Genomic DNA, 56312 nt, shown 5'->3' with positions numbered 1-56312 from the left:
GCTGGCTTTAAAAGGCAGATTGACCGGGCGATTGTAATTGGCGTCTTTGGGGGCGTCACACCAGCCATCTTGCTTGCGCACACGGCGCAGTGGCAGGCGCGATAGTGGCCATGGCCCGGAATCACCGCGACGATATCCATAAAGCAAACGCATGGAAGAAAGTGGTGTTGCGCCGTCACCTTCGCGCTTGAAAGCGCTGATGCCCCCCTTGCCAAGTGCACATTCGAGCACCAAATTGCCAGCAGCAAGCAGGCCGCGTGTTTTATGGCCAGGCTTTGCCCTTACATTGATGATGCCAATAGCGCGGTTATTACGATTTATGGACAAGTCTGCCTCCGTTTTCTGCATGCTGATAAAGTTTAGGTGATCGCCTGAAAATCACCCCTGTTTTTTCACGGCTTCAACTTATCGCCATTAAATGTCATAAACCATGAACCATTATTTGAATCAAAGGGTAACGAGGACAGGCATGACAGGTCGTACAATACTGCTCGTGGACGATGACGAAGATCTCCGCTCCATCCTCGTCGAACAGCTGGAGCTGTGCGAAGAATTCCAGATTCTTCAGGAAGACAACGCCACCAAGGGCATTCAGAGCGCCCGCAATGGTGTCGTCGATCTTCTGATCATGGATGTCGGCTTGCCGGATATGGACGGGCGTGAGGCGGTGAAGCTTTTGCGCAAGGGTGGTTTCAAGGCTCCGATTATTATGCTGACTGGTCATGATACCGAATCAGACACGATTCTCGGTCTCGAATCAGGCGCCAATGATTATGTCACCAAGCCATTCAAGTTTGCTGTTTTGCTTGCCCGTATCCGTGCGCAGTTGCGCCAGCATGAGCAGAGTGAAGATGCAACCTTCATCGTCGGGCCTTACACTTTCAAGCCGGGGCAGAAATTGCTTCTCGATGAAAAGGGCAGCAAGATCCGCCTGACCGAAAAGGAAGCGGCGATCATCAAGTATCTTTATCGTGCCGGTGACAAGGTCATTGGCCGCGATGTGCTGCTTGAGGAAGTCTGGGGCTATAATTCGGGCGTCACAACCCATACGCTGGAGACCCATGTTTATCGTCTGCGCCAGAAAATAGAGAAGGATCCGTCCAATGCGTCGCTTCTGGTTACAGAAAGCGGGGGATATAAGCTTGTCCCATGATGGACAGTGCATGATGCGGGTGTAATGACAGGCTATGGCGCTTGATGATGATATTCGTATTCTCGGCTCAGTAGGCCTGTTCGAGTCTTTCTCACCTGAACAGTTGCGTTTGCTCGCCTTTGGCGCAGAACGTCTTGTTCTGCGTGCTGGTCGGGAACTGTTTCGCGAAGGCCAGAGTGCTGATTGCGGCTATGTTGTCGTATCGGGCAATATCAGTCTGTTTCATGATGCAGATGAAGGGCGGATTATAATCCGCCCTGTCGGTCCCGGTGCCATGCTGGGTGAAATGGCGCTGATTGCGCAGACTACACGCCTGACCGGTGCTCTGGCGGAAGAAGAAACGGAAGTTATCCGCATCAGCCGTTCGGTCTTTCGGCGCATTCTGGAGGAATATCCGGAAGCCGCAGCATTGTTGCATGCGCATATCAGCAGAAATCTTTTGCAACTGATCGCTGATATCGAAAAAGTTGCGCCTCGGCTTACGGGTAACTAATAAATCCTCTCAGAAAGCATGTGCTTGCTGGATAGCATTTGTTACAGCAGGGCAGGAAGCAGCGTTGTCCACATGAACTGACGGATGAAGAAAATAATCAGCAACAGCACAACTGGCGAAATGTCGATGCCGCCAAGATTGGGCAGGATATTGCGGATCGGGCGCAATACGGGCTCAGTAACCTTGTAAAGAAAATCACCGATCGATGCGACAAAGCGGTTGGAAGAATTGACAACGTTGAACGCATAGAGCCATGAGAAAATGGCACTTGCAATGATGATCCACGTATAGATATCGAGCGCCAGATCAATGGTGCGAAACAATGCGATCATAGTTTTCTCCTTGAGAATTTTCCGAGATGTAGCGGTTGCACGGGCCAAGAACAAGGGCTGGATTGTCTGTTTCTCATAGAGTTTACGTCAGATGGACTGATGACAGCAGCAACAGGCCTGTGTATCAATTTTATCAAGAGCAGGATGGACAGTCTTATGTGAGTGTAATTCTGTGTGCCTTATAATATCTTTTGCAGCTTGCGGAACCGCGATGAAGCTTTTTGGTATCTGGCCTCTGGTAACTGAAAAAATTTACAAGCTGCATGGCGCACGAATCGTCTGGCTTGCAAGAATGCAACGCAAAGGCCTGGAGTTTAAATCTGCTCAACATGCAGCCTGGCAGGCACCTTTCTGGCAGACGCAAAGCTACAACGCCAATATTGGTATTTCTTTTGCCGTGGGTGCGTTTATTTTCGCACTGGGTAGCATATTCATGTTTTGTGCATTGCGCTGGCCGCAACTGACCAATCTGACCAATCTTATATTCTTTGCAGGCTCAATACCTTTCACGATTGCCGCAGGGCTGCAGCATTTGCAATCGGCTAATGCACTGGACTTTAAGGCATCGTCACCCCAGTCAGGCGAGGGGCGGCACCGATTGTCCCTGATCGGATGGCATCCGCGCAGTGCAGGATGGTTGAGTTCGTTTACACAGTTTATTGGAACAATTGCTTTTAATATCAGTACATTTAACAGTATCGCTGCCCCCGGTCTTCCGAAGCTCGATGTTCTGGAAATATGGGCGCCTAATTTTGAAGGATCTGTTCTGTTTCTGATCTCTGGTTATCTGGCTTTTGTTGAAGTCGGAAACAAACATTGGAGCTGGCACCCGAAGAGCCTGTCCTGGCAGATTGTTTTCATCAATCTTCTGGGCTGTATAGCTTTTATGATTGCTGCTGTTACACCGACATCGCCAAACAGAAATGATGCTCTATGGTTGATCAGCTATTCCAATACGCATACCCTGATCGGAGCGATCTATTTTTTCATTGGCGCCTTGCTTCTTGTAAAAGAAAGCCGGGAGGCTCAACCAACCTGACGCCAATGATGCGTCAGTCAGCCATGCTCTCAATGAGGCTGCTGATATGTTCAAGCGTGTGATCGCGTACACGCATGTTGCGTAAATGCTCCATCGTGTTTGAAACATAGTCGATATTTGCACCGGAAATACCTTGTGCGGATGCGACGATTGCAGCTGCTTGCTCTGCCTTAAGCGAGCCGGCATATTGGATATGTGTTCGGTCAGCGACATAAGTGACAGCCTGAACATCGCGACCATCTGCAAGGCGCAAACGCAGCCATTTTTCGTGATAGACCCGATTGGACATTTCGCGTTCACGCAAATAGATCATGACTTCATCTGCCATGTCGCCGGGTACGCGAAAAGCCATTCCAAGACAGGAACCACCGCTATCAAGACCAAGAACGAGACCCGGATGATCAGGTGTGCCCCGATGAACATGTGAATAGATGCATAGACTGCGTCGATAGCCGTGTAAGCGTGCGCGTGCAGTTTCAATATGTGCGAATCCCGGTCGCCACATCAGCGAGCCGTAGCCGAATACCCAGAAATCATTCATGTCTTGATTGTCGGTGTGCTTTGTCATGATAGGAATCAATATAAGTGCAATTATGGCGAGTTTTTATTGTCAATTTCAGGATATACCGCATTTTTTGTTGATCATAACTTCACAAGACTCAATCCTGCCATAATATAGCCACCTGTTGGAGACAGCAGGTGGGTTTATGATATGCTGTGCCCTTAACCGGTCATCGTGAACCGCTAACCAAGTATTTGATAAAGCAAAGGCTTTCTTGATGGCGCGTGTTGGTATTGAAACCAAGAAATCCAGAAAGCGTCCTGTCACGATTGTGATCATCATGCTTGTGCTGATAGCTGCCTATACAGCCGGGTGGTTTTATATTTCCGGCAAGATTGAAGGCCGCGCAAAAGCCGATATAGCAAGGCTTGCATCACAGGGGGTAGGTGTTCAGTGTGAAGATCTGCACATGGGCGGTTATCCGTTGCGAGTGAATGTGGTTTGCGCAAGCATTTCATGGCAGAAGCCTTCCGAGGGCATGGCGTTTCGGGCTGGGCGTTTTACATCAGGCTCACCGGCTTATGCGCCACGCTCGCTTAGTAATGAGCTGACTGGTCCTGCATTCATTGAGTTTCCGGGTCTACAGCCACTGGAAATTAATTGGAGTAGGTTTACTTCGAATACACGTCTTGCCCGTCCATTTCCGACTGCGATTGAATTGAATGCGCGGGATGTGAATGTGGGCTTGCGCACCGAAACTACGACGACAGAACAGATCAGTACGGTTGAACAGATCAGCCTTCGCCTGAGCAGCGAGGATGATCTGCTTGAAATCAATGGCCGTTTTGCTGGGTTAAAGCTTGAACCATTTTTGATCGGTCATGCCAAAAGCCCAGAAATAGATGGTCTTGTTGATATGCAGATCGAAAATGCCGCGACTTTTCTTGCTGCCAGTCCGTCCCCGTTCAGCGAGCGGATGCGCGGCCATAGCGGTGTGATCAATCAGGCATTTTTATCTATGCCAAATGGAGCTATGATTTCGGTTGCCGGGCCGGTGGCTGTTGATGCGGAGGGTAAAATTAACGCGGATCTCAAAGTCACGCTGATTAACCCACAATCGTTTGCGCAGGCCGGCCAAACCATTTTCCCTGAACAGGGCGGCAATATTGCTACGGTTCTTTTTGCTCTTTCTGCCATGCCGAAAGATGAAAAGGGCAATCCGACAATGGATATTACCATTCGTGACGGACGGGCCCGTGCCGGTTTTATTCCGCTTGGTCGGGTGCCAGAATTATAAAAAAGGGCAGTTTTTATACTGCCCTTTTTTGATTATTCTTCGTTATTTGTCCGGGAGGCTGTTTGACGCCCGAAGTTGGGCGCATCAACTTCCTGACCGGCATCGATGATGCTGCGTCGCACTGCACGTGTGCGTGTGAACAGATCAAAAAGTGCTTCACCATCACCCCAGCGGATCGAGCGCTGCAAGGAAGCAAGATCTTCCGAGAAACGAGCCAGCATTTCAAGGATTGCGTCCTTGTTATGCAGGCAGACATCTCGCCACATCGTCGGGTCTGATGCTGCCAGACGTGTAAAGTCGCGAAAACCTGAAGCCGAATATTTGATGACTTCCGATTTTGTGACCTGTTCCAGATCACTGGCGGTGCCGACAATATTGTAAGCGATGATATGTGGAAGATGCGAGACGATGGCCAGCACCAGATCGTGATGCTGTGGGTCCATCTGGTCAAGACGCGAACCGCATTTTGTCCAGAAGGCGGAAAGCTTGTCGATTGCCGTTTGATCGGTATCGGGCAAAGGTGTGAGAATGCACCAGCGATTGGTGAAAAGCTCGGCAAAGCCTGCATCCGGGCCGGAATATTCCGTGCCCGCAAGCGGGTGGCCAGGAATGAAATGCACGTTCTGCGGCAGTTCCGGCTGCATTTGTGCAATGACCGAAGCTTTGGTCGAGCCGACATCTGTGACGATGGCACCGGGTTTGAGGCTGGATGCAATCTGTCGCGCAACAGTGCCGGATGAGCCGACTGGCACCGATATGATGACGAGGTCGGCATCTTTGACGGCTTGCGCACTATCGGTTGAATAGCTGTCGCCAAGGTTGAGTTCCTCGGTGCGTTTGAGGGTTTCTGCGCTGCGTGTGGCAATGGCGATATGATTGGCCAGACCTTCGCGGCGGATGACACGCGCTAAGGATGAACCGATGAGACCAATGCCAATAAGTGTGATTTTGTTAAATTGAATATCAGACATTGTTCTGTTTTAAAAACTCGATAAGAGCGGCGACAACACCGCGATTGGCTTCTTCCGTGCCGACGGTCATGCGCAGTGCATTCGGGAAGCCGTAGCTACCCACACGGCGCAGAATATAACCGCGCTTGCAAAGCCATTCGTCAGCCTTATCCGCTGAATGGGTAGCATCATCGGGGAAGTGCATCAGCAGGAAGTTGGTGACAGATGGTGTCACGCGCAGCCCAAGCCTGGTGAATTCATCCGTCAGCCATGTCAGCCATTTTTCATTGTATTCGACAGACTTTACCACATGCGCACGGTCACGGATCGCAGCAGCCCCTGCCGCAATTGCTGCCGCATTCATGTTGAAGGGACCGCGAATCCGGTTCACAGCATCAATGATGTGCAATGGTGCATACATCCAGCCGATCCGCAGGCCCGGCAGACCATGAATTTTTGAGAATGTGCGGGTCATGACGACATTTTCGTTTGATGAGACCAGCTCAAGACCTGATTCATAATCATTGCGACGAACATATTCCGCATAGGCAGCATCGAGCACCAGCAGAACAGTCTTTGGCAGGCCGGCGTGAAGACGACGTACTTCCTCAAATGGCAGATAGGTGCCGGTCGGATTGGCTGGATTGGCAATGAACACGATTTTTGTGCGTGGGGTTACACCAGCAAGGATCGCATCGACATCAATGCGCTCATTCTTTTCTTTCACAGTTACAGGCGTGGCGCCTGCGCCAAGGGTCTGGATTTTGTAAACCGCAAAACCGTGTTCAGTGATGATGGCTTCATCACCCGGTGCAAGATAGGTCTGGCAGAGCAGGCCCAGCAATTCATCCGAACCATTGCCGCAGATGATATTGCCGATGTTAAGCCCTTGCGTCTCGGCAATTGCTTCACGCAATGCAATTGCCTGTCCATCGGGATAAAGTGCGAGTGTATCGGCCAGATATCGATAGGCCTCCACAGCATGGGGGCTGGGTCCGATCGGTGTCTCATTGGAAGAAAGCTTATAGACCTTTGCAACGCCTTCTACATGTTCCTTGCCTGGCACATAGGCTGCAATGTCGAGCAGGCCGGACTTAGGCTGGGGACGGGAAAGATTTTGCATATTGGTCATGATTTTGGCTCCGCCAAAAGGACTGATGTTAAGGTTACGTTGCGGGCATAAACCGCTGCTGCGTTCAAGTCGAGAAAAACCTTGGGCATAAGGACTCTAGCGCTATTTATTGGCTTCTTTCGAGGTGGTTTTTCTCAAACCGCTGACCGGCGTTCCCTGTGGAGCGAGAACGGGGACAAAAACCCGTCGTGAGGAGCGTTGTGCAACCGGCAGACCCTGATAGAGACGCTTTTGTGCTTCAATTACAAGAACGCCGGAAAATAACGGCCACAGTTTGCGGCCAATCTTTTCGGCAGCCATGCAGGGGCGCATCATCCAGCGGCGTTTTACAGGCGGAAAATACAGCGCATTGCTGATTGTGTTCACGCTGAAATTGGCTTCGCGCAGCAGGGCGGTCAATTGTGTGCGGCTATAAGGACGACCGCTGCCAAATGGTGTGCGATCAAGCCGTGCCCAGACGCCACGCCGGTTGGGAACCACAATGACGAGGCGTCCATTGGGAGCAAGCACACGCCACATTTCCTTGAGCGTTTCGGAAGCATTTTCAGAATATTCCAGTGCGTGCACCATCAATACGCGATCAATGGAAGAATCAGGCAAGGGCAATTCTTCATCAAAGACAAGTGCAGTGCTGGATTTGCCCGGTGATGGCCATGCAACGGCCCCCTGTCCCGCAGGCATGAAAGCAAAGCTTCGTTCCGTATCAGCGCTGAAACGATCAAGGTAAGGAAGGCTATAGCCAAGACCAACAAGCCTTTCGCCCGGAACATGCCCCCACAGCGCTGCCAGCGCCATACGAATGGAGCGTTCGGCGAGGTGGCCAAGAGTGGTTTCGTAAAAGGAACGCAGTTCGATAATGTCCGTATGCATGGCAGGCACGCTATATCAAATCAATGAAATGGCAAATGATTATCCGCTATTCTCTTGTTCTCAAACTCGTGCACTGCAAAGGGTACATTTTTCTCAAAGCATGGTATAGAGCGTGCCTTTCGAAGCAACTATGCTTATAAATCAGGAGACGTAGCAGATGCCTCAGGTAGGCGGCAAAACCATTGACGTGCTTTTCAGCCCGGAGGAAATCGCTGCGCGTAATCTCGCGCTGGCAAAAGAAATAGCCGGGCGCGATTTTCATAATCTGCTGACGATTTCCATTCTCAAAGGGTCTTTCATCTTTGCAGCCGATCTTATTCGCGCGATGCATGATGCCGGTGTTGAACCGGATGTCGAGTTCATCACCGTTTCAAGCTATGGCAAGGGGACGACCAGTAGCGAAGTGCGCCTGTTGCGTGACATCGACAGCGATGTGAAAGACCGTGATGTTTTGTTGATCGATGATATTCTCGAATCAGGCAAGACTCTCAAATTCGTGCGTGAACTGATGCTTGAACGCGGAGCACGCAGTGTCAGCATCGCTGTCCTTCTCGACAAGAGCGTGCGTCGCAAGGTCGATCTTGATGCCGATTTCGTGGCGTTTGAATGCCCCGACTATTTTGTCGTCGGTTATGGCATGGATGTTGCCCATTCGTTTCGGCAGTTGCCCTATGTGGGACATGTCCGTGACTAACCTTGAGATTTCGGCTCTAACGGCCTGCAAATAGCGCTTTGCTATGCTTCCGGTGCTCATGTACGAAAAGTACATTCCGCTCCGGTTCTCGCAAATCACTATTTTCGGCACGTTATAACCAAAATCTCCCGCGGCTAGTGGCATATGCTGCCAAAGTCGGGTGAGTAAGCCTAATCGAACTGCAGCAATCGCTGGAGATATTCCTTCTCCATCTGTGGTGTCAGTGCGTCGCCGAGCTTGCGGCGGATTGCATCGAGGATTTCACGGGCGCGTTGAATATCAATTTCGCCCGGAACCTTGACGCCATTGTCAATAGACATGCCGTTGCTACCCTGCTGACGGCCGAGTGGATCACGGCCATTCTGCCCCTGTTGTCCGCTCTGGCCCTGACCATCCTGTCCCATGGCCTGCTGCATTTGCTGCATCATATCACGACCACCGCGGCGCAGAGCTTCGAGCGCATTTCCCTGCTGGTCGCCAGCTTCAGTGCTTTCGCTGCGACCAAGAGCATCGGCGGCATTTCCCATGGATTTACCCGCTTCGGAGAAATCCTTATTGGGGTCTATGCCCATATCTTTCAGGTCTTCGCCAAATTTCTTCAGTTCCTGCTGAAGGGCCTGTTGCTGTTGTTGCAGCCTGCGCATGGCTTCAGCCATTTCCGATGAGGTTTCACCGGACTGGCCGCCTTGCTGCGATTCGCCTTGCGCAATGGTTCCATCATCACCCGGCAGCATATCTTCATCGCCAAATAGACCATTGCCATATAGCTGCTGCTGCATCTGCTGATCGAGTTTGAAGGTCTCGTTCATCATCTGCTGCTGACGGCGCATCAGATCGCCCAGCTTGTTCATCTGCTGTTGCATAGGACTAGCCTGACCCTGACCCTGGCCTTGCTGACCTGCTTGAGACTGTTGCCCCATTTGCAGATTGTTCATCATGTCCTGCAATTGCGACAGAAGCTGTTCTGCCTGATCACGCGATCCCTGACGGGCCAGATTTTCAATCTGGTCCATCATCCGTGCCAAATCCTTGTCGGTCAGCATGCGCGTATTCGGGTCCATTGGCTGATTGCGGGCATTTGGATTCTGTTGCTGGCGCTGGGCAAATTCATGCAGGAATTGCTGCATTGCCTCGCGCAATTGTGCAGTCAGCTTTTCGATCTCTTCCTGCGAGGCGCCATTCTGCAAGGCATTGCGCAAAGCTTCCTGCGCCTGACGCAGGCGCTTTTCGGCTGCTGAAAGATTGCCGTCTTCAATGCCCAGTGCCACCTGCCACATATAGTCTGCCGTATCGCGCAGTGCATCGTCGCCGGTTGCAAGCCGTAAGCGGGTGCGGATCGTCACGAGACCAAGATAATGGGCCTTGTCCTTGATCGTCTCTTCCGGGCGGATCATCAGCGCTGAAAGCATATCGCGGACATGATCACGCTGAGTGGCATCAAGCGCCAGTATCCGGCGCTGCTCTGCAACAGCCTTTGCCAGCGGATTGGAGAAAGGACGCTCGGGAAGAGTAATGATCTTTGTCTCACTGCGTCCGAATTTGCCTGCGGCATCGGTTGCAACAAGTGTCAGCGCAACTTTTTGACCAGCCCATGGGTGCTGGGTCAGGTCTTTGGATGTGCTTGCTTCCTTTGTCCCACGACGCGGCAGGGCGAGCGGCAGGTCCGGCGCATCATAGAGAGGCGCTGTTTCTTCGTCTTCATGGTCGATATCGAGCGGAACGATCTCTCCATAGGCTTTGATCGCACCATAATCATCGGAAATTTCGTAGGCGAGCTGCAAGGTGCCATTGAGTGCATGGCCGGGCTCTTTGGTAAAATGGATGCTTGGAGGATTGTCGGGCGTTACCGCAAATGTCCAGCGCATATTGATGCCGGACAGTGTCAGGGTCTGGTCCTGTTGAAGATCGTAACGGAAGCTACGGCTTTTATCGGCAAGCGTTCCTTGTGTTTCGTCTTCTTTGGGCAAGACGGGCTTTATTTCACTGCGGTGGCCGGTTGAATCCGTCGTGGTCAGTCGTTCAGAACCGCCGCCAATAATACGAATATTGACGATGCTGCCTTGTGGCACCGTGATTGGCTTTTCGACATTCGCTTCATCCAATGTCGTGCTGAGGAATATTGGTGCGCGTCCGGTATATTGGGGTGGTGTTACCCATGCATCAATACGCGTAACTGATGATGGCGACCCTGTCCGAATGTTGAAAGCATCAGAAATATGGCCGCTATTCGGGCTGATACTAAAAGCTGCGGCGGTCACAAACAGCAGTGCTACGATTGCACGCAATGCAAGAGGGTCGCGTTCTGGAATATGCGGGCGCGGAATACCCGATTGCAGGTTTTTAAGCCGTTCGGCCATGCGGCGCTTATGTTCGTGCCAAAGTGCTAAGGCAAACGGATCATTGTTTCCTGTTGCCATTTCCCAGCTTTGGACAGCCAGCGGTTCATGGATCAGCCCGTTTACATCTTCAATGCGGGTGGTGATTGCATTTTCATCAGGCCGTTTAAAACGAAAAGGCAGATAAAGGGCAATAATGCCTGCAAGGCCAAACAGTCCGAGCACCGCAATATGCAACCAGCGCGGCATCAGCGCAAAAAGGCCAAGCCAGCTTAAGCTTGCAAAAAGTGCAATCAGCAGAATCAGTGGCAAGATAAGCGGCCATAGCCGCTCGAAACTGAGGGTCAAAAAACTTTGCAGACGCAAGCGCCTGAGTGCTGCATCTTCACCGGAAAACAGCTTGAAAAACGCATCGCGCTTGCGGTTTGGCAAGTCCTTGCTGTCTTTTCTTTGCTGTGTCATCGGGGCTTTCTGATGCGTGTGACGTTTGTGTTGTATTCACAGAATAACACGCATCATGGCAAAGACGAGGCTATGGTCTTAATTAGAGCGCGTTTTGATCTGATTAAATCAGATTGGCGCTCTAATCATTGTTTTTAACGCGCATCTTATCCGAAAACCGCTTCACATTTTTCGGGATGCGCTTATAGCCAGTCCGGTACAGAATCGAGTGCCAAAAGCTCTTCATAGGTCCGGCGTGGACGAATGACGTGATAGCGATCACCATCCACCAGCACTTCCGGGATCAGAAGGCGGCTGTTGTAGGTGCTCGACAGAACCGCGCCATAAGCACCCGTTGTGCAAACCGCAATCAGATCGCCGGGAGCGGGTTTTGCCACTTCACGGTCAAGGCCGAGATAGTCGCCGGTTTCACAGACGGGTCCAACAAAATCGGCACGAATGCGCGGGGCATTATCCCTGGTTTCGATGACAGGCTTGATGTCGTGGAAAGCCTCATAAAGGGTCGGACGAATGAGGTCATTCATCGCCGCATCAACGATGATGAAGTTCTTGGCGTCACCTTCTTTGACGAAAATTACTTCTGTCACCAGAAGACCGGCATTGCCGACGATCAGACGGCCCGGCTCAAATACGGTCTTGAGGCCGAGCGGCTTGATGTGTTTCGCAACGATTTGCGCATAGGCAACCGGCAGTGGCGGCGGATTGTTATCGGTACGATAAGGAATGCCCAAACCACCACCGACATCGACATGGCGCAGATTGTGGCCATCGGCCTGCAATTCCTGCACAAGCTGCGCCATGAGTGCAAAAGCACTGTCGAAAGGCTCAAGATCAATGATCTGGCTTCCGATATGCATGTCAATGCCAACAACGTCGATACCGGGCAGGCTTGCTGCACGCGCATAGGCCTGACGGGCTTTTATGCGTGGAATGCCGAATTTATTTTCCGATTTTCCGGTCGAGATTTTGGCATGGGTCTTGGCATCGACGTCCGGATTGATGCGTAGCGAGACTGATGCAACCTTGCCCGCTTTCACTGCACGGGCAGAAAGAATTTCAAGCTCAGGTTCAGATTCGACATTGAAGCAGTAAATGCCTGTATCAAGCGCAAAATCCATTTCGCGCGGAGTTTTGCCAACGCCGGAGAATACGATTTTGCTGGCCGGAATGCCTGCGGCCAAGGCGCGGCGAATCTCGCCTTCTGAAACCGTGTCAGCGCCTGCGCCAAGCCTGGCGAGGGTTTTAAGCACAGCGAGATTAGAATTGGCCTTCAACGCATATGTCACCAGCGTATCCATGTCAGCGAAAGCTTCGCTGAAAACGCGGAAATGACGCTCGATGGTTGCGCGGGAATAGACATAGAAGGGCGTGCCGACATGCTGCGCAATTTCAGGCAGGCTCAGATTTTCGGCGTGCAGAATGCCGTTGCGATATTCGAAATGATTCACGGGAAACAGTCCCTGCTTGATCAGGAATTAGAGGATTTTGTCGAGGATGAAGGGCTTGTCTTCCTTCGGTTTCTCGACCGTTCGGCCCTGCTCATTGGTGATCATCTGCGCAGGTGGCGGTTCAAGCGGACCTGCTCGACCGCAAGCGGAAAGAGTAGCAGCAAGAGCTGTTATCAGAAGCACGGAAGAAATGGCGGAGCGGCCTGTCATCTGCTTTGGTTCCCGGAAATTGTCCTATGGGTCAGGTCTAACCCAAAATGTCAGAAAGTGAAATCACTCCTTTAACAGTGACTTCACTTTGATTGTCAGCTTACGCTTTCGCGATGCGATTTTTCCAGTAAGCAATCTGGTTGCGTACCTGCTGCGGAGCAGTGCCGCCAAAGGATTGGCGGCTTTCGACTGACTGCTCAACCGTCAGATAGCCGAAGATTGCATCGGTAATGCCCGGATTGATTGACTGCAGGTCTTCAAGCGAGAGTTCTGCGAGATCAATCTGCTTGCTTTCAGCCAAAGCCACAGCGCGACCTGTCACATGATGCGCATCGCGGAAAGGAAGCCCCAGTTCACGCACCAGCCAGTCAGCAAGATCGGTCGCCGTTGAATAGCCGGAACCGGCAGCTTTTTTCATAGCGTTTATATTGACGCTCAGATCGCGCACCATGCCGGACATTGCAGCGATTGCCAGTTCCAGATTTTCAGCAGCGTCGAAAACCTGTTCCTTGTCTTCCTGCATATCCTTGGAATAGGCAAGCGGCAGCCCCTTCATGATGGTCAGCAGTGCCACGAGCGAACCATTGATGCGACCGGTCTTGGCGCGTACAAGTTCGGCAGCATCGGGGTTTTTCTTCTGCGGCATGATCGAAGAGCCGGTCGAGAAAGCGTCGGACAAGCGGACGAAATTGAACTGGGGTGTGGACCAGATGACGATTTCTTCAGCCAGACGCGACAGATGACCGGCACAGATTGCAGCCAGCGACAAAAATTCCAGCGCATAGTCGCGGTCGGAAACGCTATCAAGCGAATTACGGGTTGGCTCACGGAAACCAAGGCTTTGTGCGGTCATGTGACGATCAATCGGGAAGCCTGTGCCTGCAAGGGCCGCTGCACCCAGAGGCGATTCGTCCATGCGCTCAATAGCATCGTTTACACGCGACAGATCGCGGCCAAACATTTCCACATAGGCCATGCAATGATGGCCAAAAGTGACAGGTTGTGCCGTTTGCAGATGTGTGAAACCCGGCATGACGGTTGCTGCATGTTCTTCTGCGCGTTCAAGAAAAGCTTCGATCAGGCCTTTAAGGGCGGCGGCGGTTTTCTGCATTTCGCGCTTGACCCAAAGGCGGAAATCAACCGCTACCTGATCATTGCGCGAACGGGCCGTATGCAGACGCCCGGCGGATGCGCCAATAAGATCGGCCAGTCGCGCTTCAATATTCATATGAATATCTTCCAGCTTGCGAGAGAAGGTAAATTTGCCGTCCTCAATTTCTTTCAGGATGGTTTTCAGGCCGTCTTCAATCTTTTTATGATCTTCTGCCGTAATGATGCCTGTCTTTGCAAGCATGGCAGCATGGGCGAGAGAACCTTGAATATCCTGCGCATAGAGCTTGCGGTCGAAGCCGATCGATGCATTGATCTCTTCCATGATTGCATCGGGACCTGAGGCAAAACGGCCGCCCCACATCTGGTTGCTTGATTTTTGTTCGCTCATGCTCGTATGCCTCGAATGCAAGATTAAAGGAAAGTGACGCGAGATGGCAGAAGACAAGGTTAAGGCAAAATCAGGCAATCGGAAGATTGTCCTTCTTGCAGCGCTTGCCGGTGTCATCGCCGGTATAGGCGCGGTATACGTGATGAAACAGCCTTCTGGCAATGCTGCCAGCAGCAATGTTTCAGCGAAATCGGATGCAGCTTCCGCACAATGTGCGTTGAAGGCTGAAAGTTTGAAGAGCCTTGCTGAGGCCGCAACGGGCGGCGTTGCCGCCATGCGTGCAGCTGAAAAGCCTATTTCAGTGGCTCATATTGCTTTCAATGGGCCAGATGGCAAGCAAATGACGCTTGGTGATTACAAGGGCAAGACGTTGCTTGTAAACCTTTGGGCGACATGGTGCGCACCGTGCCGGGAAGAAATGCCCGAACTTGATAATCTGCAAGCGCAAAAGGGCGGCAGCGACTTTGATGTGGTTGCTATCAATATCGATACCGGATCGGATGAGAAGCCAAGCAAGTTTCTTGAAGAGATCGGCATCAAGAGCCTGAGCCTCAACCGTGATGCCACCATGTCGAGCTTTAATGAGTTAAAGCGCAAGAATCTGGCTTTTGGCCTGCCAGTTACTTTGCTGGTCGATAAGGATGGTTGCCAGATTGCGTCGATGAATGGCCCCGCTCCATGGGATGGCCCGGATGCCATCAATCTGATTGAAGCTGCGCAAAAACTTTAGATAGACAAATATCTCATTTGGTGGCTTCCTTCTTTCTATAAAGGGGATATTACAGATGAGTATGGAAGTCTGGCTGGCATTTTCTGCTGCATCCATTGTGCTTTTGATTATTCCGGGACCAACGATTTTGCTGGTGGTCTCCTATGCGCTTGGTCAGGGCTGGAAAGCAGCTCTCCCCATGGCAATCGGTGTGGCGCTTGGTGATTTTACCGCCATGACGCTGTCCATGCTGGGGGTCGGTGCACTTCTCGCCACGTCGGCGACAATATTTACTGTCGTGAAATGGGTTGGTGCTGCCTATCTCATCTGGCTGGGTATAAAATTGTTTCGGGCCGGTGGCAAAATGGACGCCAAAGCGCGGCACGATGAGGTGAAGCCAGTGCGGATGCTGCTTCATGCATGGCTGGTGACGGCGCTAAATCCCAAAAGCATTACCTTTTTTGTGGCTTTCCTGCCGCAGTTCCTGAGCCCGCATCGGGATTTCATGACGCAGATGCTGGTCTTTGAAACGACGTTCCTTGTGCTGGCATTTCTCAATGCCTTTGCTTATGCGCTGATTGCCACGCGCGCCCGTCGTTTCTTTGCCAATGAGCGTGCTTTGCGCATTTTCAATCGGGCCGGTGGAACAATGTTGATCGGGGCTGGTGTTGCAACAGCCTCTATCCGATCAAGCTGATTTAAAGCCGGAGCGCTTGAGCTGGACGATTGCCAGTTCAAGGGCTGACAGAAATGCCGAACGGTCCCTGGGAGAAAAGGGGGCCGGTCCGCGCGTGGTCTCGCCTGCGGAGCGCAGTGAATCCATCAGATTGCGCGTTGCAAGTGTGTTGCCGATGGTGCTTGCCGTATGAACCTTGCCATTGGGTGCGATGACCGATGCACCCATTTCAATCGACCGGCTCACAAGCGGAATATCTGCCGTAATCACAATAATTCCGGGTCGGGAGTTTTCAGCAATCCAGTCATCGGCTGCATCAAGCTTGTCAGAGACAATCACCCGTTCCACACGTTCTGCATCACGCGGTATGGCGATATAGCTGTTGGCGACCAGCACAACAGGCAGATTGTGCCTTTCGGCAACACGGTAGACTTCCGCCTTTACGGGGCAGGCGTCGGCATCAACAAAAATGCGGATTGTATCGTTCTGAATATCCATGAGGTTTCATAGGCAGAAGTAAGCCATTTGGCAAATTGATCATAGCAATCAGATTTATGCGATAGCTTAATGGATGCAACGGGATTAGAGGGAAGAAAACAGGAACGTCTGCATCATGGCCACCCGCTATTTCCCGATCATGTTTGTGCTGCTCTGGGCCACCGGCTTTATCGGGGCAGGGCTTTCCATGCCCTATGCAGAACCGTTCAGCTTCATGGCGGTGCGGTTTTCTATTGCAGCTCTCATCATGATCATATGGGCAATGGCAAGTCGCAGTGTCTGGCCAAGAGGCAAAATATTACTCAATGCGGCAATTGTCGGCTGCCTCATCCATGGGGGTTATCTTTCAGCGCTTTTCTGGGCCGTGCATCATGGTTTGCCAGCGGGAATGTCCGGGCTTGTTGCCGGGCTGCAACCCATGCTGACTACGCTGATTGCGGCAGTTCTGCTAGGAGAGCGGGCCAGCGGGCGTCAATGGCTGGGGTTACTCATCGGCTTTCTTGGGGTGACGATGGTGGTCTGGCCTAAATTTTCGGGCCATAGCGGTGTTGATCCGCAAAGCCTGCTGGCAGCTTTTATTGCTGTTCTTGCGATCAGCACCGGCACAGTCTGGCAGAAGCGTTTTGGCACGGCTGCGGATATTAAAACCGGGACGGCAGTGCAATATATTGCTGCCGCAGCAATGACTGCAATTTGTGCTTTTGCATTTGAAACACGGATTATGGTCTGGTCGCCGCCGATGATCTTTGCGCTGGTCTGGTTGACGCTTGCGATTTCCATCGGTGCAATTCTGGCGCTGCTGGTGATGATCCGCGAAGGCGCGATGTCGAAGGTCGCATCACTTTTTTATCTGGTGCCAGGTACTGCTGCGATCATGGCCTATCTGATTTTCGGGGAAACGCTTGGTCCCATTCAGATTGCCGGCATGGTCGTAACGACACTTGGTGTGGCCCTGACTACCCTGCGTCGATAACTACCTTGCGTCGATAAGTTCGGGTTGTTGTTCCCGTTTGCGGAAGATCATGATTGCTGCGTTGATTTCTGCACCGATAATGAAGATCGCTGAAAGCATATAGAGAAACACGATTGCCACCATGATAGAGGCAAGACCTGCATAGGTGGTGACATAGTTTGCAAATGTTTCGAGATATTTTGCAAAGGCAGTTGCGGCGGCCAGCCATGCAATCAAGGTGATGCCGATGCCGGGGAGAATGTCGCTGATGCGGCGTTTTCCGGCAGGCAGCCATATATGTACCATGAATAGTGCCAGCACCAGAACGATGACAGTAATCGTATAGCGCCAGATAGCGATTGTGCCGGTGAAGGGTGCAATGTCGGGAAACCATTGTTCGGCCAGACGCACAGCAAGCGGAGCAAGAACCAGCAGAAAGCTGATCGCCATCAGGCTGATTGTCCCGATAAGCACGAAGCCAAGGCTTTGCAGGCGACAGAAAATAATCGAGCGCTGGTCGGTTACGCGATAGGCGCGATTGAGTGACATGCGAAGCGCTTCCACACCGTTAGAGGCAAAATAGGCGGCGGCGATCACACTCATCGTCAGAAGCCCTCTGCGCTGAACCGTCAGGACATTCATCACCTCATTGGCAATGGGGGCTGCGATATTGGAGGGCCACATGTCGAAAACCACATGTACGGCATTATTTGCAAATTCCTTGGTGCCCAGAAAACCGGCAAGTGTTGTTGCAAATATCAGAAAGGGGAACAGCGCCATCAGTCCTGAAAGCGCTATATGAGAGGCAAATGCCCAGCCATCATCGCTGCTGAAATGATTATAAACATCGAAGGTGATCTGCCGGAGAAAACGCCTGATTTTTCGCATCCGCAGATTAATCCTTCGGTCGACTGACATTCATTTCAAACGCTTTTAAATCTAGTATTAGATTCAATATTGCAAGGGGATAGTCGTTTTAAACTGGTTACGAATCAAGCACTGTGACCAAAAAGCAGAAGCGGAATCCATATATGGTCTTTGACAATGTGAAGCGAAACATTCTTATAACCGGTTGCTCTTCCGGTATTGGTGCCTATTGCGCGACAGCTTTGCATCAGGCCGGGTGGCGCGTGTTTGCCACTGCACGTAAAGATGATGATATTGCAGCATTGAAAGCCAAGGTGATTGAGGCTTTCTATCTCGATTATACCGAGCCGCAATCAATCGCAGCGCTGGTTGATGAAGTCTTGCGTGCAACCGATGGCAGGCTGGATGCGCTTTTTAACAATGGTGCCTATGCGCAGCCGGGGGCAATCGAGGATCTTCCGGTTGAAGCGTTACGCATGCAGTTTGAAGCCAATTTTTTTGGCTGGCATGATCTCACACGGCGTATAATTCCCATCATGCGCAAGCAGGGCCATGGCCGGATCGTTCATTGTTCGTCTATTCTGGGGCTTGTGCCGATGAAATGGCGCGGTGCTTATGTGGCATCGAAATTTGCGCTTGAAGGCCTGATGATGGCGCAACGCATGGAGCTTGAAGGCTCCGGCATTGAAGTATCGTTGATTGAGCCGGGTCCGATTGCCTCTCAGTTCACTTATAATGCCGCCATTCATGCCCGTGCAAATATTGATCTTGAGCATTCCGTGCATCGCGAACTCTATCAGCGCCAGATGGCAAAGCTTGATGGTGGCGGAACGAAATCCAAAAACAAGCTTGGCCCGGAAGCGGTTTACGCGGTACTTCTTCATGCATTGGAAGCGCCAAGGCCGCGTCCGCATTACGTGGTTACACGACCGGCAAAACTGGGTATTCTGGCACGGCGTCTGCTGCCATCACGCTGGCTATATAAAATGCTGTCTGACCAGTCCTGAGTTTAGAAAAAGACGGCAGACCATGGGAGGACTATAAATGGGTTTTGTGTTCAAGGCAGCGGTTATCGTGGCCGTTGTTGCAGTGGCTATTGTTCTGATTATTGGCCTGCGCAATATGATGCGCGGTGGTGACGGCAATTTCTCCAACAAGATGATGCAGTTGCGTGTCCTGTTGCAGTTTGTTGCAATTTTGCTGGTCATAGGCGCTATCTATTTTGCAAGACAGGCAAGCGGACAGTAACAATGGTGAAACTCAACAAGATTTATACACGCACGGGTGATGATGGCACAACGGGCCTGACATCGGGTGCACGTCGTCTGAAATCGGATCTGCGTGTGGAGGCCTATGGCACGGTTGATGAGACCAATGCCTGTATTGGTCTTGTGCGGCTTCATACTGATAGTGCAGATTACAAGCATATTGATGTGATGCTTATGCGTATTCAGAATGATCTGTTCGATCTTGGCGCCGATCTTTCAACACCTGATGATGGCGAACCACTGGCTTACGAGCCGCTGCGTATTGTTGCCTCGCAGGTTGAGCGGCTTGAATCTGACATTGATTATCTGAATGCGGATATTCCGCCACTGCGCTCGTTCATTCTGCCGGGAGGTTCGGCGGCGTCAGCGGCCCTGCATCTGGCGCGTACTGTTTCCCGAAGGGCTGAAAGGCTGATGGTGGCGCTTGCCAAGGTTGAGGGCGAAGTGGTCTCGAAAGAGGCGCTGCAATATATCAACCGCCTCTCCGATTTTCTGTTTGTCGCCGCACGCTCCGTCAATGATAATGGTGCGAGGGATGTTCTTTGGGTGCCGGGCCAAAACCGATAGGCATTGCCGTGAGGCCTGACGACAATGCGCGTTGCGGCTGGATTTAAACGCCGCGCTTATTGCCCCAGATCAGCACATGAAGCTGGGGCAGGACACGCGCCTCAAACCAGCGATCTGCCATTACCTTGTCGATCAGCCATTCCATGCGGTTCATGATACCATCCATATCGATGCGTGCATCGTCATCTTCGGGTGGGGGCGGCGTGTGATTGCCGGGCTGAAGATAGATGGGGAGATGCGGGTGAAGTGCCGATGTCGCCTTCGCAAAAGCATAATCTGCATCGTCAAAGACCACGAATTTCAGCACAGTCTTTGGTTTTGGTCCAGCTGCATCGATGCAGCTGGCAAGTGCATTCCAGTCTGTTTGCATGCCGCTTGAAGGCGGTTTCGGGCTGAGTACAAGTGTATCGAGTTTGGCGAACCAGTCTTTTGCTACCGATCCCTGGGTTTCCAGTGCAAAGCGATAATTTTGCGCGTGACCATGATCGATCAGTGGCCCCAAAGGCTGAATGGCTGGATTGCCGCCAGAAAGTGACACTGTTATGGGCTTTTTTCCTGAAAGTGTCGTCACTTCTTGCCATATGGCATCAATGCTCATCGGTTTCCAGTCATGGCGAAAACGGCTTTCAACAGCGTGCAGACTGTCACACCATGCGCAGCGATAGTCGCAGCCACCTGTGCGCACAAAAACAGTCGGCTCGCCGCTTAATACGCCTTCGCCCTGAATGGTTGGACCGAAAATCTCGCTGATGCGGATTTCGGGACCGGCTTTCATATTCTATTTCCGGGCCGATATTCCGCCCATGTTTTGGGCGTTTCACTGACCCTTACAGCGGTGACTTCCTGCCAGCGCGTCTTGCACCAGTCATAAAGGTGACGTGCCAGAAACTCTGCCGTTACACGATCATGCCCAAGCACATCATTGAGATGACGGTGATCAAGTTCATTATCAATATAGTGCTTTAACGGCGCAAGCTCGTGATAATCACGGACAAAGCCATGCTGATCGAGATCATTGGCGGATAGTTCAATTTCCACGATATAGTTATGCCCGTGCAACCGTGCGCATTGATGATCGGCGGGGAGCTGTGTCAACTGATGCGAAGCAGAGAAATGGAACTCCTTGGTGATGCGAAACATCAGGCGCTCCTATTTTCGATTGTCGAGCGCCAGAAATCAGCATCTTCATAACGGGTCGGATCCGTGATGCCTGCGAGGTGAAAGGCCTCGCGTCGTTCAACACAGGTGCCGCAACGCCCACAATGATGCTCGCCGCCCTTGTAGCACGACCATGTTGCCTCAAATGGTGTCTTGTATTTTGCACCATCGATCACGATGTCGCTTTTGGACTTTTGAACATATGGTGCAAGCAGCCGAATATCGGCATAGCCCTCCAGCGCATGATTTTGCATGGTCTGGAAAGCATTGATAAAGCCGGGACGGCAATCTGGATAAATGAAGTGATCACCACCGTGAACAGCAAGCGCCACGGCGTCGGCTTTTTGTGCTGCTGCTACGCCAAAAGCGATAGTCATCATGATGGCATTGCGGTTGGGAACAACGGTTATTTTCATTGTTTCTTCGGCATAATGACCATCGGGCACATCAATTTTATCAGTCAGCGCCGAGCCTGTCAGACTGGCCCCGATCGGGCTGATATCGATGATCTGGTGCGCAACGTTAAGCCGTCTGGCACAGGCCTGTGCGAAGCTCAGTTCCTTTTTGTGTCGTTGGCCGTAATCGAAAGAGATAAGGCCAGTGAGTTGATGTTCCGCTGCAATTTTATGAGCAAGCGAAACTGAGTCCAATCCGCCGGAGCAGATGACAAGTGTCTTCATTGTTTTGAGTCCTTGTTTTGACCGGGTAGGCTGCGACCGGATATTTAGGCTGCTTTCCTAGCCCATGGGTTTGAGCTTGTAAACGCCATGAAAGTGGGAGGATCAGAAATGATGCGGTGAAGTGTGTTGAAGACTATCAAACTGATTATATGCACTCCGATGAATGTTAGGGGCAGGACTCATTGATTTGATGAGAATGGCATCTGAAATGACCAGATATGCAAGGAGAGACGTGAGGACCGGGGTAGTTCCCCCGGTTGAGCGGCTCGACGCAGCAGATCGTCACGTCATTTCGATGTCCGAAGGATGTGGCCCATCCGCCCGGCCTACTTCGTCGAAAAGTCTTGAAAATGAACCACATTTCCTACGTCTTTTCTTCTCGTATCCGAACGGATGGCCTCACACCATTCCCGTCAAATCAATGAGTCCTGACCCTAGTGCGAAAACGGAATGATTATCTGCCAGAATATATGCATTTAAATCGATATTGCCGCCCATACGCGATTGACGCGCACGTCAACCGTCTTTAGGTTTCGTGCCGGTTCCTGATGCTGCGGGGGAGTGCTGGATTTAACGGTGTTTCTGTCAGCAGCGTTGTCATGTCGGATTCTGGCATGCGGGCAAAGATTCATGGCGGCATAGTCAGGTCGCAAAAGTCATTGAAGAGGTAATCGCGGATGAAAGTCCTTGTCGCAGTAAAGCGGGTTGTAGATTACAACGTAAAGATCCGTGTTAAGGGTGATGGTTCAGGCATTGAGCTTGCCAATGTCAAGATGTCGATGAACCCTTTTGACGAGATCGCGGTTGAAGAAGCGATCCGTTTGAAGGAAGCTGGCAAGGTTACGGAAATTGTCGTGGTTTCTGTTGGACCGGCACAGGCGCAGGAAACATTGCGTACCGCTCTTGCCATGGGGGCTGACCGTGCAATTCTGGTCAAGACTGATGAAACAGTCGAGCCGCTTGGCGTTGCCAAGGTGCTGAAGGGCGTGGTCGAAGCTGAACAGCCGGATCTCGTATTCCTTGGCAAGCAGGCGATTGATGACGACAGCAACCAGACCGGCCAGATGTTGTCGGCACTGCTCAACTGGAGTCAGGCAACTTTTGCATCGAAAGTTGAGCTCGGCGACGGTTCGGCCAAGGTCACGCGCGAAGTCGATGGCGGCCTTCAGACCATTGATGTGAAGCTTCCGGCGATTGTTACGGTTGATTTGCGTCTTAACCAGCCGCGCTATGCATCGCTGCCAAACATTATGAAAGCCAAGAAGAAGCCGCTTGATGAAAAATCACCGGCTGATTTTGGTGCTGATATTGCGCCGCGCCTCAAGGTTTTGAAAACTGAAGAACCGGGTGGCCGCAAGGCTGGCGTGAAGGTTGGTTCGGTTTCTGAGCTGGTTGAGAAGCTTAAAGCCGACGGCGTATTGTAAGACATCGGAAGGGATAAACACATGGCTATTCTTCTTATCGCCGAACATGACAATGCAAGCCTTTCCGATCAGACTGCAAAGGCGCTGACAGCAGCAGCCAGGATCGGTGGTGATATTGATATTCTGGTTGCAGGCAAGGGCGCAAAAGCTGTGGCCGATGCTGCCGCCAAGCTTGTCGGTGTGCGCAAGGTTCTGCTTGCTGAAAGCGATGCGCTGGAAAATCGTCTGGCTGAGCCGCTGGCAGCGACAATTGTTGAACTGGCGAGCAATTATGACACGATCATTGCGCCAGCAACGACCTCTGCCAAGAATGTGCTGCCGCGCGTTGCAGCGCTTCTTGATGTGATGCAGCTTTCGGAAATCATGGAAGTTGTGTCCGCTGACACTTTCAAGCGTCCGATCTATGCAGGTAACGCGATCCAGACTGTGCAGTCGAGTGATGCCAAGAAGGTTATTACGGTTCGCACGGCGTCTTTCTCGGCAACGGGCGAAGGCGGTTCTGCTCAAGTTGAAAGTGTCAATGCTGCGAACGATCCTGCGCTTTCGAGCTTTGTTGAAAATGCATTGTCGGGTGGTGATCGCCCGGAACTGACCTCTGCCAAGATTATCATCTCGGGTGGCCGTGCACTTGGTTCGTCGGAAAAATTTGAAGAAGTGATTCTTCCTGTTGCTGACAAGCTGGGTGCAGCGGTTGGCGCCAGCCGTGCAGCGGTTGATGCTGGCTATGCACCAAATGACTGGCAGGTTGGTCAGACCGGCAAGGTGGTTGCGCCTGAACTTTACATCGCGGTGGGTATCTCGGGTGCGATTCAGCATCTGGCAGGCATGAAAGACAGTCGCATAATCGTAGCGATTAACAAGGATGAAGAAGCACCGATCTTCCAGGTGGCCGATTATGGTCTTGTCGGTGATCTCTTCACTCTGCTGCCAGAGTTTGAAAAAGCGCTCTGATTGAACGAAAAGGCGGTAGGCTCAACCTGCCGCCTTTTTAAATTTTATACGCAGGAGCGGCTCGCGTGACGGTCTTGCAATTTTTTGCTTTTAGCTGTCTTGTGAGGCAGGCTTTTTATAAGCGCGAATGCGTATGCATGGAGGAGTAGATACTGTGGCAATTAAAACGGTAGGTATTGTTGGCGCTGGCCAGATGGGTGGCGGAATTGCTCATGTATGCGCATTGGCAGGATATGAAGTGCTTGTGCATGATGCATCGGCTGAACGTCTTGAAAAAGGAATTGCCACAATCAATGGCAATATGGCCCGGCAGGTTTCTTCCGGTAAGCTTCAAGAACAGCAGCGTGCGGATGCGATGAAGCTGATCCGTGCGGCCAATTCGATGGAAGATCTTGCTGGCGTCGATCTGGCCATTGAAGCTGCGACTGAAGATGAGACCATCAAGCGCAAGATTTTTAGCCAGCTTTGTCCCGTGCTCAATCCCGAAGCGATTGTTGCAACCAATACATCTTCGATTTCGATCACGCGCCTGGCATCAACAACTGATCGCCCGGAACGTTTTATCGGTATTCATTTTATGAATCCGGTTCCGTTGATGAAACTGGTTGAACTGGTTCGCGGTATTGCAACCGATGAAGAAACTTTTCGCAAGTCGAAGGATTTTGTCACCGCGCTTGGCAAGACTGTGACGGTTGCTGAAGATTTTCCGGCTTTTATCGTCAATCGTATTTTGCTGCCGATGATCAATGAAGCGATCTACACGCTCTATGAAGGCGTTGGTAGCGTAGAAGCGATTGATACGGCGATGAAGCTTGGTGCAAATCACCCGATGGGTCCATTGCAGCTTGCTGACTTTATCGGTCTTGATACTTGTCTGTCGATCATGCAGGTGCTGCATGATGGCTTGTCGGACTCGAAATATCGTCCATGCCCGCTTTTGGTCAAATATGTTGAAGCTGGCTGGCTGGGGCGTAAGACCGGGCGTGGCTTTTATGATTATCGTGGTGAGACCCCCGTTCCGACACGCTAATTAAAGATGTAACAACTGAGCTGACAAGCCGGTGTTCGCACCGGCTTTTTATTGTTGTCTTTTTTATTGGTGGCTAATTTCCCACACTTGTGGAAAAGCTGAATATCCTTACCGTTAACTTAACCTTAACCATGCGGATTCAGGGGTTGTTCATCTTTAATTGTTAAAGTTTTCATTAAGATGTTGGGAGCAAAAAAACATTGCTTTAACCCTATGCGGGTTTGCGCCTGGCATCATTTTCGAGAAGCAATTTGGTGAAGAGGTGAAGGCGATGAACATTATAGTTCAGCTGCGTGACAGCGTTAATGTTATTCGTGAATTCGTCGCACCAAGCTACAGGCCCGAGCGCCATTACATGCGCGGACCTGGCCCGGCTTGCGCGGCGCGTACAACGAACTGATTTATGAATTAAAGCGCGTATGATCTTATTTTTAGATCATACGCGCTTTAATCGTGGCTTATTCCAGACCTTCAAACAGTGCAGTTGAGAGGTAACGTTCTGCGAAGGATGGAATGATGATGACGATGTTCTTGCCCTTGTTTTCAGGGCGCTTGCCAACCTCGATAGCAGCGGTCAGTGCAGCACCCGACGAGATGCCGACGGGAATGCCTTCGAGACGTGCAATCAGGCGCGAATTGGCAAATGAATCTTCGTTGGAGACCGGAATGATCTCATCATAAACACCGGTATCCAGTGTTTTGGGTGCGAAGCCTGCACCAATGCCTTGAATCTTGTGTGGTCCCGGAGTGCCGCCGGAAAGAACCGGTGAATCTTTCGGCTCGACAGCAATGACTTTAAACGATGGCTTGCGTGCCTTAATGACCTGACCAACGCCGGTGATTGTGCCGCCTGTTCCAATGCCGGAAATAAGAATATCGGCTTCACCATTGGTATCGTTCCAGATTTCTTCAGCCGTGGTCAGGCGATGAATTTCAGGATTGGCCGGGTTTTCGAACTGTTGTGGAATGATGGCATTCGGGTTGCCTTCAGCGATTTCTTCCGCTTTGGCAATTGCGCCCTTCATGCCTTTTGCGCCTTCGGTCAGAACAAGCTCTGCACCGAGCAGCTTGAGCAGTTTTCGGCGCTCAACTGACATGGTTTCCGGCATGGTAAGGACAAGCCGGTAGCCCTTGGCGGCTGCGGCAAAGGCCAGAGCAATGCCCGTATTGCCAGAGGTTGGCTCTACGAAAACCGTCTTGCCAGGAACTGCTTTGCCTTGAGCTTCCAGCGCTTCGATCAGGGCAAGGCCGAGGCGGTCTTTCACACTGGCCAATGGGTTGAAGAACTCAAGCTTTACCAGAAGATTTGCTTCTACGCCGTTTTCCCTGGCAAATTTATCAATACGTACCAAAGGGGTATTGCCGATGGTATCGAGGATGGAATCATAGATGCGCCCGCGTCCCGCAGTTGCGCCGCTTTTTTCGCCAAGTGACTTGCTCATGGAATAATCTCCTTATGTTTGAAATGGATTTTAGGAGGAAATAGCGCAAAAGCATAGCTGGCCCTGTGCGTGTTCTGTTTATATTTTGGAATTATTTTCTTAAAAATTCAATTATCAAGAATTATATTTCACTCATTAGAGTGCTGCTGATGCGGATAGTCATGGGCATGCAAAATGCTCATGCGTTAACTTCAAATATTTTTCTGTCTCTTCCGATAAGATAATTGTTTCTTTTAGCATTTCTGCCTGATTGATCCTTATCAATGTTCATATTCATAGATGTGAATATGGTTGGATCGTGATCACAAACTGGAGGTTTGGGCTATGTATAAAACTATTTTGATTGCAACGGATGGATCTGAGCTTTCTGATAAGGGGCTTGAACAGGGCGTGGCGCTGGCCAAACAGCTTGGCTCCAGAGTGGTGCTGGTTTCTGTCACGGAGGTTTTGCCCTCTTATGGTATTGTTGTGGCCGCCGAATGGGCCTCCAGCCCCGCTGCCTTTCAGGAATATCGGGAGGCGATCACCAAAGCTGCATCTGATCTGCTTAAAACAGCAAAGGCAAAAGCCGAAGCTGCGGGCGTTGATGCTGAAACTTTACATATTGAGAACCAGTCGCCAGCGCAGGGAATTATCGAAGCTGCTGAAAAAACCGGTAGCGATCTGATCGTGATTGCGTCGCATGGTCGTCGTGGTGTTAATAAATTGCTGCTTGGCAGTCAGGCCGCAGAAGTGCTTTCCTTCAGCAAAGTGCCCGTTCTGGTGGTTAAATAATATAGGCTCTAGCGCAATCGCGGGGTTAACCTCATCACGTGATGTGATGGGGAAGGACAGGTGATTGCCGCAGGTTTCTCAGTTGATTTAGCTGGTCGTGATATTAGCGCAATGGGGTCTTAGTACAAGGGACACGCGCCTATGATCGCCAAGGCTAATTTATTGTTTAAAAGTAATTGCAAGGAAAGATGGTGCGGGTGGTCGGAATCGAACCGACACTCCTTTCGGAACCGGATTTTGAGTCCGGCGCGTCTACCAGTTCCACCACACCCGCACATGACTGACAAAGCAGTTTAGTATGGTCCACAAATGGACAGCGGAGAGGGATATACCGACTAAACGAAATAAGGTCAATCGCTCTTGAACGGCTTGATTGATTATAGTTTCAATCAAGCGCAATCTCATGGCCGGTAGGCAAGGAGGATTTTTTATACGAGGCATTATGTGCGTGCATCTGCGAACCCTTCAGAATGCACGCCGTTTTGATATTGTGGTCTAATCAAGCAAATTCACCGGCGCAGTCTGAATTCTATAATGTTCCAGAACACAAGAAAACAGATCAGGCCAAGAACAATTATGTCAATAGTCTTTAAATAAGAGAGATATTCCAACATAGCGCATCTCCTTCCCAAGGGAGGCGCGTTGGATTTTGTCAATCGGCAAAGAAGGTCGAAATAATAAATCCATTTATAGTTGCTTTAGTAAAACAGGAAGCAACTTGTTAAGACCCTCATTATTGCCTGCAATATTATATTTCAGGCGCTCTCCCACGAAAAAATATAGCATATGTTTTTAAATTTCTCAAATAATTGTTTTTAATTTTGCTTTAAAGCGCGTTTCACTCCGATCGGATCATGCTCTACGGTCAGGACCCTAAGAAAGCCAGTTTTATTTATGCTCCGTAAAATTGCGGATACGATTGCGAATGATACGGCTCAGATTGCGCGTACGTTGATAAAGGTGAATTTGTGATGCCGCCTGACGTACCTGTTTATCTGCTCCGGGATAAAGTCCGATTACGAGGGTTTCGATGGTTTCGCGTTCTTTAAACAGCCTTGACATCACTGGATGATCCGGCACTGCACAGGAATCCGTTCGGGTAATATTGGTGTCCTCAAGGTGGTTCTTGACGACCTCGACCATCAGCAGAGCGCCGGGTGAATAAGCCTTTAGTACCTCATCATAGGCAGTTTTCCATGTCCATGCTTCGCCGGAAACTGTGAAAACAATCAGGATAGCAATGATGCGGTTATCAAGTTCAAGAGTATGAATGCGCACACAGTCGCGTTCGGCAAGATTGTTGATCGCTTCGCGTGCAAAGGCGGCACGGAAGCGGTCAACTGCCATGGCCGTGCCGCGGCGACCCTTCCAGCCGCTTGCTTCCAGTGTCAGAAAATATTCGAACACAAAACGAACTTCATCGGGCGTGCGGGCAATGCGGTGTTTTAGTTCACCCTTTTCAGAAAGGCGACGCCACAGGCGGTTATATTCGCGACGATGATGTGACCCGATGGCTTGTTTGAGATAGGTTTCCGGGTCCAGTTTGCTTTCAAGAAATGGCCGTTCTTTTTGCTCGATGGAAACAATAGGGAGTTGCCTGCTGAGTGCGACCGAGCGAAACAGTTTTGCCGCCGGGCCGTTGGCCCGCATTTCCGGAAGCACCAGCACTTCAGGCATTTTGATGTGATCGCGGGCGAGAATATCGAACAGGTCTTCAATAACGCCAACGGGGTCATCATGATCTATGAGCGGGGTGCCCTGCGGCCCAAAAGGTGTAGCCCATGCACGAATGACGGGGGATGAGAGGGGCAGGCCGGGACGTTCAATCGTGTAAGGCATGACGAAGCGCAGGCGGCTGCGAAGTTCGTTTTCATCACGCATCACCATGAAGCGCACTTCACGATCTTCAAGGCGTGGCATTGCAGGCGCAAGGAAGCGTGCATTAAAGAAGATGTTGGGTTCAATCGTCCGATTGCTTAAGTGGTCAAGCTCGTCGCGCAGTTCAAAACCGGCAGCGGCACCATAGATGGCGAGTTTGCGCGGAATATCACGGCTGGTGAGGCTTTCCTCCAGTCTTTTGGCGGTATCTGTCTGCGCAACATTTTCGGAGAGCTGTGAAATGATGCGGGCAGTATGTCCTCCTGCCGATTCTTCAAGCAAAGGTTTCGCGGCCATTATGCAATCTCCCGGGAAGTTTTGCTGAAAACGTCTGATGGGGCGTTGTGACGAACCCGAATGAACATGGATGAGAATGCTGCTTTCATCAGTCCAGAAGAAGGAAAGATGAACTGTAATGCGTGTCGTGTATTTGTGTGTGGGGTTGTTCCCGGCAATGCCGCATTAACCCGCTCTGTTACAGAAGCCGGTTTGGTTGCGAAACTGCCGGGAACAATCCGGTTCGCTGCTTTTGCTGAACAAAAACGCACGCGTTACATACCCTGTCTGATGCGGTCTTTATCAAGAAACCGCTATTTCTATGATCTTCTTATGGATCTTCATTTATGTGCATCCGGTTTGGCCGACATGCACTGGCTGATCCTTAGATGTGAGTTCTTTAAAAAGGTAAAAAGAAATGGCTTCTTCTGTTAAAGTGAGCCCAAATTCAAAGTAATGGTAATTAGTTTCTAAATATATGAGCTTTCACTCACATACAATAATGTGGAAGTTTTGCGCCGCACTACAGCGCGTTGCCATTTATCTTGTTCAAAAAACACACGTGCCCCAAAAAGCGGGAACCGGTTTTGGGTGATATGCGAGAAATAAAAACCCGGCGATTGCGCCGGGTTTTATATAATGTCTGATTGTCTTCAGCGCTTAGTCGAATGCGCCGTGGCAATGTTTGTATTTTTTGCCGGAACCGCAGGGGCAGGATTCGTTGCGGCTCACCTTGCCCCATGTTCTTGGGTCCGTGGCATCGCGCTCTGAAGCTGGAATGATGCGCTCATCATGCTGATGTTCAGCCCATGCATTCTCGTCAAAGTCGTTTTCGCCAGTGGTTTTGTCGATGTGGACACCAGTCATTGGAGGAAGCTCTGGTTCAGGGGGAGCTTCACGAACGATTTCAACACGCATGAGCTGCGTAATGACCACTTCGCGCAGGTTTGCAAGCAGCGCCTGGAACAGCTCAAAGCCTTCCGTCTTATATTCGTTGAGTGGATCACGCTGAGCATAGCCACGGAAACCAACAACCGAACGAAGATGGTCGAGATTGACCAGATGTTCGCGCCACAGGTTATCGAGTGACTGCATGATCACCGACTTTTCGATATAAGTCATGATCTGCGGCCCAAAGCGTTCTGCCTTTTCAGCCGCAGCCTTATCGGCGGCTTCCTTGATACGCGCTTCAAACTCTTCTTCTGCGATGCCTTCTTCCTTGGCCCATTCATCGATTGGCAATACAAGGTTAAGCTTGGTGAGAACGTCGTCCTTGAGGGCGGCAATTTCCCATTTTTCAGCATAGGCATCTTTTGGAATACGAAGCGCAACCATATCCTCGATCACTTCGTGACGCATTTCGCTCACGATATCGGTCAGGTCTTCTTCATCCATGATTTCAAGGCGCTGCTCGAAGATCACCTTACGCTGATCATTCATCACATCGTCATATTTAAGCAGGTTTTTACGGATTTCGAAGTTGCGTGCTTCAACCTTGGTCTGCGCCTTTTCAAGCGCCTTGTTGATCCATGGATGGACGATGGCTTCGTCTTCCTTGAGGCCCAGCTTCTGCAACATGCCGTCCATGCGGTCAGAGCCGAAGATGCGCATCAGATCATCCTGAAGGGACAGGAAGAATTTCGAACGCCCCGGATCGCCCTGACGGCCGGAACGACCACGCAGCTGGTTATCGATACGGCGGCTTTCGTGACGCTCGGTGGCGAGAACGTAAAGACCGCCGGCAGCGAGAGCCTTTTCTTTCAGCTTCGCAATATCAGCCTTGATCGCGGCGATTTTTGCATCACGTTCAGCACCTTCCGGCACATCCGAAAGTTCTTCCTGAATGCGCATTTCAAGATTGCCGCCGAGCTGAATATCCGTACCGCGACCGGCCATGTTGGTGGCGATGGTTACAGCACCCGGAACACCGGCCTGAGCGATGATAAAGGCTTCCTGTTCGTGATAACGGGCATTGAGAACCTGAAAATCCTTGATGCCTTCTTTACGAAGACGCTCTGCCAGCATTTCCGATTTTTCAATCGATGTTGTGCCGACGAGAACAGGCTGCCCCTTTTCATGCGAAGCACGAATATCGCGTACAATAGCTTTGTATTTTTCTTCAACCGTACGATAGACTTCATCGTCTTCATCAATACGCTTGACGGGCAGATTGGTCGGAATCTCAAGAACTTCCAGACCGTAAATATTGCCGAATTCTTCCGCTTCGGTAGCAGCCGTGCCGGTCATGCCGGAAAGCTTGGTATACATGCGGAAATAGTTCTGGAAGGTGATCGAAGCCAGGGTCTGGTTTTCAGGCTGGATTGTCACTTGTTCCTTGGCTTCGAGCGCCTGATGCAGACCTTCCGAAAAACGGCGGCCCGGCATCATGCGTCCGGTGAATTCGTCGATGATAACAATTTCATCGTTGCGGACGATATAGTCCTTGTCGCGCTGGAACAGCTTATGCGCACGAAGGGCATTGTTGAGGTGGTGAACGACCGAGACATTTTCGATGTCGTATAGGCTTTCACCCTTGAGGTGTCCGGCAGCTTCCAGAAGCTGCTCAACTTTTTCGGTGCCGATTTCAGTGAAAATCGCGGTTTTCTGCTTCTCATCAATTTCATAATCTTCAGGCTCAAGGGCCGGAATGAAAGTGTCAATGAGGTTGTAGAAGTCCGAGCGATCTTCGAGAGGGCCGGAAATGATCAGCGGTGTGCGGGCTTCGTCAATGAGGATCGAGTCCACTTCATCGACGATGGCATAGTTGTGACCGCGCTGAACCATCTGACCGCGCTCATATTTCATATTATCGCGCAGATAATCGAAGCCAAGCTCGTTATTGGTGGCATAGGTAATGTCGCAGGCATAGGCAGCCTGACGCTCATCATCATCAAGACCATGCTTGATCACGCCCACACTTAGCCCAAGGAAGTTATAAAGCTTGCCCATGGTTTCGGCGTCGCGGGTGGCAAGGTAATCATTGACCGTCACCACATGCACGCCCTTGCCTTCAAGCGCATTGAGGTAGACAGGCAAGGTCGCCATCAGCGTCTTGCCTTCACCGGTGCGCATTTCAGCGATGCCGCGCTCATGCAGCACCATGCCGCCGATCAGCTGCACGTCAAAGGGACGCATGCCAAGCACGCGCCTGGCCGCTTCACGCGCGGTTGCAAAAGCATCCGGGAGCAATGCGTCGAGTTTTGCACCACCAGCAAGCGCAGCGCGGAATTCCGCGGTTTTAGCTTGAAGCTGTTCGTCAGTAAGGGCTTCGTAATTCTTCTCAAGCGCAGTAATCTGTTCCGCACGAGCACGCAGCGATTTCACGCGGCGGTCGTTGGATGAACCGAATATCTTGCGGGCGAGGCCGCCAAAGCTGACCATTCCTGGTCCTTTCCTGTCCGTTCAGCCGGAAGCGCTTCCGGCGTCATAGCACTTTTCGAATTCACTGAAATTTCCGTGAAGTTTTCGAAAGGCGCTAACACTTTATTTATTGCATTTTCGAACACAAAACCGCTTCGCACTTTTGCCGAGAATGCTTTGTCGAATGCTTTATTCACGCGTATTGATACAAATGCAAGAAAACTACGCTGTAAAAGCTGCCCGTTACGGCGCATTTTTAACGCAATTCCCCGGTCGCTTACTGGACGTCAAGCTGAAGGACAGATAAGAGGGGCTTGAAGCGATGTCAACGCTGTACAAAAGGTCGGAACTGTTGTCTTTTCTAATGGACAATAGTGGGTCCGGGCCAAATTCTGCCGCATTCATGGGGCCGGTAGGCGGTCTCGAAGGAGAGAATCCCATATGAAAGCCATTCTCAAAGCCCCTTATCGCAAGGCATTTGCCATTCTTGCAACTTCGGTTGCGCTTGCTGGTTTCAGCAGTTCGGCTGTCTTTGCGCAGGATGCAGCCAAGCCTGCTGAAGCAGCCGCATCAGCCGCTGCGTCCGAAGATCCGGCGAAGGTTCTTGCGACTGTTGACGGCAAGGATATTACGGTTGGTGAAGTCGATCAGGCCGCAGGCGACCTTGATCCGCAATTTGCACGCCTTCCTGCCGAACAGCGCCGTCTGGCCGCTCTTGCCGCGCTCATTGATATCAAGGCAATGGCCGGTGCTGCAACCAAAGAAAAGCTCGATCAGACCGACGATTTCAAGAGCCGTATGGAATTTTTGCGTGAACGCGCTCTGCATAATGAATATTTCAAGGATCAGGTTGTCGACAAGATTTCCGATGCTGATGTCCGTGCGCGTTATGACAAGGAAATTGCAGCCATTCCTCCACAGACGGAAGTGCGTGCGCGTCATATTCTTGTGAAGACCAAGGAAGAAGCGCAAGCCATTATCAAGAAGCTTGAAGGCGGCGCCAAGTTTGAAGATCTTGCCAAGGAAAGCTCGACCGATGGCACTGCTGCCAATGGTGGTGATCTTGGTTATTTTGGCGAAGGTCAGATGGTTCCTGAGTTTGAAAAGGCCGCTTTTGCGCTGAAGCCGGGTGAATATACCAAGGAACCGGTTCAGACACAGTTTGGTTTCCATGTCATCCAGCTGGAAGATCGCCGCACCAAGCAGCCGCCGGCATTTGATCAGGTCTCTGATCAGATTCGCTCGATCATCATGCGTGAGCGTTATGTCGAGGCAGTCAAGAAGCTGCGCGATGGGCTCAAGATCGACTATAAGGATCCTGCCGTCGATAAGGCGATGAAGGAAGCAGCTGCTGCGCAAGAAGCGGCTGAAAATGGCGATGCACCAGCCGCAGCACAGCCGCAACAGTAGATTTTCAATTTAAAAAACGCCCCGGATTTCCGGGGCGTTTTTTTGTCCGGATTTTACTTATAGCTTGATTTTATGCAGCAAACCTTTCCAATGCTGCAGAATCAAATCGCATCTCCTCAGAGGCAATCATGTCTGCGTCCATATCTCCGCTTGCTCCAAAACATTATCCATCCATGCCGGTTATTCATGGCGTGCGCATTGCAACCGCTGCCGCCGGTATCAAGTATAAAGGCCGCACCGATGTTATGCTGATGGTGTTCGACAAGCCTGCTGAAGCGGCTGGGGTTTTCACCCGTTCGCTGTGCCCTTCTGCACCGGTGGATTTGTGCCGGCAGAATCTTGTGCATGGTAAAGCGCGTGCTGTCGTGGTCAATTCGGGCAATGCCAATGCCTTTACCGGCGCCAAGGGGCGCGAAGCTACAGAAGCAACGGCCAAAGCTGCGGCAAAGGCCATAGGTTGCAAGACGACTGACGTGTTTCTTGCCTCTACCGGAGTGATTGGCGAGCCGCTTGATGCATCCAGGTTTTCCGGGCTTCTCGATGATATGGCACTCTCTGCCAGCGGCGATTGCTGGACGGAAGCGGCCGAAGCGATCATGACCACCGATACCTATCCGAAAGTGGCGACCGAAACGGTGCTGCTTGGTCAGGTTCCGGTGACGATCAATGGTATTGCGAAAGGTGCAGGCATGATTGCGCCGGATATGGCGACCATGCTTTCTTTCGTCGTCACCGATGCGCCGATCAGGGCTGATGTGTTGCAAAGCCTGCTTTCCAAAGGTGTTGGTTCGACTTTTAATGCTGTGAGCGTTGATAGTGATACATCGACATCTGACACGCTGATGTTGTTTGCAACGGGATCGGCCGCAGAGCGCGGTGCTCCTGAAATTACAGAGGTTTCCGATAAACGCCTTGGCGAATTCAAGAAGGCGCTGGGCCGTGTTCTCAAATCGCTTGCGCTTCAGGTCGTGCGTGACGGTGAAGGGGCGCGCAAGATGGTTGAAGTGCAGGTGACAGGTGCAAAATCTGCTGCTTCCGCTAAAAAAATTGCATTTTCAATTGCCAATTCTCCACTGGTTAAAACTGCTGTTGCTGGCGAAGATGCAAACTGGGGCCGTGTTGTCATGGCGGTGGGCAAAGCGGGTGAACCGGCTGAGCGTGATTTGCTGGCTATCTGGTTTGGCGATATTCGCGTTGCATATCAGGGCGAACGTGATCCGGCTTATTCGGAAGAGGAGACTTCGGCCTATATGAAGGGCGAAGATATTGTGATCCATGTTGATCTGGGCATAGGCAAGGGCAAGGCAACTGTCTGGACTTGCGATCTGACCAAGGAATATGTGGCGATTAACGGCGATTACAGAAGCTGAGTTGTTTCGGATTCTTGTGGCCTGCAAATATCGATCTTCTGCGCTCCGGTTCTCGAAGATCACTATTTTCGGCGCACAACTCCACCGAAACTCACATGCGGCAGAATTTTGAGAGAGTGTGAATATGTCAAATCTTGCTATCGTGCGCCAGCTGGAAGCCGTCGGTTTTCGCGCATGGCCTGCCACATCCGTGCATTACAGCGGAACGTGGGCGATACGCATGACGGCGGCGCATCCTTCCAAGCGTCTGAATTCCGTAAACCCACTTGATCCGGGTGATACGCGCGATATTCCGGCGCGTATCGAGCAGGTTTCACAGCGTTTTCGCGCCTATGGCCGTGTGCCATGTTTCAGGCTTTCGCCATTGGCGCCCGTTGAACTTGAAGATTATCTCGAAGGGCTTGGCTGGAAGCGTGAGGATGAAACCATTGTCATGACTGCCAGTCTTGACGCGCTTGATCTGTCGGGCGAGCGCGAGCAGGTATCGCTGGAAGATATTGGCCGGTTTGTTGAAGCATCCTTGGTCATTCATGATCGTCCGCCAGAACTTCGTCCCGGTTTTTCGGAACTGCTGGATGGTATTCGTCCCAATAAGGGGATGTTTCTCCTCGAAGAAAACGGACGCGCAGTTTCCAATGTACTTTGCGTGCAGGATGGCGTTATGGCCGGTCTTTTTGATGTGGGCACATTGCCCGATGCACGTGGCAAAGGGCATGGGCGCTCCATAATCGGCTCGACATTGAAATGGGCGAAAGCGCTGGGTGCAAAAACAGCCTGGCTTCAGATCGAGGCTGACAATGTTGCCGGGCTGGCGCTTTACAAGCATTTTGGTTTTCAGGAAGCCTATCGCTATGCCTATCGGGAAAGTAATGAGAAATGACTGACATGAAATCCCGCCCTATTATTTTGGTTGCTGCCTGTGCGCTGGTTGATGCTGATGGGCGTGTGCTGTTGGCACAACGCCCTGAAGGCAAGGCGCTTGCGGGCCTATGGGAGTTTCCCGGTGGCAAGGTTGAGAGCGGTGAGACACCTGAGGAAACGCTGATCCGCGAATTGCAGGAAGAGATTGGCGTGACGACTAAGGTCGACTGTCTGGCTCCGTTAACTTTTGCCAGTTACAGCTATGATAATTTTCATTTGCTCATGCCGCTTTATGTCTGTCGCCGCTTTGAAGGTGTGGCGCAGGGGCTGGAAGGGCAGGCATTAAAATGGGTGCGCCCGAAGGATATGCGTGATTATCCTATGCCGCCTGCTGACGAGCCGCTGATCCCGTTTTTGATTGATCTGCTGTGAATTGTGGAAACATACAAAATTGTACCCAAATCCCTGATCGTTAACCTTTTGTGTTAATCGATGATTCACTCCACTGCGGCATTCTGAGGACAAGTATCCCGGAGTTGGCCTCATGAGCTTTGATAATAATTATTTCAGTGCAGATCATAACGAATATACACCGGGTCCATTCTCGAAAGCAGGGCGTGGTATTCTGCGTGTTGTGCTGCTTTTTGGGTCTGCTGCTGTTGCCCTTGCACTGATTATCGTGCCGATTTTAAATGATCAGGCAAACAGGCTTGCGGCACAATCTGTTCTGCCAGCCGGCATTGACCGCACGATGACCGGATCGATCAAGCGCAGTGCACATAAAGAGCGCAAGGCACCCGTCAGGCCCATTTGTGTCATTGAAGTAGATGGTGTGCGCACAGGTGATTGTTAGGGTCAGGACCCATTAATTTGACGGGAATGGTGTGAGGCCATCCGTTCGGATTTGATAAGGAAAGGCGAAGGAAATGTGGTTCATTTTCAAGACTTTCCGACGAAGTAGACCGGGCGGATGGGCCACATCCTTCGGACATCGAAATGACGTGACGATCTGCTGCGTCGAGCCGCTCAACCGGGGGGAACACCCCGGTCCTCACGTCTCTCCTTGCATATCTTGTCATTTCAGATGCCATTCTCATCAAATTAATGGGTCCTGACCCTAGGGTTTGGTGATTGCCAAGTCTTCTTGTGTCTTCACAATTTTGCTTAAAACACTTTACTCCACATTCTTCAGTGCATCAGCCAATGAAGCTTTGGCAGAGCCGGGCTTCAGTGGTTTTTGTTGTGATTCGTGCGGTGCCCAGCCAGATACCCAGATTGTCGAGAAGGTGGCGCGGATACGTCCATCCGGGTCACTGAAGCGCTCTGCATAGATTTCTGCGGCTCGTAAAAAAAGCTTTTTTGAAACCGGCTTGCGGGACCGGTCGTGCAAGACATTCTGCATTCCCATAGCGCGCAGATCGGCCATTAAGTTGAAAATACTGTCATAACGCACCGTCACATTATCAACATCTGTTACGGGAAGTGCAAAACCTGCGCGTTGCAACAGGCCGCCGACATCACGAACATCGGCAAAGGGAAAGATGCGTGGGCTGGCGCCTCCTGTCAGTTCGATTTCAGCCTGCAAAAGGCTTTCCCGCAGCTCGCCCAGAGTTCCATTGCCACTCAATGCTGCCAGAAACAGGCCATCAGGTTTCAAGGCGCGGGCAATCTGTATCATGGCGCCTGGCGTATCATTGGTTGAATGTAATGCCAGAAGTGAAACGATCAGATCAGCACTTTGCGGTTTGAGCGGCAGCGCCTCATCATCGGCCACGATTGCCGGAAAGGGACCATTGAGAAATGCTCCATCACGTTCAATGCGCACAATCATATCCGCCTTGCCAGAACGCGCGATTGCCTTTGCTGCAACACCATTATGCCCTGCGAGATCAATGGCGAGAGGAAAATGGCGGGTAATGGCTTCCAGTCTGTCTTCAAGGTCTTCTGCGGCTCTTTGCAAAATGAAGTCTGCGCCTGACATTGCGCGTTTGAATGCACGGCGGCGAAACATCAGCTGAAGGTCACGATCAAAAATCGCATTTTCAGATGATTGAGCAGGTGAAGCAGCGGCCATTGCGATTGCATCTTCTCTTTTGGACAGGTGTCAGTAATATGGATAGAAGTGTAAATGCATTCGAACGGGGGCGAATGCAATGGTTGATGACCAGAGGTCGCATCAAAGCCTGTTGTTCAGGTTTAAAGCGCAGGTGTTTGGTGCCATGCGCATGGGCTTGCGCTATTCATCTGATATTTTGTATCCAGCGAGCTGCATTGGTTGCCGCATTCAGGTTTCAGAACCCGGAACATTATGCCCACAATGCTGGTCGCAATTGCGCTTTATCGAAAAGCCTTATTGCCCGGTTCTTGGCATTCCGTTTAATTATGATTTTGGCCATGACTTTGGTGAAAATTTCATGAGCGCGGAAGCGATTGCAGATCCGCCACCTTTTCGACGATTGCGCTCTGCCGTGTTGCATCGGGGGGCGGCACAGCGCATGGCGGTTGCGCTCAAATTTCATGATCGCACGGATCTGGCGCCGTGGATGGCACGCTGGATGCAGCGCAGCGGGAGTGAATTGCTTGATGAATGCGAGGTTATTGTGCCGGTACCTCTGCATAAGTGGCGTTTCTGGTCGCGTCGGTTTAACCAGTCGGCAGAACTGGCACGCAGGCTTGCGCAAATAAGCGGCAAGGCTTTCGAGCCACAGGCGCTTAAGCGTATTCGCCGTACTGACCAGCAAATCGGGCTTGGTCTCAAAGAGCGCAAACGCAATGTCGATGGCGCCTTTCGTGTACCCAAAGAGCAGGAAATTCATGTGCGCGGACGGCGTGTGCTGCTGATTGACGATGTTTATACGACAGGATCAACGGTAAAGGCCGTGACTTGTGCACTGTTGCGTGGTGGTGCAAAAAGTGTTGATGTCCTGACCTTCAGCCGGGTTCTCCCTGATAGCTGAAAATGGTTTTGTGAATAGGTGAGGGGCTTCCAGATTGTTGTTTTGCCACTTATATAGTGGACAACGAATGGAGTTTTACATGACTGATATTACCATTTACACCCGTCCCGGTTGCCCTTATTGCTCGCGGGCAGTGGCCCTGCTCAAGAGCAAGGGCGTTGAGTTCAATGAAATCAATGCAGGTGCAACACCTGAATTGCGTGCAGAAATGCAAGAGCGTTCCGGCCGTAATACTTTCCCGCAGATTTTTGTCGGCTCCATTCATGTCGGCGGCTGCGATGATCTCGTTGCGCTTGACAATGCCGGCAAGCTTGACGGTCTGCTTGCGACGGGTGAGTTGAACTAAGATTTTCATGGGGAAGACGTTTATGAGCACTTTTCGCGCTGCTGCCGTCCAAATGCGCTCGGGTACTGATGTGGCTCGCAATGTTGAGGCGCTGGAACAGTTTGTTGCTGATGCTGCGGCAAAGGGTGCTCATTATGTGCAGACCCCCGAGATGACAGGCGCATTGGTGCGTGATCGTGCAGCGCTTTTTGCAAGCCTGCGTGATGAAAATGAAGATCTGGTCTTCAGGGCGGCATCTGTCCTTGCAAAGAAGCATGGTATTTATTTGCATATAGGTTCGACGGCGATTGCAGTCGGCGATGGCAAGATTGCCAATCGTGGCGGTATTTTTGCGCCATCGGGTGAGAAGATTGCGATCTATGACAAGGTGCATATGTTTGATGTCGATCTCGACAATGGCGAAAGCTGGCGCGAATCGGCAACCTATGAGCCGGGCAGGGAAACGGTGATCGCTGAATTGCCTTTTGCCAAGGTTGGTATGGCGGTTTGCTATGATATTCGTTTCCCGCAATTGTTCCGGGCACAGGCGCTGGCAGGAGCCAATGTAATCACTGGACCAGCCGCTTTCACCCGTCAGACAGGCGAAGCCCACTGGCATGTCTTGCAGCGTGCGCGTGCGATTGAAAATGGTGCATTCCTGATTTCGGCGGCACAGGGTGGTGTGCATGAGGATGGTCGCGAGACTTATGGTCATTCGCTGATTGTTTCGCCATGGGGCAAGATATTGGCAGAAGCGGCCCATGATGAGCCGGGTATCATCATTGCCGATATTGATGTGAGTGAAAGCGTGGCTGTTCGCGCCAAGGTGCCTAACCTCAAGAATGCACGCGATTTTTCTGTGAAGCTCGTGCAAGAGAAAAAGGACGTTTAATCCATGATCCGCTTTTCGCTTCATTGCGATCACGGCCATGAATTCGAAGGCTGGTTTCGCGACAATGCCGATTTTGATCGGCAGGCGGAACATAAACTTGTTGCTTGCCCTGTCTGTGATTCGCAGGAAATCCAGAAGTCATTAATGGCGCCTGCTGTCTCTACCAGCCGTTCGAAAGAGCAGGTCGCCATTGCCATGGATCAGGCGCAGAAGCAGGTGCTTGAGCAAATGCGCGAACTGAGCCGAAAAATTCGTGAGAATGCGGATTATGTCGGTGATCAGTTTGCCGAAGAGGCCCGTAAGATACATTTCGGTGAGACTGAAGCACGCGGCATTTACGGCGAGGCTTCAAAGGAAGATGTTCATTCTCTCATCGAAGATGGTATTGATCTGATGCCGTTGCCAGTCTTTCCTGAAGATAAAAACTGACATTCAGGGATTTTTGATTGTTTTTCGATCAGGCGGGGCGCTCTGCGAGAACCATGTAATTGACATCGGTATCGCGAGAGCGGCTCCAGCTGTCAGCCAGGGGATTGTAGGTCACGCCAAGCTTGTCGATAAGGGTGAGGCCTGCTTTTGAAAAGGCTGCTTCCAGCTCTTCCGGGCGCACCAGCTTTTCATATTGATGGGTGCCGCGTGGCAGCCAGCGCAGTACATATTCCGCCCCAATGATTGCAAGACCATAGGCTTTCAGGGTGCGGTTGATGGTGGCGACAAACATCAGGCCGCCCGGTTTTACCATTTCGCTGGTCGCAGACATGAAAAGATCGACATCGGAAACATGTTCGACCACTTCCATATTGAGCACGACATCAAATTTTTCACCGGCTTCAGCCAGAGCTTCGGCAGTGGTTGCACGATAATCCACTTCGACACCGCTTTGCGCGGCGTGGATTTTTGCAACTTCAATATTGGTTTCGGATGCGTCTGCGCCAATCACTGTTGCACCAAGCCGTGACATGGGTTCGCATAACAGGCCGCCGCCGCAGCCAATATCGAGAAAACGCAGGCTTTCAAATGGACGGGGGCTGTTCGGGTCGCGATTGAATTTTTCGCAGACCTTTTCCTTGATATAGGCAAGGCGTGTCGGGTTGAACTTGTGCAACGGACGGAACTTGCCCTGTGGATCCCACCATTGGGCAGCGATGCGCGAAAAATGCTCTATTTCGGAAGCATCAATGGTGGTGCGGGCAGTTTCGGTCATGTCATTCTCCTGCGCAAGCGGCGTGCAATCCTGCTCTCAAGGTAGCGCTTTAATGTCAAGGATCAAATCAAAATCCTCTACCCTGTGCGCTGATTATTGTTTCACGCGAATCATGCTCTTGCAGAAGCGCGACATTTTAGCTATGTGACCCCGGGTTTGTCTGTCGCAAGAAAATAATGTTTCGGCAGGCATTAGTGAAATTTTGTAAAAGACGGGACGTATCCTTAAATGGCGCGCATCGTGATGAAATTCGGCGGCACTTCTGTGGCCGATCTGGAACGCATCTCCAATGTGGCGCGCCACGTCAAACGTGAAGTCGATGCCGGCAATCAGGTTGCGGTTGTTGTCTCTGCCATGTCGGGCAAGACCAATGAACTGGTGAGCTGGGTGCAGAATATGCCCAAGGTTGCCGGTGGTACCTCACCTTTTTATGATGCACGCGAATATGATGCGATTGTTGCCTCGGGTGAACAGGTGACAAGCGGCCTTCTGGCGATTGCATTGCAATCCATCGGTGTTGATGCGCGTTCATGGCAGGGCTGGCAGATTCCGATCAAGACGGACAATACGCATGGGGCGGCCCGTATTGAGGAAATCGACGGTTCGGAAATTATCCGCCGCATGGAAATGGGGCAGGTGGCGGTTGTTGCCGGTTTCCAGGGGATTGGTCCCGATAACAGAATTGCAACGCTGGGCCGTGGTGGTTCGGATACGTCTGCGGTTGCCATTGCAGCCGGCGTAAAAGCGGATCGTTGTGACATCTATACGGATGTTGACGGTGTTTATACGACCGATCCGCGCATTGAACCCAAGGCAAAGCGTCTGTCACGCATTACATTTGAAGAAATGCTGGAAATGGCTTCGCTCGGCGCCAAGGTTTTGCAGGTGCGCTCGGTCGAGCTTGCCATGGTACATAAGGTTCGCACCTTTGTGCGTTCAAGCTTTACGGATCCCAATGCACCGGGCATGGATGATCCGATCAACCCGCCCGGAACACTCATTTGCGACGAGGATGAAATCGTGGAACAGCAGGTCGTCACTGGTATTGCTTATGCGAAGGATGAAGCCCAGATTTCGCTGCGGCGCGTGGCCGACCGGCCCGGTATTTCGGCTGCGATTTTCGGTCCTCTGGCCGAAGAGCACATCAATGTCGATATGATTGTGCAAAATGTCTCGGAAGACGGTACCAAAACCGATATGACATTTACGATCCCGACAGGTGATATCGATAAGGCGCTGCGGGTGCTCGACAAGGTGAAAGCCGAAATCGGGTCTGATCATATCCAGTCGGAAACCGGCCTTGCCAAGATATCCGTGATCGGTATTGGCATGCGCAGCCATGCAGGTGTTGCAGCAACCGCCTTCAAGGCGCTGGCGGAAAAGGGCATCAATATTCGTGCAATCACCACATCCGAGATCAAGATTTCGATCCTGATTGACGGGCCTTATGCCGAACTTGCAGTGCGCACATTGCATGGTGTTTACGGTCTCGATAAATAATCTGTCAGCAGATCTACGCATAATTTGTTATGAACCTATGCCGCTCCCTAGAAATAGAGGGCGGCATAAGCTTTTTAACAAGTTGTCAGATTTTCTGAGGAATAGACTAGACGTGGGTATCAAAAATGCTCAAAAAGGATGTGGCGTAACGCTTCGCGGGCAGGTAATGGGAACAGGCTTTGCGACAAGCTCTGCCCAAACCATGAGGAGACTCCGACGATCATGCGTGATCTGACAACTGGTCCCCGCGTGCTGCTGAAGCGGTTGCGCGAATTGATGGCGGAACCGTTGGAGCCGCAAGAACGCCTTGACCGGATCGTCCGTGAAATCGCGCAAAATATGGTCGCGGAAGTTTGCTCCTTCTATATTCTTCGTGCTGATGGCGTGCTTGAGCTTTATGCGACTGAGGGTCTTAATCCGCAATCTGTTCATCTGGCACAGCTGCGTCTGGGGCAGGGGCTTGTTGGCACGATTGCTGCCAGTGCACGTCCGCTGAACCTGACCGATGCGCAGAGTCATCCGGCCTTTGCCTATCTGCCGGAAACCGGCGAAGAGGCTTATAATTCATTCCTCGGTGTTCCTGTTCTTCGTGCTGGCCGCACTTTGGGCGTTCTTGTGGTTCAGAATCAGACCAAACGAGCCTATCGCGAAGACGAGGTTGAAGCACTTGAGACGACAGCAATGGTTCTTGCTGAAATTATTGCCAGCGGAGACGGGCTTCGTTTTGCTCGTCCCGGCATTGAGCTGGATCTTGGTCGTCCGATGAGTGTGACTGGCAATGCGCTTAATGACGGGATCGGCCTTGGTCATGTCGTGCTGCATGAGCCGCGCATTGTTGTGACTAATCTGTTTAACGAAGACAGTCAGGCCGAGCTGACCCGGTTGGAAACGGCGCTTGGTTCGTTGCGGATTTCCATTGATGACATGCTTTCGCGCCGCGATGTCGCCGTTGAAGGTGAACATCGTGAAGTGCTTGAAGCCTACCGCATGTTTGCGCATGATCGCGGCTGGGTGCGCCGTCTGGAAGAGGCTATTCACAATGGTTTGACTGCGGAAGCGGCGGTCGAAAAGGTGCAGAGCGATACGCGTGCGCGTATGGTGCATCTGACTGATCCCTATATGCGTGAACGTCTGTCTGATTTTGACGATCTGGCCAATCGACTGCTGCGGCAACTGATGGGGCGCGATATCAAAACCATGGCCGAATCGCTGGCCAAGGATGCGATTATTGTGGCACGCACTATGGGCGCTGCCGAGCTTCTGGATTATCCGCGCGAGCGTTTGCGCGGTGTTGTGCTGGAAGATGGTGCTGCCACCAGTCACGTGGTGATTGTTGCGCGGGCAATGGGTATTCCCGTGGTCGGGCAGGCCAAGGGCGCTGTTTCGATGGCGGAAAACAATGATGCAGCTATTGTCGATGGCGATGAAGGCATTGTGCATTTGCGTCCGCAGGCAGATGTTGAAGGGGCCTATGCGGAGAAAGTTCGTTTCCGTGCCCGTCGTCAGGCGCTTTATCGCGAATCGCGTGACAAGCCTGCCGTGACAAAAGATGGCATCGATATTTCGCTCTTGATGAATGCAGGCCTGCAGGTAGACTTGCCGCAACTGGCAGCTTCGGGGGCTGCGGGGATTGGTCTGTTTCGCACCGAGCTTCAGTTTATGGTGGCATCGACCTTCCCGCGTGCTGAACAACAGGAGCGGCTTTATCGATCAGTGATGGAAGCTGCCGGTGATAAGCCTGTGACTTTTCGCACGCTGGATATTGGGGGGGACAAGGTTCTTCCTTATTTCCGTGCGACTGCCCAGGAGGAAAACCCGGCGCTTGGCTGGCGTGCTATCCGTCTGACGCTCGATCGTCCCGGTTTGATGCGCACCCAGTTGCGGGCACTTTTGAAAGCTGCTGGCGGGCGCGAGCTGAAAATCATGCTGCCCATGGTGACAGAAGTCTCTGAAGTGAAGGCGGCACGCGAGATCATCGACCGCGAAGTGCGTCATCTCTCGCGCTTTGCCCATACGCTGCCGCTTAATCTCAAGCTTGGTGCGATGGTCGAGGTACCGGCACTTTTGTGGCAGCTTGACGAATTGATGGCGATTGTCGATTTCGTTTCAGTCGGCTCCAACGATCTGTTCCAGTTTCTGATGGCTGTTGATCGCGGTAATTCGATGATTTCCAACCGTTTTGACCAGTTGTCGCCTGCCTTCCTGCGTACATTGCGCCATATTGTCGATGCCGGAAATCGTCATGGGAAACGGGTCACATTGTGCGGTGAAATGGCCGGGCGTCCGCTGACCGCTATGGTATTGCTTGGCCTTGGATTCCGTTCGATTTCCATGTCAGCGGCCAATATCGGACCGGTCAAGGCGATGCTTGGTGCGCTTGATGTGGGCAAGCTCAATGCATTGCTGAACGAGAAGCTCGATACGCCAAATGGTGCGCATTCGCTGCGTGAATTGCTGCTTCAATTTGCAGAAGACAACGATATTCCATTATAGCGTAGAAAATTCTTCTACATCATTGGGGATGGTGCTGTCTGTGCTGTGCCTGATTTTGCCTTTTCGCGTAACGTATAAAGATTTCAGGACATACCAATGATCGCATTGCCACAGGACCGGATGGACCAGCTTCTCAAGCGGTTTTCGATGATTGAAAGCCAGATGGCCAACAATCCCGATTCTGAAACCTATGTGAAGCTGGCTTCCGAATATTCCGAGCTTCAGGAAGTTGTTGGCAAAATCCGTGAACTGACTGATGCGTGTCATGAACTGCGTGATCTGGTTGCAATGCGCGATGATGTTTCGACTGATGCTGAAATGCGTGCACTGGCGCTGGAAGAAATGCCCGAAGTTGAAAAGCGTATCGAAGTGCTGGAACAGGAAGTGCAGATTCTGCTTCTGCCGAAAGATGCGGCGGATGAGAAAAATGCCATTTTGGAAATCCGTGCAGGTACGGGCGGTCTGGAAGCGGCGCTTTTTGCTGGCGATCTTTTTCGCATGTATGAACGCTTTGCTTCTGAAAAAGGCTGGCGTGTTGAACTGGTCTCTGCCAGTGAAGGCGATGCGGGGGGCTATAAGGAAATTATCGCTACTGTTTCGGGCAAGGGGGTATTCTCCAAACTGAAGTTCGAATCAGGTGTGCATCGCGTGCAGCGTGTGCCGGAAACGGAAGCCGGGGGACGTATCCATACTTCTGCCGCAACAGTCGCCGTTCTGCCCGAAGCCGAAGAGATTGATGTTGAAGTTCGTAATGAAGATATTCGTATCGATACGATGCGGGCTTCCGGCGCCGGTGGCCAGCACGTCAACACGACTGATTCTGCCGTGCGTATCACACATATTCCAACCGGCATCATGGTGGTGCAGGCAGAAAAATCCCAGCATCAGAACCGTGCCCGTGCCATGCAGATTCTGCGTGCCCGTCTTTATGATATGGAACGCCAGAAAGCCGACAGCGAACGATCAGAGTCCCGTCGCAGTCAGGTGGGGTCCGGGGATCGTTCTGAACGTATCCGCACTTATAATTTTCCACAGGGGCGCGTGACCGATCATCGTATCAACCTGACGCTTTACAAGCTCGATCGTGTGATGATGGGAGAACTTGACGAGCTGGTTGATGCGCTGATTTCTGATCATCAGACTGCATTGCTGATGGAACTGGGCGAAAACGCGTGAGCGCCGAACGACTTGACAAGCTGATGATGTCCAGCCGTTTGCGGTTGCGCGAAGCGGCCATAGACACGCCTGATCTTGATGCGCAGCTGCTTGTTGAATGGGCCACCGGTGCGCAGCTGCTTGATCTGGTTTCATGGCCGGAAAAGCTTATTGATCAGGAGCAGATTGCGCTGTTAAATGAGGGGCTTGAGCGCCGTATTGCTGGCGAGCCGGTGCATCGAATAATCGGTGTGCGCGAGTTTTTTGGTCTGCCATTTCGTCTTTCACCACAAACATTGGAGCCTCGTCCTGATACGGAAGTATTGGTGGAACTGGTCTCGCCTTATGTAGAAAAGATCATTGAACAGCATGGTCGGGCGCTGATGCTCGATATGGGCACAGGCACCGGTGCTATCGTGATTGCTCTTCTGCACCAGTTTGAGAAGCTCAATGGTATAGGACTTGATGTTGCCGATGGTGCGCTTGCCATGGCGCGGATCAATGCTGCCGCCAATGGGGTGAGCAGGCAGTTTGCTGCACTGAAAAGCGACTGGTTTGCAAATGTGAGCGGCAAGTTTCATCTTATTGTCTCAAACCCGCCTTATATTCCGAGTAAGGATATTGATGATTTGTCGCGTGAAGTGCGTGAGCATGATCCGCTGGCAGCACTGGATGGTGGCGATGACGGGCTTGATTTTTATCGTGCCCTTGCAAGCGAAGCCTGCGCATATCTATATCAGAATGGCATAATTGCCGTGGAAATTGGCGCAGGTCAGTTTAACGACGTGAAAGCTATTTTTGAACGCGCTGACTGCCATTTGATCAATTCAGCGTGTGATCTTGGTGGTCATAGAAGGGCTATGGTTTTCAGACATTCCAATTTTGCAGATATTGCCGATTTTGCAGATTTTGTGGATGTTTGATGGGTGGGTGTTAAAAAACGCTCGATGAGGTCAAAAAAGCGCTTGGAATTTGCGGCGAAGCCGTTTAGTTTCCAGCCACCGTATACAGCCAGAATGGTTTTGCCCGCTTGAGGGCGGTGGCGGAAATGCTCCATGACGATCAGGTCATGCTCCCGTGAGGGTTTTTCTCAGGGGATGGTTTGTACGGAAGTGCACGACTTTCAAAAATAGTTCCGAAGGGTTTTCTTTTCGGAGAGTCTTGCAAAATACCAAGCCGAACAATTCGTCTTGTCCTTTATGGGCAATGCGAAGCTCTTAACTATTCGATATGTGGGAAGTTTTAGGGTGTGCTTCCTCCATGGCTCGATAATGCGAAGCCGGTGGCTTTAAGCTACGGGAATTTGACGCCCTTTAATCTGAAAAGAGAAGACGATGAGGCCAGCACAGCAGAACAGGCGCATGCGCGGACGGGGCAATAACAATAATAACAATAACAATAACAACCGCAAGGGCCCCAATCCTCTGTCGCGTAATTATGAAAGCAATGGCCCGGATGTTAAGATCCGTGGCAATGCGCAACATATTGCAGAAAAATATACGACATTGGCGCGTGATGCGCAGGCGTCCGGTGATCGTGTTATGGCTGAAAATTATCTTCAGCACGCAGAGCATTACAACCGCATCATCATGGCTGCCATGGCAGCGCAGAATATTCCTTATCAGCGCGAAGAAAACTTTGACAATGATGGTGGTGATGAGGATGAAAGCGGTCTTGCGCCAGCTGTTCCTGTGCATCAGCCAGTTAATGGTTCGGGACCGCAGCCTGTTATCGAAGGTACGCCTGCTGAAGTTGTTTATGGCGAAGATGGCAATGAAAGCCGTTTGGACAATCGTTCCGACAATCGCCCGGATAATCGTTCGCAGCCACGTGAAGGTCGTGAAGGTCGTGATGGCCGTGATGCCCGCGACGGTCGTGATCAGCGCCGTCTTGGACGCGGTCGCCGCCCGCAGCGCGAACGCTTCAATGCAGATGAAACATCTGAACAGCCAGTTGTAGAGGCAGCCATTGCTTCGGCAACTGCTGACGAACAGCCGGTTCAGGCGCCGGTTCAGGTTCAGGCACCCGTTATTGAGAAGCCTGACGTTGAAACGCCCGTTGCTGAAACGACCATTACCGAAACGACCATTACCGAAACTCCGGCGGTTCGCAAAACAGTGCGTGCTGAAAAGCCTGCCAAGGTTGCAGCAGAAGCAGAAGCTGTTGTTGAAAAGCCAGCTCCGGTTGTTGAAGCTGCAGCTGAAGCTCCGGCTAAAGAAGAAGCGCCAGTTCGCGTCACCCGTCGTCCGGGACGTCCGCGTCGTGTTCCCAAGGATGAAGTTCCTGAAACAGCCGATTCGGATGCATAATTGCTGAAGTGACAATATTTTTGATATTTAAAAATGGCGCGGAAAACTGCGCCATTTTATTTGCATATTAATGGCTTGTCTGCTCTTGCCGAAGCTTCCTGATCTTCCCATATTTCTCCTTGGATAGTGAGCCAGCCGAAAACGGGGGCTCCGTCACCCAATATCTTCCGATGCCAGAATGGGTCGGAGGGAAAAGGAGACAATATGAATATCGAGAAATACACTGAACGGGTCCGTGGCTTTATTCAGTCGGCCCAGACTTTTGCCCTTTCTTCCGGCAATCAGCAGTTTACCCCGGAGCATCTTTTAAAAGTGCTCGTCGATGATGACGAGGGGCTTGTGGCATCGCTTGTCGAGCGTGCCGGTGGGCGAATCGCAGATGTGCGTCTTGGCTTGCAGGCAGCGCTCGAAAAATTACCAAAAGTAAGCGGTGGCAATGATCAATTATATCTGGCGCAGCCGCTGGCAAAGGTTTTTACGCTTGCCGAAGAACTGGCAAGCAAGGCCGGTGACAGCTTTGTCACGGTTGAGCGTTTGCTGACAGCTCTTGCTATCGAAAAATCTGCAAAAACGTCTGAAATTCTGGCTGCTGCCGGTGTTACGCCGACTGCGCTTAACAAGGTTATCAATGATATGCGTAAAGGCCGCACTGCCGATTCCGCCTCTGCTGAAAGCAATTATGATGCGCTGAAAAAATATGCGCGTGATCTGACGGAAGACGCGCGTGCGGGCAAGCTTGATCCGGTTATTGGACGTGACGAAGAAATTCGCCGGACGATTCAGGTTCTCTCGCGCCGTACCAAGAACAATCCGGTGCTGATTGGCGAGCCTGGCGTTGGCAAGACGGCTATTGCCGAAGGTCTGGCGCTTCGTATCGTCAATGGTGATGTGCCGGAATCGCTTAAAGACAAGCAGTTGATGGCGCTTGATATGGGGGCGCTGATTGCCGGTGCGAAATATCGCGGTGAGTTTGAAGAACGTCTGAAGGCTGTGCTTTCAGAAACGCAAGCCGCTGCCGGTCAGATTATCCTGTTCATCGATGAAATGCATACGCTTGTCGGTGCAGGCAAGTCTGATGGCGCGATGGATGCTTCAAACTTGCTCAAGCCTGCGCTTGCGCGTGGTGAGTTGCACTGTGTTGGCGCAACCACGCTTGAGGAATATCGCAAATATGTCGAGAAGGATGCAGCGCTTGCGCGTCGTTTCCAGCCGGTATTTGTCGATGAGCCAACTGTTGAAGACACGATTTCGATCCTTCGCGGTTTGAAGGAAAAATATGAGCAGCATCACAAGGTCCGCGTTTCTGATTCGGCACTTGTCGCGGCTGCAACACTTTCAAACCGTTATATCACGGACCGTTTTCTGCCAGACAAGGCCATTGACCTTGTTGATGAAGCCGCATCGCGTCTGCGCATGCAGGTCGATTCAAAGCCGGAAGAACTCGACGAGATCGATCGCCGTGCAATGCAGCTTAAGATCGAGCGTGAAGCTTTGAAAGTCGAAACCGATGCGGCTTCGATTGATCGTTTGCAGCGTCTTGAAAAAGAACTGTCTGATCTGGAAGAAGAATCGGCGGAATTGACAGCGAAGTGGCAGGCTGAAAAGCAGAAACTGGGACTTGCAGCTGACTTGAAGCGCCAGCTTGAAGAAGCGCGCAATGCTTTGGCAATTGCCCAGCGCAGTGGGGAGTTCCAGAAGGCTGGTGAACTGGCCTATGGTACAATTCCACAGCTTGAAAAGCAGCTTGTTGAAGCGGAAAGTCATGAGAATAAAGGCTCGCTTCTTGAGGAAACCGTAACGCCTGAACATGTCGGCCAGATTGTTTCGCGCTGGACCGGAATCCCCGTTGAGAGGATGCTGGAAGGGGAGCGCGAAAAGCTTTTGCGCATGGAAGACGAAATCGGCAAACGGGTCGTCGGCCAGGGCGAAGCGGTTCAGGCCGTTTCCAAAGCTGTTCGTCGTGCACGCGCCGGACTTCAGGATCCGAACCGGCCAATCGGCTCGTTCATTTTCCTTGGGCCAACAGGTGTGGGTAAGACCGAGCTGACCAAGGCGCTGGCTTCGTTCCTGTTTCAGGACGACACGGCAATGGTTCGCATTGATATGTCGGAATTCATGGAGAAACATTCTGTGAGCCGGCTGATTGGTGCACCTCCGGGCTATGTTGGCTATGAGGAAGGTGGTGTTTTGACGGAATCTGTGCGGCGCAGGCCATATCAGGTGATCCTGTTCGATGAGATCGAAAAGGCACACCCGGATGTCTTCAACGTGCTGTTGCAGGTTCTTGATGATGGTCGTCTGACGGATGGTCAGGGGCGAACGGTTGATTTCCGCAATACGCTTATCATCATGACATCGAATCTTGGCGCTGAATATCTGGTCAATCTTGGCGAGACGGATGATGTTGAAAGCGTTCGTGAAGAGGTGATGGGTGTCGTACGGGCCTCGTTCAGGCCGGAATTCCTCAACCGTGTTGATGAAATCATCCTGTTCCATCGTTTGCGTCGTGAAGATATGGGCTCGATTGTCGATATCCAGATGAAGCGGTTGCAAGCTCTGTTGCATGATCGAAAGATCACGCTGGAACTTGAAGATGATGCACGCGAATGGCTGGCAAACAAGGGTTATGACCCGGCTTATGGTGCGCGTCCATTGAAGCGCGTTATCCAGAAAGAAGTTCAGGACCCGCTGGCTGAGCGCATTTTGCTGGGGGATATTCTTGATGGTTCCATCGTCAAGATACTGCCTGGCTCTGACCGGCTGAACTTTCGCCCTATCCGTGTGATGGGTGAAGGTGAGCCGGTGAAGGAAGATGAAAAGGATTGAGACTTTTCTGTCATCACAAACAAGCGCCGCAATCATTTGATTGCGGCGTTTTTTTATGAAATGTCGATGTTCAATACCATCTTCATGCCGGGTTCATATGGCATTTGCTGTATTGAGTAATTAATTGTTAACCATATGGTTGCATCCCTAATACTAGGGTAATTCAGGGTTTCTTGTATGTCGCATCTCTTCCGCATGATTTGTTTTGGTCTGTTTGGCTCTGCAATTCTTCTTGCAGCAGGTGGCTCTGCCGTTGCGAATGGGCGCGATACGATGAAGCATGATTCTCAGCCCGTGCAACTGGCGCAGCTTTTCGATTGGGGACATAATCGTGTCCAGGATCGCGGTGTGCGCGTTTATACCGATGAATATGGCCGGCAAGTCACGATCGATCGTCGTGGACGTGTTCTTCACATTGAAGACCCGCGCGATTCTGGTCGTTATGCAAATGGTGGTGGGCAGTATGATGGTTTCGGCAATGTGCCGGAAGATCCGAATTATTATCCTGAAGCACCGTCCGCGCCGGCTTATGACTATAATCGGGATGGACAGGTTCAGCGGTCTGAACTCCCGCCGCCAGGAATTGACTATCCTGATATGGATTCAACCACAGCGGGGATCAATCGTGATCCGGCCTATCATCCGCCATCAACCTATCCTCGTGCTTTGCCCAATGCTGATGATATGACGCCAGCTATTGAAATGCCGAAAGGGCAGGGTGCAAAACAGAAGATCGCTGCTTATCAGGTTTTGTTGGATCGTGCCGGTGCTTCGCCGGGTGTGATTGATGGTCGTTCAGGCAGCAATGTGGACAAGGCTGCGGCTGCTTATAGCGAGATAACGGGGAAGTTTCTTAATCCAAACGATGAAGCGGCAATTGAAGCCGAGTTACAAGCTAGCGGTGGTCCGGCTTTTACAGAATATATGATCACCAATGAAGATGTCGGTCGCCAATATGTAGCGTCGATTCCGGTTGATTATGCGCATAAAGCACAGCTTCCGGCCATGGCCTATACGTCGGTGGCGGAAATGCTGGGTGAAAAGTTTCATATTGACGAGGCTTATCTCAAGGAGATCAATCCGGGAGTGAATTTCAACCAGCCGGGTTCCATTGTGAAAGTTCCCAATATTGGCAAGCCTGTCCGCGCTAAAGTTGCACGCATTATCGCTGATAAAGGGCGCAAGCAGGTTCGCGGTTATGATGAAAATGGCAAGCTGGTTGTGGCCTATCCGTCAACAATTGGTTCATCGGACACACCATCGCCATCCGGTATTGTGCAGGTGCAGCGTATCGCGATCAATCCGAATTACACCTATAATCCGAAGATCAATTTCAAGCAGGGCAGCAATGACAAGGTTTTGACGATTCCTCCGGGGCCAAATGGGCCGGTCGGAACTGTGTGGATAGCACTTTCAAAACCAACTTACGGAATACATGGTACCCCGGATCCTTCACGTATCGGCAAGACATCAAGCCATGGTTGTGTCCGCTTGACCAATTGGGATGCGGAAGAGCTGGCCAAGCTTGTAAAGCCGGGCGTGAGCGTTGAATTTACGGAATAATGGAATTAGCTTTTCGTCGATGCGCTGGATGCAAGCTTGGTGCCTGCATCGTCTGTGTTCAACAATGTGTCGATGCGATCACGTTCCTGTTTGAAGGCTTCGAGTTCGTTGCCTTTGAGTGCCTTGTTATCCGGAAGGCGAATGCGAAGCGGATCAACTTTGGTACCATTGACGATGAGTTCGTAATGCAAATGTGGTCCGGTCGAAAGGCCCGTTGAACCGACATAGCCGATAACCTGCCCCTGACGAACCCGGGCACCGGCGGTTACGCCGCGTGCAATTGCGTTCTGGTGATTATAGCTGCTGACATAGCCATTGGCATGACGAATTAAAGTCTGATTGCCATAGCCATTGGTCCAGCCGGCCTTTTCAACGACGCCATTGCCCGATGCAATGATAGGGGTTCCACGGGGTGCCGCCCAGTCAACACCGGTATGCATGCGGCTATAGCCAAGAATTGGATGACGACGCATGCCGAATGGAGAGCGGAATACACCATTGGGCACAGGATTGCGCAGCAGGAATTGCTTGGCGCTTTTGCCCTCTTCATTGAAATAATCAACGCTGCCGTCGGGTGCCTGATAGCGGTAGAACTTGCGCGTTATGCCGCTGAAATTTGCCTTAACAAAAAGAAGCTGCGAATCCCCATCCGGCTTGTCCGGGTCATCGGGCAGCGAAAAGAAGGCATCAATCTTATCCTTTTGCGAAAGGCGTGCTTGAAGATCAACATCGCTTGCAAGCATTTTTACCAGTTGCTCGCGCATGGTTTCTGTCATGCCATAGGCGAGAGCTGCACGGCTGATTCCATCATATACACTCGGAAGGTTACCACGAATCGCTGTTGGCGGCGCATCACCGTCGAATGCAGAGGCAAGAAGCGGCGTGTCTTCAGGCTGATCAGAGGGTACATATTGATTGTGATCATTGAGTGAGACGGTTACCAGATGTGTCGTATGATTATAGACACTGGACCGCACGATCTGATCGCTGCCATTCCGGGTCTCTGTACCGACGCGTAATACGCTTCCCTTTTTCAGACGTGGTGAATTTAACAGCTTTGAAAGTGCATCGGCCATATCCGAGGCATCGTCGCCTGTGTAGCCTGCAGTCTGTAAGGCTTGATCGATGCTCATTGTCTGATGGAAAGGGATGAGCTCTTCGGAGAAACCATCCGTCGTTTCTTCATCATCGGCACGTTGTGCAATACTGACATTTTCCTGCGTGATTTTAACGCCGAGAGAAGGGCTGAGTGCAAAGGAGGAATCCGATCCTCCAAACCGGGCCGGATCGACATAATGCAATGAGGCGACCTGAACATCGCCGTCGGTCAGCAAGGCACCCGTATCACGGACGACTTTTTCAACTTCATCGACGGTCAGATCGTTTGATGCGTCAAAGCTTGCGCTGTTAAGTGGAAAGTCAGCCACCCGCAGACTGACCTCACTCTCCACCTTGGCTCCATAGATCTGGCCGGTATCGGTTGACTGAGGGAGCGCTGAACCTTCTGAAAAAACGGACAATGCGTCAAATGCTGGATATTTCCGGTTCGTCGGATGTTCGACTGCAAGTGCCATGCTGACAAGTTCAAAAGGCCGTGTTCGAATGACTTCGCGTTCGCCAATTTTTTGCATGGTAGATAGATCAAAGCGCCGACGATCATTGGTCTTTTGTTTGGAAATCGTACTTACGAGGCGTGATCCCTTGGTTGCATTTGTATCCGTAATGACACCGGGCATGTCATTGCGAGCAAGAATCTCAGGGGGCGTTGCCAATTGTTCACGGCCATCAAGGGCTGCAAACAGCGCGACTCCAATAAGCATACAGGATGTAACACCAGTCAGAAAAGTTCCTGCGAGCCAGCGCGTTGAAACCTCACGTCTATCAGGCGGTCGCCTGCGGCCACCTATAGTGAGCGGGGGCTCATCACCTGGATCCTGATTGTGCGGCCCCAATTTATACATGCTGCTCTTACAGGTCCTTCTTCAAATCTGGATGCACTTATAGAATGTGCATGAACATCATTTTTCAGAAAGCAGAAGGCTGCTCTCCGACATATGGTGTCTTCCCTTAATTATGGAAGTCCCGAAAACGGGCTCTTGAGTTTTGTCAGTCGTGGCGCGGTAAGTCAACTCGTCAGGATTATGCATTTCAATTCGCGGGGCATTTTAAATTTTCACAGGCATTATTCAAAAAATGAGGCCAGTTTATGATATCCGCTTGGATAAAAGACTGTGAGAGTGGCGTTTATAACAGTTTGAACAGTGGAAAAACTGACATTTATAGGGAAACGTCAAAAAAACTTCAAAAGTGCAGAATTATCCGTTGACTTCCCGTCTTTGTGAGGTCTATATGGCGATCAACGAGGGCGGCGACGCTGCTAGCGGCAGACTGTTTCGTCCTTGTAGTTTAGTTAGAGCGTTTGGCAGTGATGTTAAGAGTTTTTAGCTGGGCGGCATTGAGCGGGTTTAGGTTTGCTTGATGTATTGAGGAAGGAACGGTTTGTAAGGCTGTGAATTTC

General features: G+C 51.4%; 55 protein-coding genes and 1 tRNA gene (1 of these 56 running past the window's edge). 33 read left to right on the top strand and 23 right to left on the bottom strand.

Going from position 1 to position 56312, the window contains the following annotated elements; all coding sequences use genetic code 11:
* On the bottom strand, positions 1 to 348 hold the 5' portion of the coding sequence (locus tag FHY56_RS12310; RefSeq protein ID WP_376890107.1) for a L,D-transpeptidase family protein. 219 nt of this gene lie to the left of the window's left edge; 348 of the gene's 567 nt are visible here — the first part of the coding sequence; its start codon is at positions 346 to 348; its stop codon lies beyond the left edge, outside the window.
* Between the two features lie 121 nt (positions 349 to 469).
* Between FHY56_RS12310 and FHY56_RS12305 the strand changes: the two genes are divergently transcribed.
* Positions 470 to 1153 carry a response regulator OptR gene (locus FHY56_RS12305; protein ID WP_140905498.1) on the top strand — a complete coding sequence of 228 codons (684 nt, stop codon included), beginning with the start codon at positions 470 to 472 and terminating at the stop codon, positions 1151 to 1153.
* 34 nt (positions 1154 to 1187) lie between these two features.
* Positions 1188 to 1646 (top strand): cyclic nucleotide-binding domain-containing protein, encoded by a 459-nt coding sequence (locus tag FHY56_RS12300; RefSeq protein ID WP_140905497.1) that lies wholly within the window; start codon positions 1188 to 1190, stop codon positions 1644 to 1646.
* Between the two features lie 41 nt (positions 1647 to 1687).
* On the opposite strand, the gene FHY56_RS12295 is transcribed toward FHY56_RS12300, so the two are convergent.
* The gene (locus FHY56_RS12295) at positions 1688 to 1978 is read right to left on the bottom strand and encodes a YggT family protein (protein ID WP_140905496.1); all 291 of its coding nucleotides are present in this window, start codon (positions 1976 to 1978) and stop codon (positions 1688 to 1690) included.
* Between the two features lie 211 nt (positions 1979 to 2189).
* Here FHY56_RS12295 and FHY56_RS12290 point away from each other — a divergent pair, with 211 nt between their 5' ends.
* A complete protein-coding gene (locus FHY56_RS12290) occupies positions 2190 to 3017 on the top strand; it encodes a hypothetical protein (RefSeq protein ID WP_140905495.1) in 828 nt (275 codons plus the stop codon).
* Between the two features lie 13 nt (positions 3018 to 3030).
* Here FHY56_RS12290 and FHY56_RS12285 read toward each other — a convergent pair whose 3' ends face one another.
* Positions 3031 to 3558, bottom strand: coding sequence for a gamma-glutamylcyclotransferase (locus tag FHY56_RS12285; protein ID WP_193556786.1), 528 nt, complete (start codon positions 3556 to 3558; stop codon positions 3031 to 3033).
* 238 nt (positions 3559 to 3796) lie between these two features.
* Between FHY56_RS12285 and FHY56_RS12280 the strand changes: the two genes are divergently transcribed.
* Positions 3797 to 4816 (top strand): DUF2125 domain-containing protein, encoded by a 1020-nt coding sequence (locus tag FHY56_RS12280; protein WP_140905493.1) that lies wholly within the window; start codon positions 3797 to 3799, stop codon positions 4814 to 4816.
* 32 nt (positions 4817 to 4848) lie between these two features.
* Here the strand turns inward: FHY56_RS12280 and FHY56_RS12275 are convergent, their stop codons facing one another.
* The 3 genes from FHY56_RS12275 to FHY56_RS12265 all read right to left on the bottom strand — a co-directional run bounded on the left by FHY56_RS12275 (position 4849) and on the right by FHY56_RS12265 (position 7768).
* Positions 4849 to 5787: a prephenate/arogenate dehydrogenase family protein gene (locus tag FHY56_RS12275; RefSeq protein WP_140905492.1), complete on the bottom strand. Its 939-nt coding sequence runs from the start codon at positions 5785 to 5787 to the stop codon at positions 4849 to 4851.
* Positions 5780 to 6898, bottom strand: coding sequence for a histidinol-phosphate transaminase (gene hisC / locus FHY56_RS12270; RefSeq protein WP_140905491.1), 1119 nt, complete (start codon positions 6896 to 6898; stop codon positions 5780 to 5782). The genes FHY56_RS12275 and hisC overlap by 8 nt, the downstream gene beginning before the upstream one ends.
* Before the next feature lie 102 nt (positions 6899 to 7000).
* Positions 7001 to 7768, bottom strand: coding sequence for a class I SAM-dependent methyltransferase (locus tag FHY56_RS12265; protein ID WP_140905490.1), 768 nt, complete (start codon positions 7766 to 7768; stop codon positions 7001 to 7003).
* A 157-nt stretch (positions 7769 to 7925) separates the two neighbouring features.
* Here FHY56_RS12265 and hpt point away from each other — a divergent pair, with 157 nt between their 5' ends.
* Positions 7926 to 8462 carry a hypoxanthine phosphoribosyltransferase gene (gene hpt / locus FHY56_RS12260; protein WP_140905489.1) on the top strand — a complete coding sequence of 179 codons (537 nt, stop codon included), beginning with the start codon at positions 7926 to 7928 and terminating at the stop codon, positions 8460 to 8462.
* A 170-nt stretch (positions 8463 to 8632) separates the two neighbouring features.
* Here the strand turns inward: hpt and FHY56_RS12255 are convergent, their stop codons facing one another.
* The 4 genes from FHY56_RS12255 to argH all read right to left on the bottom strand — a co-directional run bounded on the left by FHY56_RS12255 (position 8633) and on the right by argH (position 14419).
* Entirely contained in the window at positions 8633 to 11260 is a 2628-nt protein-coding gene (locus tag FHY56_RS12255) for a TIGR02302 family protein (protein WP_140905488.1), read from the bottom strand.
* A 182-nt stretch (positions 11261 to 11442) separates the two neighbouring features.
* Positions 11443 to 12708: a diaminopimelate decarboxylase gene (gene lysA, locus FHY56_RS12250; RefSeq protein ID WP_140905487.1), complete on the bottom strand. Its 1266-nt coding sequence runs from the start codon at positions 12706 to 12708 to the stop codon at positions 11443 to 11445.
* Positions 12709 to 12735: 27 nt separating this feature from the next.
* On the bottom strand, positions 12736 to 12918 hold the full coding sequence (gene lptM / locus FHY56_RS12245) for an LPS translocon maturation chaperone LptM (protein ID WP_140905486.1): 183 nt from the start codon (positions 12916 to 12918) through the stop codon (positions 12736 to 12738).
* 100 nt (positions 12919 to 13018) lie between these two features.
* Positions 13019 to 14419: an argininosuccinate lyase gene (argH, locus tag FHY56_RS12240; protein WP_140905485.1), complete on the bottom strand. Its 1401-nt coding sequence runs from the start codon at positions 14417 to 14419 to the stop codon at positions 13019 to 13021.
* 43 nt (positions 14420 to 14462) lie between these two features.
* On the opposite strand from argH, the gene tlpA reads away from it, so the two are divergent.
* Both tlpA and FHY56_RS12230 read left to right on the top strand, forming a co-directional pair.
* Positions 14463 to 15149, top strand: coding sequence for a thiol:disulfide interchange protein TlpA (gene tlpA, locus FHY56_RS12235; protein ID WP_140905484.1), 687 nt, complete (start codon positions 14463 to 14465; stop codon positions 15147 to 15149).
* Between the two features lie 55 nt (positions 15150 to 15204).
* Entirely contained in the window at positions 15205 to 15825 is a 621-nt protein-coding gene (locus FHY56_RS12230) for a LysE family translocator (protein ID WP_140905483.1), read from the top strand.
* Here the strand turns inward: FHY56_RS12230 and FHY56_RS12225 are convergent.
* On the bottom strand, positions 15817 to 16302 hold the full coding sequence (locus tag FHY56_RS12225) for a YaiI/YqxD family protein (protein WP_140905482.1): 486 nt from the start codon (positions 16300 to 16302) through the stop codon (positions 15817 to 15819). The genes FHY56_RS12230 and FHY56_RS12225 overlap by 9 nt on opposite strands.
* Positions 16303 to 16417: 115 nt before the next feature.
* Here FHY56_RS12225 and FHY56_RS12220 point away from each other — a divergent pair, with 115 nt between their 5' ends.
* The gene (locus FHY56_RS12220) at positions 16418 to 17275 is read left to right on the top strand and encodes a DMT family transporter (RefSeq protein ID WP_140905481.1); all 858 of its coding nucleotides are present in this window, start codon (positions 16418 to 16420) and stop codon (positions 17273 to 17275) included.
* On the opposite strand, the gene FHY56_RS12215 is transcribed toward FHY56_RS12220, so the two are convergent.
* Positions 17276 to 18142 carry a YihY/virulence factor BrkB family protein gene (locus tag FHY56_RS12215; protein WP_140905480.1) on the bottom strand — a complete coding sequence of 289 codons (867 nt, stop codon included), beginning with the start codon at positions 18140 to 18142 and terminating at the stop codon, positions 17276 to 17278. It abuts the gene before it with no gap.
* A gap of 143 nt (positions 18143 to 18285) precedes the next feature.
* Here FHY56_RS12215 and FHY56_RS12210 point away from each other — a divergent pair, with 143 nt between their 5' ends.
* From FHY56_RS12210 to FHY56_RS12200, 3 genes are read left to right on the top strand one after another with little or no spacing between them, the layout of a single operon-like run.
* Entirely contained in the window at positions 18286 to 19128 is an 843-nt protein-coding gene (locus FHY56_RS12210; RefSeq protein ID WP_140905479.1) for an SDR family oxidoreductase, read from the top strand.
* Positions 19129 to 19165: 37 nt separating this feature from the next.
* The gene (locus tag FHY56_RS12205) at positions 19166 to 19369 is read left to right on the top strand and encodes a twin transmembrane helix small protein (protein ID WP_140905478.1); all 204 of its coding nucleotides are present in this window, start codon (positions 19166 to 19168) and stop codon (positions 19367 to 19369) included.
* Positions 19370 to 19371: 2 nt separating this feature from the next.
* Positions 19372 to 19956 carry a cob(I)yrinic acid a,c-diamide adenosyltransferase gene (locus FHY56_RS12200; RefSeq protein ID WP_140905477.1) on the top strand — a complete coding sequence of 195 codons (585 nt, stop codon included), beginning with the start codon at positions 19372 to 19374 and terminating at the stop codon, positions 19954 to 19956.
* A 43-nt stretch (positions 19957 to 19999) separates the two neighbouring features.
* Here the strand turns inward: FHY56_RS12200 and queE are convergent, their stop codons facing one another.
* The 3 genes from queE to queC are packed head-to-tail and all read right to left on the bottom strand — an operon-like array spanning position 20000 to position 21794.
* The gene (gene queE / locus FHY56_RS12195) at positions 20000 to 20731 is read right to left on the bottom strand and encodes a 7-carboxy-7-deazaguanine synthase QueE (protein WP_140905476.1); all 732 of its coding nucleotides are present in this window, start codon (positions 20729 to 20731) and stop codon (positions 20000 to 20002) included.
* Positions 20728 to 21096, bottom strand: a complete 369-nt coding sequence (gene queD / locus FHY56_RS12190) for a 6-carboxytetrahydropterin synthase QueD (protein WP_140905475.1) — start codon at positions 21094 to 21096, stop codon at positions 20728 to 20730. The genes queE and queD overlap by 4 nt, the downstream gene beginning before the upstream one ends.
* Complete coding sequence (queC, locus tag FHY56_RS12185; RefSeq protein ID WP_140905474.1) at positions 21096 to 21794, bottom strand: 7-cyano-7-deazaguanine synthase QueC; 699 nt, start codon at positions 21792 to 21794, stop codon at positions 21096 to 21098. The genes queD and queC overlap by 1 nt, the downstream gene beginning before the upstream one ends.
* Positions 21795 to 22471: 677 nt before the next feature.
* Between queC and FHY56_RS12180 the strand changes: the two genes are divergently transcribed.
* The 4 genes from FHY56_RS12180 (at position 22472) to FHY56_RS18285 (ending at position 25599) form a co-directional block, all read left to right on the top strand.
* The gene (locus FHY56_RS12180) at positions 22472 to 23218 is read left to right on the top strand and encodes an electron transfer flavoprotein subunit beta/FixA family protein (RefSeq protein WP_140905473.1); all 747 of its coding nucleotides are present in this window, start codon (positions 22472 to 22474) and stop codon (positions 23216 to 23218) included.
* A 21-nt stretch (positions 23219 to 23239) separates the two neighbouring features.
* Complete coding sequence (locus FHY56_RS12175) at positions 23240 to 24169, top strand: electron transfer flavoprotein subunit alpha/FixB family protein (RefSeq protein WP_140905471.1); 930 nt, start codon at positions 23240 to 23242, stop codon at positions 24167 to 24169.
* Between the two features lie 154 nt (positions 24170 to 24323).
* Positions 24324 to 25199, top strand: coding sequence for a 3-hydroxybutyryl-CoA dehydrogenase (locus tag FHY56_RS12170; RefSeq protein WP_193556784.1), 876 nt, complete (start codon positions 24324 to 24326; stop codon positions 25197 to 25199).
* 271 nt (positions 25200 to 25470) lie between these two features.
* Positions 25471 to 25599 (top strand): hypothetical protein, encoded by a 129-nt coding sequence (locus FHY56_RS18285; RefSeq protein WP_268898926.1) that lies wholly within the window; start codon positions 25471 to 25473, stop codon positions 25597 to 25599.
* A 58-nt stretch (positions 25600 to 25657) separates the two neighbouring features.
* Here the strand turns inward: FHY56_RS18285 and cysK are convergent, their stop codons facing one another.
* A complete protein-coding gene (gene cysK, locus FHY56_RS12165) occupies positions 25658 to 26641 on the bottom strand; it encodes a cysteine synthase A (protein WP_140905470.1) in 984 nt (327 codons plus the stop codon).
* Between the two features lie 324 nt (positions 26642 to 26965).
* On the opposite strand from cysK, the gene FHY56_RS12160 reads away from it, so the two are divergent.
* The gene (locus tag FHY56_RS12160) at positions 26966 to 27415 is read left to right on the top strand and encodes a universal stress protein (protein WP_140905468.1); all 450 of its coding nucleotides are present in this window, start codon (positions 26966 to 26968) and stop codon (positions 27413 to 27415) included.
* A gap of 189 nt (positions 27416 to 27604) precedes the next feature.
* Here FHY56_RS12160 and FHY56_RS12155 read toward each other — a convergent pair.
* Both FHY56_RS12155 and bspF read right to left on the bottom strand, forming a co-directional pair.
* Positions 27605 to 27689: transfer RNA gene (locus FHY56_RS12155), tRNA-Leu, on the bottom strand.
* A gap of 614 nt (positions 27690 to 28303) precedes the next feature.
* On the bottom strand, positions 28304 to 29590 hold the full coding sequence (bspF, locus tag FHY56_RS12150) for a type IV secretion system effector crotonyl transferase BspF (protein WP_140905467.1): 1287 nt from the start codon (positions 29588 to 29590) through the stop codon (positions 28304 to 28306).
* A 60-nt stretch (positions 29591 to 29650) separates the two neighbouring features.
* On the opposite strand from bspF, the gene FHY56_RS12145 reads away from it, so the two are divergent.
* The gene (locus FHY56_RS12145) at positions 29651 to 30004 is read left to right on the top strand and encodes a hypothetical protein (protein WP_140905465.1); all 354 of its coding nucleotides are present in this window, start codon (positions 29651 to 29653) and stop codon (positions 30002 to 30004) included.
* Positions 30005 to 30229: 225 nt separating this feature from the next.
* Here FHY56_RS12145 and secA read toward each other — a convergent pair whose 3' ends face one another.
* Together secA and FHY56_RS17815 are read right to left on the bottom strand one after the other, a co-directional pair.
* On the bottom strand, positions 30230 to 32950 hold the full coding sequence (secA, locus tag FHY56_RS12140) for a preprotein translocase subunit SecA (RefSeq protein WP_140905464.1): 2721 nt from the start codon (positions 32948 to 32950) through the stop codon (positions 30230 to 30232).
* Positions 32890 to 33183 (bottom strand): hypothetical protein, encoded by a 294-nt coding sequence (locus FHY56_RS17815; RefSeq protein WP_158447760.1) that lies wholly within the window; start codon positions 33181 to 33183, stop codon positions 32890 to 32892. The genes secA and FHY56_RS17815 overlap by 61 nt, the downstream gene beginning before the upstream one ends.
* A gap of 187 nt (positions 33184 to 33370) precedes the next feature.
* Between FHY56_RS17815 and FHY56_RS12125 the strand changes: the two genes are divergently transcribed.
* From FHY56_RS12125 to FHY56_RS12105, 5 genes are all read left to right on the top strand, one after another.
* Positions 33371 to 34339, top strand: coding sequence for a peptidylprolyl isomerase (locus FHY56_RS12125; protein WP_140905461.1), 969 nt, complete (start codon positions 33371 to 33373; stop codon positions 34337 to 34339).
* 128 nt (positions 34340 to 34467) lie between these two features.
* Positions 34468 to 35709, top strand: a complete 1242-nt coding sequence (gene argJ, locus FHY56_RS12120; protein WP_140905459.1) for a bifunctional glutamate N-acetyltransferase/amino-acid acetyltransferase ArgJ — start codon at positions 34468 to 34470, stop codon at positions 35707 to 35709.
* Between the two features lie 124 nt (positions 35710 to 35833).
* Positions 35834 to 36589 (top strand): GNAT family N-acetyltransferase, encoded by a 756-nt coding sequence (locus FHY56_RS12115; RefSeq protein WP_140905458.1) that lies wholly within the window; start codon positions 35834 to 35836, stop codon positions 36587 to 36589.
* On the top strand, positions 36586 to 37002 hold the full coding sequence (locus tag FHY56_RS12110) for a (deoxy)nucleoside triphosphate pyrophosphohydrolase (protein ID WP_168927605.1): 417 nt from the start codon (positions 36586 to 36588) through the stop codon (positions 37000 to 37002). The genes FHY56_RS12115 and FHY56_RS12110 overlap by 4 nt, the downstream gene beginning before the upstream one ends.
* A 112-nt stretch (positions 37003 to 37114) precedes the next feature.
* Positions 37115 to 37423, top strand: coding sequence for a hypothetical protein (locus FHY56_RS12105; protein ID WP_140905455.1), 309 nt, complete (start codon positions 37115 to 37117; stop codon positions 37421 to 37423).
* 321 nt (positions 37424 to 37744) lie between these two features.
* Here FHY56_RS12105 and FHY56_RS12100 read toward each other — a convergent pair whose 3' ends face one another.
* Entirely contained in the window at positions 37745 to 38644 is a 900-nt protein-coding gene (locus FHY56_RS12100) for a methyltransferase domain-containing protein (RefSeq protein WP_140905453.1), read from the bottom strand.
* Positions 38645 to 38723: 79 nt separating this feature from the next.
* On the opposite strand from FHY56_RS12100, the gene FHY56_RS12095 reads away from it, so the two are divergent.
* The 4 genes from FHY56_RS12095 to FHY56_RS12080 all read left to right on the top strand — a co-directional run bounded on the left by FHY56_RS12095 (position 38724) and on the right by FHY56_RS12080 (position 41173).
* On the top strand, positions 38724 to 39527 hold the full coding sequence (locus FHY56_RS12095; protein WP_140905451.1) for a ComF family protein: 804 nt from the start codon (positions 38724 to 38726) through the stop codon (positions 39525 to 39527).
* Positions 39528 to 39606: 79 nt separating this feature from the next.
* The gene (gene grxC, locus FHY56_RS12090; RefSeq protein ID WP_140905450.1) at positions 39607 to 39873 is read left to right on the top strand and encodes a glutaredoxin 3; all 267 of its coding nucleotides are present in this window, start codon (positions 39607 to 39609) and stop codon (positions 39871 to 39873) included.
* Between the two features lie 22 nt (positions 39874 to 39895).
* Positions 39896 to 40744 (top strand): carbon-nitrogen hydrolase family protein, encoded by an 849-nt coding sequence (locus FHY56_RS12085; protein WP_140905448.1) that lies wholly within the window; start codon positions 39896 to 39898, stop codon positions 40742 to 40744.
* Between the two features lie 3 nt (positions 40745 to 40747).
* Complete coding sequence (locus FHY56_RS12080) at positions 40748 to 41173, top strand: DUF1178 family protein (protein ID WP_140905446.1); 426 nt, start codon at positions 40748 to 40750, stop codon at positions 41171 to 41173.
* 28 nt (positions 41174 to 41201) lie between these two features.
* Here the strand turns inward: FHY56_RS12080 and ubiG are convergent, their stop codons facing one another.
* Entirely contained in the window at positions 41202 to 41948 is a 747-nt protein-coding gene (gene ubiG / locus FHY56_RS12075) for a bifunctional 2-polyprenyl-6-hydroxyphenol methylase/3-demethylubiquinol 3-O-methyltransferase UbiG (RefSeq protein ID WP_140905444.1), read from the bottom strand.
* Between the two features lie 228 nt (positions 41949 to 42176).
* On the opposite strand from ubiG, the gene FHY56_RS12070 reads away from it, so the two are divergent.
* The 7 genes from FHY56_RS12070 (at position 42177) to FHY56_RS12035 (ending at position 53794) form a co-directional block, all read left to right on the top strand.
* Positions 42177 to 43448, top strand: coding sequence for an aspartate kinase (locus FHY56_RS12070; RefSeq protein ID WP_140905442.1), 1272 nt, complete (start codon positions 42177 to 42179; stop codon positions 43446 to 43448).
* Positions 43449 to 43670: 222 nt separating this feature from the next.
* Complete coding sequence (ptsP, locus tag FHY56_RS12065) at positions 43671 to 45941, top strand: phosphoenolpyruvate--protein phosphotransferase (RefSeq protein WP_140905441.1); 2271 nt, start codon at positions 43671 to 43673, stop codon at positions 45939 to 45941.
* A gap of 96 nt (positions 45942 to 46037) precedes the next feature.
* Entirely contained in the window at positions 46038 to 47117 is a 1080-nt protein-coding gene (gene prfA / locus FHY56_RS12060; protein WP_140905439.1) for a peptide chain release factor 1, read from the top strand.
* Between the two features lie 23 nt (positions 47118 to 47140).
* Positions 47141 to 48019 carry a peptide chain release factor N(5)-glutamine methyltransferase gene (gene prmC / locus FHY56_RS12055; RefSeq protein WP_140905594.1) on the top strand — a complete coding sequence of 293 codons (879 nt, stop codon included), beginning with the start codon at positions 47141 to 47143 and terminating at the stop codon, positions 48017 to 48019.
* A gap of 411 nt (positions 48020 to 48430) precedes the next feature.
* On the top strand, positions 48431 to 49405 hold the full coding sequence (locus FHY56_RS12045) for a DUF4167 domain-containing protein (RefSeq protein ID WP_140905437.1): 975 nt from the start codon (positions 48431 to 48433) through the stop codon (positions 49403 to 49405).
* A gap of 204 nt (positions 49406 to 49609) precedes the next feature.
* Positions 49610 to 52231 carry an ATP-dependent chaperone ClpB gene (gene clpB, locus FHY56_RS12040; RefSeq protein WP_140905436.1) on the top strand — a complete coding sequence of 874 codons (2622 nt, stop codon included), beginning with the start codon at positions 49610 to 49612 and terminating at the stop codon, positions 52229 to 52231.
* A gap of 177 nt (positions 52232 to 52408) precedes the next feature.
* Positions 52409 to 53794, top strand: a complete 1386-nt coding sequence (locus FHY56_RS12035; protein WP_407920997.1) for a L,D-transpeptidase — start codon at positions 52409 to 52411, stop codon at positions 53792 to 53794.
* 5 nt (positions 53795 to 53799) lie between these two features.
* Here the strand turns inward: FHY56_RS12035 and FHY56_RS12030 are convergent, their stop codons facing one another.
* Positions 53800 to 55755 (bottom strand): M23 family metallopeptidase, encoded by a 1956-nt coding sequence (locus FHY56_RS12030; RefSeq protein WP_140905435.1) that lies wholly within the window; start codon positions 55753 to 55755, stop codon positions 53800 to 53802.
* Positions 55756 to 56312: the final 557 nt, after the last annotated feature.

The sequence above is a fragment of the Brucella gallinifaecis genome (assembly GCF_006476605.1).
GTDB lineage: Bacteria > Pseudomonadota > Alphaproteobacteria > Rhizobiales > Rhizobiaceae > Brucella > Brucella gallinifaecis.
Note: the sequence above shows the minus strand (reverse complement) of the source record. Positions and strands in the feature narration are given on the sequence as shown.

Coding starts and splice junctions, on each gene's coding strand:
- FHY56_RS12305 (WP_140905498.1), top strand. CDS start 470: ATGACAGGTCGTACAATACTGCTCGTGGACGATGACGAAGATCTCCGC.
- FHY56_RS12300 (WP_140905497.1), top strand. CDS start 1,188: ATGGCGCTTGATGATGATATTCGTATTCTCGGCTCAGTAGGCCTGTTC.
- FHY56_RS12295 (WP_140905496.1), bottom strand. CDS start 1,978: ATGATCGCATTGTTTCGCACCATTGATCTGGCGCTCGATATCTATACG.
- FHY56_RS12290 (WP_140905495.1), top strand. CDS start 2,190: ATGAAGCTTTTTGGTATCTGGCCTCTGGTAACTGAAAAAATTTACAAG.
- FHY56_RS12285 (WP_193556786.1), bottom strand. CDS start 3,558: ATGAATGATTTCTGGGTATTCGGCTACGGCTCGCTGATGTGGCGACCG.
- FHY56_RS12280 (WP_140905493.1), top strand. CDS start 3,797: ATGGCGCGTGTTGGTATTGAAACCAAGAAATCCAGAAAGCGTCCTGTC.
- FHY56_RS12275 (WP_140905492.1), bottom strand. CDS start 5,787: ATGTCTGATATTCAATTTAACAAAATCACACTTATTGGCATTGGTCTC.
- hisC (WP_140905491.1), bottom strand. CDS start 6,898: ATGACCAATATGCAAAATCTTTCCCGTCCCCAGCCTAAGTCCGGCCTG.
- FHY56_RS12265 (WP_140905490.1), bottom strand. CDS start 7,768: ATGCATACGGACATTATCGAACTGCGTTCCTTTTACGAAACCACTCTT.
- hpt (WP_140905489.1), top strand. CDS start 7,926: ATGCCTCAGGTAGGCGGCAAAACCATTGACGTGCTTTTCAGCCCGGAG.
- FHY56_RS12255 (WP_140905488.1), bottom strand. CDS start 11,260: ATGACACAGCAAAGAAAAGACAGCAAGGACTTGCCAAACCGCAAGCGC.
- lptM (WP_140905486.1), bottom strand. CDS start 12,918: ATGACAGGCCGCTCCGCCATTTCTTCCGTGCTTCTGATAACAGCTCTT.
- argH (WP_140905485.1), bottom strand. CDS start 14,419: ATGAGCGAACAAAAATCAAGCAACCAGATGTGGGGCGGCCGTTTTGCC.
- tlpA (WP_140905484.1), top strand. CDS start 14,463: ATGGCAGAAGACAAGGTTAAGGCAAAATCAGGCAATCGGAAGATTGTC.
- FHY56_RS12230 (WP_140905483.1), top strand. CDS start 15,205: ATGAGTATGGAAGTCTGGCTGGCATTTTCTGCTGCATCCATTGTGCTT.
- FHY56_RS12225 (WP_140905482.1), bottom strand. CDS start 16,302: ATGGATATTCAGAACGATACAATCCGCATTTTTGTTGATGCCGACGCC.
- FHY56_RS12220 (WP_140905481.1), top strand. CDS start 16,418: ATGGCCACCCGCTATTTCCCGATCATGTTTGTGCTGCTCTGGGCCACC.
- FHY56_RS12215 (WP_140905480.1), bottom strand. CDS start 18,142: ATGCGAAAAATCAGGCGTTTTCTCCGGCAGATCACCTTCGATGTTTAT.
- FHY56_RS12210 (WP_140905479.1), top strand. CDS start 18,286: ATGGTCTTTGACAATGTGAAGCGAAACATTCTTATAACCGGTTGCTCT.
- FHY56_RS12205 (WP_140905478.1), top strand. CDS start 19,166: ATGGGTTTTGTGTTCAAGGCAGCGGTTATCGTGGCCGTTGTTGCAGTG.
- FHY56_RS12200 (WP_140905477.1), top strand. CDS start 19,372: ATGGTGAAACTCAACAAGATTTATACACGCACGGGTGATGATGGCACA.
- queE (WP_140905476.1), bottom strand. CDS start 20,731: ATGAAAGCCGGTCCCGAAATCCGCATCAGCGAGATTTTCGGTCCAACC.
- queD (WP_140905475.1), bottom strand. CDS start 21,096: ATGTTTCGCATCACCAAGGAGTTCCATTTCTCTGCTTCGCATCAGTTG.
- queC (WP_140905474.1), bottom strand. CDS start 21,794: ATGAAGACACTTGTCATCTGCTCCGGCGGATTGGACTCAGTTTCGCTT.
- FHY56_RS12180 (WP_140905473.1), top strand. CDS start 22,472: ATGAAAGTCCTTGTCGCAGTAAAGCGGGTTGTAGATTACAACGTAAAG.
- FHY56_RS12175 (WP_140905471.1), top strand. CDS start 23,240: ATGGCTATTCTTCTTATCGCCGAACATGACAATGCAAGCCTTTCCGAT.
- FHY56_RS18285 (WP_268898926.1), top strand. CDS start 25,471: ATGAACATTATAGTTCAGCTGCGTGACAGCGTTAATGTTATTCGTGAA.
- cysK (WP_140905470.1), bottom strand. CDS start 26,641: ATGAGCAAGTCACTTGGCGAAAAAAGCGGCGCAACTGCGGGACGCGGG.
- FHY56_RS12160 (WP_140905468.1), top strand. CDS start 26,966: ATGTATAAAACTATTTTGATTGCAACGGATGGATCTGAGCTTTCTGAT.
- bspF (WP_140905467.1), bottom strand. CDS start 29,590: ATGGCCGCGAAACCTTTGCTTGAAGAATCGGCAGGAGGACATACTGCC.
- FHY56_RS12145 (WP_140905465.1), top strand. CDS start 29,651: ATGAACATGGATGAGAATGCTGCTTTCATCAGTCCAGAAGAAGGAAAG.
- secA (WP_140905464.1), bottom strand. CDS start 32,950: ATGGTCAGCTTTGGCGGCCTCGCCCGCAAGATATTCGGTTCATCCAAC.
- FHY56_RS17815 (WP_158447760.1), bottom strand. CDS start 33,183: ATGCGCCGTAACGGGCAGCTTTTACAGCGTAGTTTTCTTGCATTTGTA.
- FHY56_RS12125 (WP_140905461.1), top strand. CDS start 33,371: ATGAAAGCCATTCTCAAAGCCCCTTATCGCAAGGCATTTGCCATTCTT.
- argJ (WP_140905459.1), top strand. CDS start 34,468: ATGTCTGCGTCCATATCTCCGCTTGCTCCAAAACATTATCCATCCATG.
- FHY56_RS12115 (WP_140905458.1), top strand. CDS start 35,834: ATGTCAAATCTTGCTATCGTGCGCCAGCTGGAAGCCGTCGGTTTTCGC.
- FHY56_RS12110 (WP_168927605.1), top strand. CDS start 36,586: ATGACTGACATGAAATCCCGCCCTATTATTTTGGTTGCTGCCTGTGCG.
- FHY56_RS12105 (WP_140905455.1), top strand. CDS start 37,115: ATGAGCTTTGATAATAATTATTTCAGTGCAGATCATAACGAATATACA.
- FHY56_RS12100 (WP_140905453.1), bottom strand. CDS start 38,644: ATGGCCGCTGCTTCACCTGCTCAATCATCTGAAAATGCGATTTTTGAT.
- FHY56_RS12095 (WP_140905451.1), top strand. CDS start 38,724: ATGGTTGATGACCAGAGGTCGCATCAAAGCCTGTTGTTCAGGTTTAAA.
- grxC (WP_140905450.1), top strand. CDS start 39,607: ATGACTGATATTACCATTTACACCCGTCCCGGTTGCCCTTATTGCTCG.
- FHY56_RS12085 (WP_140905448.1), top strand. CDS start 39,896: ATGAGCACTTTTCGCGCTGCTGCCGTCCAAATGCGCTCGGGTACTGAT.
- FHY56_RS12080 (WP_140905446.1), top strand. CDS start 40,748: ATGATCCGCTTTTCGCTTCATTGCGATCACGGCCATGAATTCGAAGGC.
- ubiG (WP_140905444.1), bottom strand. CDS start 41,948: ATGACCGAAACTGCCCGCACCACCATTGATGCTTCCGAAATAGAGCAT.
- FHY56_RS12070 (WP_140905442.1), top strand. CDS start 42,177: ATGGCGCGCATCGTGATGAAATTCGGCGGCACTTCTGTGGCCGATCTG.
- ptsP (WP_140905441.1), top strand. CDS start 43,671: ATGCGTGATCTGACAACTGGTCCCCGCGTGCTGCTGAAGCGGTTGCGC.
- prfA (WP_140905439.1), top strand. CDS start 46,038: ATGATCGCATTGCCACAGGACCGGATGGACCAGCTTCTCAAGCGGTTT.
- prmC (WP_140905594.1), top strand. CDS start 47,141: ATGATGTCCAGCCGTTTGCGGTTGCGCGAAGCGGCCATAGACACGCCT.
- FHY56_RS12045 (WP_140905437.1), top strand. CDS start 48,431: ATGAGGCCAGCACAGCAGAACAGGCGCATGCGCGGACGGGGCAATAAC.
- clpB (WP_140905436.1), top strand. CDS start 49,610: ATGAATATCGAGAAATACACTGAACGGGTCCGTGGCTTTATTCAGTCG.
- FHY56_RS12035 (WP_407920997.1), top strand. CDS start 52,409: ATGTCGCATCTCTTCCGCATGATTTGTTTTGGTCTGTTTGGCTCTGCA.
- FHY56_RS12030 (WP_140905435.1), bottom strand. CDS start 55,755: ATGTATAAATTGGGGCCGCACAATCAGGATCCAGGTGATGAGCCCCCG.